At 70.1% G+C, this 56,642-nt stretch carries 48 protein-coding genes and 1 riboswitch (1 of these 49 running past the window's edge); of the genes, 25 read left to right on the forward strand and 23 right to left on the reverse strand.

Annotation, left to right across the window (positions count from 1 at the left end; translation table 11 throughout):
* A protein-coding gene (locus tag PHA29_RS01555) for an amino acid ABC transporter ATP-binding protein (protein WP_270574518.1) crosses the window boundary here: on the forward strand, positions 1 to 41 show its end. It extends 727 nt beyond the left edge of the window; only the last 41 of its 768 coding nucleotides appear in the window; its start codon lies off the left edge, out of view; it ends in the stop codon at positions 39 to 41.
* A gap of 156 nt (positions 42 to 197) precedes the next feature.
* On the opposite strand, the gene PHA29_RS01560 is transcribed toward PHA29_RS01555, so the two are convergent.
* The 6 genes from PHA29_RS01560 to PHA29_RS01585 all read right to left on the reverse strand — a co-directional run bounded on the left by PHA29_RS01560 (position 198) and on the right by PHA29_RS01585 (position 5,763).
* On the reverse strand, positions 198 to 1,439 hold the full coding sequence (locus tag PHA29_RS01560) for an iron-containing alcohol dehydrogenase (RefSeq protein ID WP_270847691.1): 1,242 nt from the start codon (positions 1,437 to 1,439) through the stop codon (positions 198 to 200).
* Between the two features lie 152 nt (positions 1,440 to 1,591).
* Complete coding sequence (locus tag PHA29_RS01565; protein WP_270847692.1) at positions 1,592 to 2,230, reverse strand: lactate utilization protein; 639 nt, start codon at positions 2,228 to 2,230, stop codon at positions 1,592 to 1,594.
* A gap of 209 nt (positions 2,231 to 2,439) precedes the next feature.
* Positions 2,440 to 2,859: a flavodoxin gene (locus PHA29_RS01570; RefSeq protein ID WP_270403579.1), complete on the reverse strand. Its 420-nt coding sequence runs from the start codon at positions 2,857 to 2,859 to the stop codon at positions 2,440 to 2,442.
* A gap of 42 nt (positions 2,860 to 2,901) precedes the next feature.
* Positions 2,902 to 3,573 (reverse strand): DUF3793 family protein, encoded by a 672-nt coding sequence (locus PHA29_RS01575; RefSeq protein ID WP_270847693.1) that lies wholly within the window; start codon positions 3,571 to 3,573, stop codon positions 2,902 to 2,904.
* A gap of 176 nt (positions 3,574 to 3,749) precedes the next feature.
* Positions 3,750 to 4,226 (reverse strand): YolD-like family protein, encoded by a 477-nt coding sequence (locus PHA29_RS01580; protein WP_270847694.1) that lies wholly within the window; start codon positions 4,224 to 4,226, stop codon positions 3,750 to 3,752.
* On the reverse strand, positions 4,219 to 5,763 hold the full coding sequence (locus tag PHA29_RS01585; protein WP_408612004.1) for a Y-family DNA polymerase: 1,545 nt from the start codon (positions 5,761 to 5,763) through the stop codon (positions 4,219 to 4,221). Before PHA29_RS01585 ends, PHA29_RS01580 begins: the two co-directional genes overlap by 8 nt.
* Before the next feature lie 264 nt (positions 5,764 to 6,027).
* Here PHA29_RS01585 and PHA29_RS01590 point away from each other — a divergent pair, with 264 nt between their 5' ends.
* Positions 6,028 to 6,783, forward strand: coding sequence for a phosphatase PAP2 family protein (locus tag PHA29_RS01590; RefSeq protein WP_270847696.1), 756 nt, complete (start codon positions 6,028 to 6,030; stop codon positions 6,781 to 6,783).
* Between the two features lie 43 nt (positions 6,784 to 6,826).
* On the opposite strand, the gene PHA29_RS01595 is transcribed toward PHA29_RS01590, so the two are convergent.
* The 5 genes from PHA29_RS01595 to PHA29_RS01615 form a co-directional block, all read right to left on the reverse strand.
* Entirely contained in the window at positions 6,827 to 7,159 is a 333-nt protein-coding gene (locus PHA29_RS01595) for an MGMT family protein (RefSeq protein WP_408612005.1), read from the reverse strand.
* Positions 7,160 to 7,549: 390 nt separating this feature from the next.
* Positions 7,550 to 7,780, reverse strand: a complete 231-nt coding sequence (locus tag PHA29_RS01600) for a DUF6485 family protein (RefSeq protein ID WP_270847697.1) — start codon at positions 7,778 to 7,780, stop codon at positions 7,550 to 7,552.
* 54 nt (positions 7,781 to 7,834) lie between these two features.
* Positions 7,835 to 8,677, reverse strand: a complete 843-nt coding sequence (locus PHA29_RS01605) for an HAD-IIB family hydrolase (RefSeq protein WP_270404063.1) — start codon at positions 8,675 to 8,677, stop codon at positions 7,835 to 7,837.
* Positions 8,678 to 8,766: 89 nt separating this feature from the next.
* Positions 8,767 to 9,816, reverse strand: coding sequence for a tryptophan--tRNA ligase (gene trpS, locus PHA29_RS01610; protein ID WP_270404065.1), 1,050 nt, complete (start codon positions 9,814 to 9,816; stop codon positions 8,767 to 8,769).
* Positions 9,817 to 9,915: 99 nt separating this feature from the next.
* Positions 9,916 to 11,172 carry a glycosyltransferase family 4 protein gene (locus PHA29_RS01615; RefSeq protein ID WP_270404067.1) on the reverse strand — a complete coding sequence of 419 codons (1,257 nt, stop codon included), beginning with the start codon at positions 11,170 to 11,172 and terminating at the stop codon, positions 9,916 to 9,918.
* Between the two features lie 342 nt (positions 11,173 to 11,514).
* Between PHA29_RS01615 and PHA29_RS01620 the strand changes: the two genes are divergently transcribed.
* The 3 genes from PHA29_RS01620 to PHA29_RS01630 all read left to right on the forward strand — a co-directional run bounded on the left by PHA29_RS01620 (position 11,515) and on the right by PHA29_RS01630 (position 14,792).
* Positions 11,515 to 12,420, forward strand: a complete 906-nt coding sequence (locus PHA29_RS01620; RefSeq protein WP_270404068.1) for a TIGR02452 family protein — start codon at positions 11,515 to 11,517, stop codon at positions 12,418 to 12,420.
* Entirely contained in the window at positions 12,417 to 13,085 is a 669-nt protein-coding gene (locus PHA29_RS01625; RefSeq protein WP_270404070.1) for a pentapeptide repeat-containing protein, read from the forward strand. Before PHA29_RS01620 ends, PHA29_RS01625 begins: the two co-directional genes overlap by 4 nt.
* Positions 13,086 to 13,283: 198 nt before the next feature.
* On the forward strand, positions 13,284 to 14,792 hold the full coding sequence (locus PHA29_RS01630) for a YfcC family protein (protein WP_270847698.1): 1,509 nt from the start codon (positions 13,284 to 13,286) through the stop codon (positions 14,790 to 14,792).
* Between the two features lie 152 nt (positions 14,793 to 14,944).
* Here PHA29_RS01630 and PHA29_RS01635 read toward each other — a convergent pair whose 3' ends face one another.
* Together PHA29_RS01635 and PHA29_RS01640 are read right to left on the reverse strand one after the other, a co-directional pair.
* A complete protein-coding gene (locus PHA29_RS01635; RefSeq protein ID WP_270847700.1) occupies positions 14,945 to 16,819 on the reverse strand; it encodes an SHIRT domain-containing protein in 1,875 nt (624 codons plus the stop codon).
* Positions 16,820 to 16,996: 177 nt separating this feature from the next.
* On the reverse strand, positions 16,997 to 17,890 hold the full coding sequence (locus PHA29_RS01640; protein WP_270404076.1) for a LysR family transcriptional regulator: 894 nt from the start codon (positions 17,888 to 17,890) through the stop codon (positions 16,997 to 16,999).
* A 269-nt stretch (positions 17,891 to 18,159) separates the two neighbouring features.
* On the opposite strand from PHA29_RS01640, the gene PHA29_RS01645 reads away from it, so the two are divergent.
* Positions 18,160 to 19,077, forward strand: a complete 918-nt coding sequence (locus PHA29_RS01645; RefSeq protein WP_270847701.1) for an AEC family transporter — start codon at positions 18,160 to 18,162, stop codon at positions 19,075 to 19,077.
* Positions 19,078 to 19,120: 43 nt separating this feature from the next.
* Here PHA29_RS01645 and thiD read toward each other — a convergent pair whose 3' ends face one another.
* The 6 genes from thiD to PHA29_RS01675 all read right to left on the reverse strand — a co-directional run bounded on the left by thiD (position 19,121) and on the right by PHA29_RS01675 (position 25,816).
* Positions 19,121 to 19,936, reverse strand: a complete 816-nt coding sequence (thiD, locus tag PHA29_RS01650; protein WP_270847703.1) for a bifunctional hydroxymethylpyrimidine kinase/phosphomethylpyrimidine kinase — start codon at positions 19,934 to 19,936, stop codon at positions 19,121 to 19,123.
* 57 nt (positions 19,937 to 19,993) lie between these two features.
* The gene (gene thiE, locus PHA29_RS01655) at positions 19,994 to 20,668 is read right to left on the reverse strand and encodes a thiamine phosphate synthase (protein WP_270847705.1); all 675 of its coding nucleotides are present in this window, start codon (positions 20,666 to 20,668) and stop codon (positions 19,994 to 19,996) included.
* Positions 20,668 to 21,501 (reverse strand): hydroxyethylthiazole kinase, encoded by an 834-nt coding sequence (gene thiM, locus PHA29_RS01660; protein ID WP_270847707.1) that lies wholly within the window; start codon positions 21,499 to 21,501, stop codon positions 20,668 to 20,670. The genes thiE and thiM overlap by 1 nt, the downstream gene beginning before the upstream one ends.
* 127 nt (positions 21,502 to 21,628) lie before the next feature.
* The gene (thiC, locus tag PHA29_RS01665; RefSeq protein ID WP_270574701.1) at positions 21,629 to 22,960 is read right to left on the reverse strand and encodes a phosphomethylpyrimidine synthase ThiC; all 1,332 of its coding nucleotides are present in this window, start codon (positions 22,958 to 22,960) and stop codon (positions 21,629 to 21,631) included.
* Positions 22,952 to 23,069, reverse strand: a riboswitch (TPP riboswitch). (Overlaps the previous gene by 9 nt.)
* Positions 23,070 to 23,403: 334 nt before the next feature.
* On the reverse strand, positions 23,404 to 24,210 hold the full coding sequence (locus PHA29_RS01670; protein WP_270847709.1) for a YaaA family protein: 807 nt from the start codon (positions 24,208 to 24,210) through the stop codon (positions 23,404 to 23,406).
* A gap of 214 nt (positions 24,211 to 24,424) precedes the next feature.
* A complete protein-coding gene (locus tag PHA29_RS01675) occupies positions 24,425 to 25,816 on the reverse strand; it encodes an aminopeptidase (RefSeq protein ID WP_270847711.1) in 1,392 nt (463 codons plus the stop codon).
* 1,424 nt (positions 25,817 to 27,240) lie between these two features.
* Here PHA29_RS01675 and PHA29_RS01680 point away from each other — a divergent pair.
* The 8 genes from PHA29_RS01680 to PHA29_RS01715 all read left to right on the forward strand — a co-directional run bounded on the left by PHA29_RS01680 (position 27,241) and on the right by PHA29_RS01715 (position 40,055).
* Entirely contained in the window at positions 27,241 to 28,749 is a 1,509-nt protein-coding gene (locus PHA29_RS01680; protein WP_270847713.1) for a leucine-rich repeat domain-containing protein, read from the forward strand.
* Between the two features lie 508 nt (positions 28,750 to 29,257).
* Positions 29,258 to 30,715 carry an aminoacyl-histidine dipeptidase gene (locus tag PHA29_RS01685; RefSeq protein WP_270847715.1) on the forward strand — a complete coding sequence of 486 codons (1,458 nt, stop codon included), beginning with the start codon at positions 29,258 to 29,260 and terminating at the stop codon, positions 30,713 to 30,715.
* Positions 30,716 to 30,903: 188 nt separating this feature from the next.
* The gene (polA, locus tag PHA29_RS01690) at positions 30,904 to 33,684 is read left to right on the forward strand and encodes a DNA polymerase I (protein WP_270847717.1); all 2,781 of its coding nucleotides are present in this window, start codon (positions 30,904 to 30,906) and stop codon (positions 33,682 to 33,684) included.
* Positions 33,685 to 33,790: 106 nt separating this feature from the next.
* Entirely contained in the window at positions 33,791 to 34,624 is an 834-nt protein-coding gene (locus tag PHA29_RS01695; RefSeq protein ID WP_270847719.1) for a Cof-type HAD-IIB family hydrolase, read from the forward strand.
* 696 nt (positions 34,625 to 35,320) lie between these two features.
* Positions 35,321 to 36,553 (forward strand): argininosuccinate synthase, encoded by a 1,233-nt coding sequence (locus PHA29_RS01700; protein ID WP_270847721.1) that lies wholly within the window; start codon positions 35,321 to 35,323, stop codon positions 36,551 to 36,553.
* 231 nt (positions 36,554 to 36,784) lie between these two features.
* Positions 36,785 to 37,018 carry a hypothetical protein gene (locus PHA29_RS01705; protein WP_270404101.1) on the forward strand — a complete coding sequence of 78 codons (234 nt, stop codon included), beginning with the start codon at positions 36,785 to 36,787 and terminating at the stop codon, positions 37,016 to 37,018.
* Positions 37,019 to 38,458, forward strand: coding sequence for an argininosuccinate lyase (gene argH / locus PHA29_RS01710; RefSeq protein WP_270404103.1), 1,440 nt, complete (start codon positions 37,019 to 37,021; stop codon positions 38,456 to 38,458). It abuts the gene before it with no gap.
* Between the two features lie 277 nt (positions 38,459 to 38,735).
* Positions 38,736 to 40,055 carry an L-cysteine desulfidase family protein gene (locus tag PHA29_RS01715; protein ID WP_270847724.1) on the forward strand — a complete coding sequence of 440 codons (1,320 nt, stop codon included), beginning with the start codon at positions 38,736 to 38,738 and terminating at the stop codon, positions 40,053 to 40,055.
* A 103-nt stretch (positions 40,056 to 40,158) separates the two neighbouring features.
* Here the strand turns inward: PHA29_RS01715 and PHA29_RS01720 are convergent, their stop codons facing one another.
* Positions 40,159 to 40,929, reverse strand: coding sequence for an HAD family hydrolase (locus PHA29_RS01720; RefSeq protein WP_270847726.1), 771 nt, complete (start codon positions 40,927 to 40,929; stop codon positions 40,159 to 40,161).
* Positions 40,930 to 41,311: 382 nt separating this feature from the next.
* On the opposite strand from PHA29_RS01720, the gene rpsA reads away from it, so the two are divergent.
* From rpsA to pstB, 9 genes are all read left to right on the forward strand, one after another.
* The gene (rpsA, locus tag PHA29_RS01725; RefSeq protein ID WP_270573675.1) at positions 41,312 to 42,466 is read left to right on the forward strand and encodes a 30S ribosomal protein S1; all 1,155 of its coding nucleotides are present in this window, start codon (positions 41,312 to 41,314) and stop codon (positions 42,464 to 42,466) included.
* 138 nt (positions 42,467 to 42,604) lie between these two features.
* A complete protein-coding gene (locus PHA29_RS01730) occupies positions 42,605 to 42,928 on the forward strand; it encodes a DMT family transporter (protein ID WP_270404109.1) in 324 nt (107 codons plus the stop codon).
* Positions 42,929 to 42,989: 61 nt separating this feature from the next.
* Positions 42,990 to 43,673 (forward strand): HAD hydrolase-like protein, encoded by a 684-nt coding sequence (locus tag PHA29_RS01735; protein WP_270847729.1) that lies wholly within the window; start codon positions 42,990 to 42,992, stop codon positions 43,671 to 43,673.
* A 279-nt stretch (positions 43,674 to 43,952) separates the two neighbouring features.
* Complete coding sequence (locus tag PHA29_RS01740; protein WP_270847731.1) at positions 43,953 to 45,365, forward strand: Sapep family Mn(2+)-dependent dipeptidase; 1,413 nt, start codon at positions 43,953 to 43,955, stop codon at positions 45,363 to 45,365.
* Positions 45,366 to 45,506: 141 nt separating this feature from the next.
* Entirely contained in the window at positions 45,507 to 45,881 is a 375-nt protein-coding gene (locus tag PHA29_RS01745; RefSeq protein WP_270847733.1) for a hypothetical protein, read from the forward strand.
* A 1,083-nt stretch (positions 45,882 to 46,964) separates the two neighbouring features.
* Positions 46,965 to 47,900 (forward strand): phosphate ABC transporter substrate-binding protein, encoded by a 936-nt coding sequence (locus PHA29_RS01750; RefSeq protein ID WP_270404117.1) that lies wholly within the window; start codon positions 46,965 to 46,967, stop codon positions 47,898 to 47,900.
* A 54-nt stretch (positions 47,901 to 47,954) separates the two neighbouring features.
* Entirely contained in the window at positions 47,955 to 48,866 is a 912-nt protein-coding gene (gene pstC, locus PHA29_RS01755) for a phosphate ABC transporter permease subunit PstC (RefSeq protein WP_270404119.1), read from the forward strand.
* Complete coding sequence (pstA, locus tag PHA29_RS01760; protein ID WP_270404121.1) at positions 48,859 to 49,785, forward strand: phosphate ABC transporter permease PstA; 927 nt, start codon at positions 48,859 to 48,861, stop codon at positions 49,783 to 49,785. Before pstC ends, pstA begins: the two co-directional genes overlap by 8 nt.
* Complete coding sequence (gene pstB, locus PHA29_RS01765; RefSeq protein ID WP_270847736.1) at positions 49,782 to 50,618, forward strand: phosphate ABC transporter ATP-binding protein PstB; 837 nt, start codon at positions 49,782 to 49,784, stop codon at positions 50,616 to 50,618. The genes pstA and pstB overlap by 4 nt, the downstream gene beginning before the upstream one ends.
* Positions 50,619 to 50,802: 184 nt before the next feature.
* Here pstB and PHA29_RS01770 read toward each other — a convergent pair whose 3' ends face one another.
* Positions 50,803 to 52,434, reverse strand: coding sequence for an amidohydrolase (locus PHA29_RS01770; RefSeq protein ID WP_270847738.1), 1,632 nt, complete (start codon positions 52,432 to 52,434; stop codon positions 50,803 to 50,805).
* Positions 52,435 to 52,778: 344 nt separating this feature from the next.
* Here PHA29_RS01770 and PHA29_RS01775 point away from each other — a divergent pair, with 344 nt between their 5' ends.
* A complete protein-coding gene (locus PHA29_RS01775) occupies positions 52,779 to 54,026 on the forward strand; it encodes a M20 metallopeptidase family protein (RefSeq protein WP_270847740.1) in 1,248 nt (415 codons plus the stop codon).
* A gap of 72 nt (positions 54,027 to 54,098) precedes the next feature.
* On the forward strand, positions 54,099 to 55,424 hold the full coding sequence (locus tag PHA29_RS01780; protein WP_270847742.1) for an MFS transporter: 1,326 nt from the start codon (positions 54,099 to 54,101) through the stop codon (positions 55,422 to 55,424).
* Positions 55,425 to 55,437: 13 nt separating this feature from the next.
* Here PHA29_RS01780 and PHA29_RS01785 read toward each other — a convergent pair whose 3' ends face one another.
* Together PHA29_RS01785 and PHA29_RS01790 are read right to left on the reverse strand one after the other, a co-directional pair.
* Entirely contained in the window at positions 55,438 to 55,773 is a 336-nt protein-coding gene (locus tag PHA29_RS01785) for a response regulator transcription factor (RefSeq protein WP_270847744.1), read from the reverse strand.
* A gap of 26 nt (positions 55,774 to 55,799) precedes the next feature.
* Entirely contained in the window at positions 55,800 to 56,456 is a 657-nt protein-coding gene (locus tag PHA29_RS01790; protein WP_270847745.1) for a GNAT family N-acetyltransferase, read from the reverse strand.
* Positions 56,457 to 56,642: the final 186 nt, after the last annotated feature.

A 56,642-nucleotide genomic window follows, 5' to 3' on the forward strand; every position in this document is an offset into this window, starting at 1 on the left:
GCTCCGAGCGCACGCGGGACTTCCTGGGCCATATCGCCTGATCCGCCCGCGGCACCCTGCCGCCCCGTACGCGAAGCGCCCCTCCTGTGGACCGCGGATCCGGTCGGCGGGAGGGGCGCTGCCATGCGGACGGGCGTCCGGGCCGGCGTCCGCGGGGCGCATCCCGGAGACGGCGCACCCGCGGACGGGGAGGGGCGCTACAGCGCGCTGCGGTAGATGGCGCGCGCGTCGTCGAGGGTCAGCTTCTTGAAGGAGCCGAACAGCTCGCCGCGGTTGATCGTGAGGCCGGGCATGAGCTGCTCGATATCGTCCTCCTGCATGCCGAACGCGGAGAGGGTGCGCGGCATGCCCAGCGAGACGAAGAAGTCCTGCAGCTCGTCGATGGTCGCCTCCACGGCGTCGGCGACGGCGCGCTCGGGCGTGACCTCCTCGTCGATGCCCGTGAGGTCGTCGACGGCGGGGTCGACCGGCTCGATGCCGAAGACCTGGCGGCCGAACTCCAGGAAGCGCTCGGGATGCTCGCGCCACACGTAGCGCATCCAGGCGGGGAAGATCACGGCGAGCCCGGCGCCGTGGGTGATCGAGGTGTCGAAGGCGGACAGCTCGTGCTCGAGCCCGTGGCAGGTCCAGTCGCCGTCGCGCCCGCCCGGGACGCCCAGGCCGCAGCCCGCCAGGCCGTTGTGGGCGAGGGTGCCCACCCACATGATGTCGGCGCGCGCGTCGTAGTCGCAGGGGTCCTCCATCACGCGCGGGGCCGCCTCGATCACGGCGCGGATCATGCCGAGGGCGATGTTGTCGGTCACCGGGGCCGCCGGCTGGCCGGAGAAGAAGCGCTCCATGATGTGGGCGATCATGTCGGTGACGCCCGCCGCGGTCTGGTAGGGCGGCAGGGTGAAGGTGAGCTCGGGGTCCATGACGGCGAGGACCGGGCGGTAGATGTCGGTGTTGAGGCCGCACTTGAGGTGCTCGGCGTCGTTGCTGATGACGCAGGAGTTCGACGCCTCGGACCCCGAGGCGGGGATGGTCACCACGCAGGCGACGGGCAGGCAGGTGGAGGGCACGGCCCGCTTGCGCCAGAAGTCCCAGGCGTCGCCGTCGTAGGGCGCGGCGACGGCGATGCCCTTCGCGGCGTCCATGGCAGAGCCGCCGCCCACGGCCAGCACCACGTCGGCGCCGAAGTCGCGGGCGAGCTGCGCGCCCGCGCGGACCGAGCCGATCTCGGGGTTGGGCCGCACGCCGGATAGTTCGGCGTGCTCGACCCCGGCGGCGTCGAGCGAGGCCTTCACGCGGTCGAGCGTGCCGGTGCGCACGACCGAGCCCTGCCCGTAGACGATGAGCGCGCGCCGGTAGCCGAGCGCGGCGAGCTCCTCGCCGGTGCGGTCGGTCACCTTGCGGCCGAAGACGAAGCGCGTGGGGGAGTAGAACCTGAAGTCGTTCACGATGATCCTTTCACGGGTGCCCGGGCTGCCCGGGCGGTGCTGCGGGGACGGGACCCGTCCCGCGGGGCCGCGGCCCCGGTCGAGCCGGTGTCCGGGGCTCCCGCGCCCGCCGCGAGGAGGCCGCAGGGGCGCGGGAGCGCAGGGGGTTTCGATCAGTAGCCGAGGTCCTGGCCGATGAGGACGACCTTGATGCGGCCGTCGTGGCGCGAGTGCCGCGTGACGACCGTCTCGCAGCACATGCAGCGCTCCGCATGGCACCTCCCGCAGATCCCGTGGGTCTCGCAGGGGGTCTCGGTGTGCAGGCGCGCGGCGTTCATGGGGCAGGTGACGGTGCGGATGCGCTTGATGCCGGCGTCCACGTCTGCCACGAGCTTGTTCATGCCCGCGAGCACGACCACGTGGGCGGGGCCGTGGACCAGGCACGCCAGGCGGTCGCCGTTGCCGTCGATGTTCACGAGCTCGCCTCCGACGGTGAGGGCGTTCGTGCTCATGAAGAACCAGTCGGCGCTCGCGCGGTCGCGCCACATCTCGCGGCGCTCCTCGGGCGTGTGCGCGGTCGAGCGGTCGAGCAGCTTCCAGGGGCCGGTCTCGAGCGCGGCGCGCATGCCGCTCTCGGTGAAGGTCATGCTGCCGCCCCAGGTGACCGAGTCGCCCGCGGGGATCATCCCGCAGACGAGCTCGACGGCCTCCTCCGCGGTGTCGCGGTAGTATCCCTCCATGTTGCGGCGGTTGAGGTTCTTGATGACGGTGGCCGCGGTGGCGCGGTACGCGGCCAGCTTGCTTTCGTCCATGGGTCCCCTCTCGATATCGGTGCAGGACCACTCGATTGTACCCCGCCCGCCGCGCGCCGAAGGCCCGCGCGGCCCCATCCCGGCGGGCCTCCATGCGACGGGGCCGCGCCCGGACGGTCGGTCCGGACGCGGCCCCAGCCGCGGTTCGATGCCGGCGCGCCGCGGGCAGCGGGCGCGCGGGGATGCCGGCGACCCGGCCCCGCCCGGCGCTAGGCGAGCGAGCCGCCGAGCTCCCGGCAGGACTCCAGGGCATCGTCGTCGGGCTCGTTGTTGGCGATCACGGTCCCGGCGACCGCGGCGCCCGCCTCGTCGGCGTCCTCGTGCCAGGTCTCCATCCACTCGCCGGTGCCCCAGTCGTAGGAGCCGAACAGCGCGATGCGCTTCCCGTCGAGCTCGGGCTTGACGTCCTCCCACATCGGCTGGAACTCGCCCTCCTCCAGCTCCTCCGCGCCCATGGCAGGGCAGCCGAAGGCGATGGCGTCGAAGGAGGCCGCGTCCGAGGCGGTGAAGTCCGCCGCCTGGATGGTCTCGACCTCCGCGCCCTTGGCGGCGGCACCGTCCGCCACGGCTCCCGCCATGGCCTCGGTGTTGCCGGTGCCGCTCCAGAAGACGACTGCGATCCTGCTCATTTCCATATCCTTTCCGTTCGGTCCGGGCCGTTCCCGGACGGGTTACCCGATGGACGGGACGGCCAGGCGCGCCAGGTCGGCGCCCTGCCGGTGCGCGCGCAGGTAGGCCTCCGCGCAGCGGCGGAAGCGCGCGAAGGTGGCGAGCGCCCGGTCCACGTCCGCGTAGACCTTCCAGGGCCCGAGCGCCAGGTAGTCGCGGCCGCGGTGCTCGATGAACCCCGCGACGTCCGCGTAGGGGTACCCCAGGAACAGCCCCATCTCGTGGGGGAAGTCCCGTGCGCAGCCGGATTCCTCGCAGGGGCACGGTCGCGTCCGCGGTCCCGCAGCTCCCCGTCCGGCGTCGCGCTCGAGGCGCGTCGCGAGCGCGTCCAGGCAGTCCTCGAGGGAGGCCGGGTCGTACCCGCGGTCCGCGAGCAGCGATGCCGCGCGCGGGTCGCGCAGATGGGCCGCGAGCTCGCGCGGCCGGTACACGTAGACGAGCGCGCCGCATCCGCGCCATGCGAGGACGCGCACCGCGACGCCCGATCCGCGCATCTGCCGAGCGCACCTCTCGACCGCCTCCTCGAGGTCCCTGCGCCCTTCATCCGGCCCCGTCTCGCGGGAGTAGTTCCCCGGGACGTTGAACAGGCTCGCGGGCTTCAGGGCGGCGAGGGTGGGCGCGCAGTGCCGCACGATGGCGTGCTCGAGCTCCCGCTCGTCGGGAAGGACTCCCATGGCTCCTCCTGAAAGTTCACCGTGGCTTACAAAAGGTCCATGTGAAAACGTACCGGCTCCGGGCGCGTCGGTCAAGTAAAAAGTAATCCACTGCGAACTTTTTTACGAATCGGACTATAGCGGGTGGGGAGGTGTCCCGCCGGCAGCGGCGAGGAGCCGGCCCGCTTCGCCGCCGCCTACGACCGCCTGATCGTCCAGATGTCGTCGAAGGGCACGGTCCGCTGGCCGAGCCGCAGGCTGCGCCGCACCGGGTCGACACCCTCCACCACCCCGGCGCGCGTGATGTAGCCGCCCCGGTCGTAGTAGGTGATGCGGACGAGGTCCCCGCGCCGCACCTGCACGATCGTGCGCGAGAGCGCCTCGGCCTCCTCCTCGGTGAGCTCATGGCGCGGCTCCACGATGCGCTCCTGCTCGCGCACGAGGTCGTAGTAGCCGGTGAGCGCGGCGAAGGGCATGAACTGGGCCGCGCGGCTCGCCCGCGGCCTTCCGTCGGCGCGCCGCGCGGGGCGGCCCGGGCCCGTCGGGCGCGACTCGTCCCCGACCGGCGAGAACTCGAGCTCGCCCCAAGGGGAGTCGAGCCGCCGGGTCCTTTCGGCGCCCGCGCCCCCGCGGTCCGCGCCCGCCCGGTGCCCGTCCGGTGTCCTGCTAGGCATGGTGTCCTCCCACCTGCTCGTTGCGTTCCCGTCCCGTCGCCCCCTCGCGGTAGCTCGTGCCGCGCAGCAGGGCGTTCTTGCCATAGCGTCCGCGCACCGCGAGCACGGCCTCGGCCAGGTCGCGCTCGGCCTGCTCGGCGGCGCGGTCGCAGAACAGGTCCTCGGTCGCGAACTCCTCGGGCAGCAGGCCCCCGAAGCCGATGTTTACGCGCTTGATGGGGCGGTCGGGGTCCACGATCTCCTCGTACAGGGCGTCGAAGCGCGCCATGAGGCGCTTGAAGGAGCTCGTGCGCTCGCCCAGCTTCCGCGACGCCTCGGCGTAGCCGTAGATCCGCCGCCCCTTGAGCGGGCGCGTCCCGTGCTCGCCGACGAAGCACCCTCCGGCGCCCACCGGCCCCGCGGGTGCGCGCGCGGCCTGCCGGGCCCGTACCCCGTCGTGCCGCGGGCCGCGCCGGGCCGCCGCCCTGCCCCGTCCCGGCGCCGCGTCGCGGGCTCCCCCCGGTGCCGGGGCGGCGGCCAGCACGGTGTCGGCCTGGTGCAGCCCTCCGCAGCCGTCCCCGACCCGCGCGCTCCCGCTCGCCCCGATCCGCGCCCGCTCGCGGGTGTCGTCTGCGTACCCCACGTACAGGGAGATCGCGTCGCACACCGCGCGCCGGTCGACGAGGTCGAGCACCGAGGCGTCCACCATCTCGCGCAGGACCGTGCGCCCCTCCCCGTAGCTGTAGCTGCGCGGGAGCACCTGGCCGCTCGTCAGGGAGGTCGCCTCGGGCACGTAGGCGTGTATCTCCGCGATGGTGCAGGGCTCGACGCCGTGCGCGTGGTCGATCAGGTACTCCGCCGTCACGCCGAACTCCCGGTACAGGATGCGCTCGTCGAGCGCGGCGACGCCCATGAGGTCGGCCGCTCCGTATTTGGCCAGGCGCGCGGCGATGCCCGGCCCGATGCCCCAGATGTCGGTGATGGGGCGGTGCCGCCAGATGGTCCTGCGGAACAGCTCCTCGTCCAGGTACCCGATGCCGTCCTCCACGTGCTTGGCCGTGATGTCGAGCGCCACCTTGGCCAGGAACAGGTTGGTGCCGATACCGGCCGTCGCGCGTATGCCGCAGCGGGCGTAGACGGCGTCCATGAGCTCGCGGGCGAACGCGCGCGGCGTGGTGCGGTAGAGCGACAGGTAGGGGGTGGCGTCGATGAAGCACTCGTCGACCGAGTAGACGTGGATGTCGTCGGGGCTCACGTACTCCAGGTAGATGCTGTAGATCCGCGCTGAGACCTCCATGTAGTGGCGCATGCGCGGACGCGCCATGATGTAGTCGATCCCATCGGGGATCTCGAACACGCGGCAGCGGTTGCGCACCCCGAGCCGCTTCATGGCGGCCGACACCGCCAGGCAGATGGTGGTGCGCCCGCGGTCGGGGTCGGCCACCACCAGGTTGCAGGTGAGGGTGTCCCGGCCGCGGTCGGCGCATTCCACCGACGCGTAGAACGTCTTGAGGTCGATGCACAGGTATATGCGGTTCTCGGTGGCGGAATCACCCACGGCGGCCCCCTCCCGGCGGAAGTCCAAACATCTGTTCCGGAACGTCTGTTCGATGATAGGACGCCGCGCGGACATCCGTCAAACGCGCTGGTCGCGCGCGAATCCGGGCCCCGGGGCGCTGCTCGGGCGGCCGCGCCTGCGCGGACGGGGGCGGGAGGCGCCACGATTTCGCCACAACCCGCCGTCCCGCCGGCGGATGTCCGCGCCGACGGGTACCCTGCGGGTATCGGTATCGAGACGGATGACGGGACGGGAGGGGAGCCCATGCGCGATCTCGAGGAACCCGGTCGGCCCCCGCGGGGCGTTCGCGAGGCGGGCGGCCTGCCCGCGCGGATAGGCGCCCTCGCGCGCCGGAACCGCGTCGCGCTGGCCGTGCTCGGCTGCGCGGCCGTGTTCTCGCTGCTGCTCGCGGAGGTGCTCGAGGGCGAGATCATGGCCGTCGACCGCGCGGCGTACTGGCTCATCGTGGAGCACCTGCGCGCCGACTGGCTCACCCCGGTCATGGAGGGCTTCTCCGCCCTCGCCACGCCCACGGTGCTCATCGCCCTGCTCCTCATGATCGCCGCCTTCGCCCCGGGCCGCCGCCCGGGGTGGTGCTGCGCGGTGAACCTGGCGCTCGCGGCGGGCTTGAACGTGCTGCTCAAGACCCTGGTCCAGCGCCCGCGCCCGGAGGGCTTCCGCCTGGTCGAGGAGACCGGCTTCAGCTTCCCGTCCGGTCATTCCATGGCGGCGATGGCCTTCTTCGGGCTGGTGATCTGGCTCGTGTGGCGCTACGAGCCGGACCGGCGCCGCCGCAACCTGCTCGCGGGCGTCTTCTCGCTCATCATCCTGATGATCGGGGTGAGCCGCATCTACCTGGGCGTGCACTACGCGTCCGATGTGATCGGAGGTTTCTGCGCGTCGCTGATCTGGCTCGCGTTCTACACCCGCATCGCCGTCCCGCTGTTCCTGGGGCCCGCGCCCGTCCGGACGGACGCCCCCGGCGCGGACCGCTCCGCCGGCGCGGGGGCTCCGCGCTGAGGCCGGGTCCCGCGCAGGGCCCGGGTTGCCCGCCCGCGCGCGGCTACAGGCCGGCGGGCCAGCGGCAGGCGTCGAGGTCCACGTGGGTCCCGTCGCGGAACGCCACGCCCTCGTCCTCGAGCAGCGCACGCTGCGCCTGCGGGCCGCCGAACGCGAACCCCTCGCAGATGCGCCCGTCGGCGAAGACCACCCGATGGCAGGGGACCTCGCCCGGGTAGGGGTTGGCGTGCAGGGCGAACCCCACGTACCGCGCGCGGCGCGGCTCCCCGATGAGCGCGGCGATCTGCCCGTAGGTGGCCACGGACCCCTCGGGGATCTGGCGCACCGCGTCGTATACCCGCTCGAAGAAGCCCTCGCGGTCGCTCTGCCTCATCATGGCGTGCCCTCCCGTTCCGTATGACCGCCCCTTCCGTCTCTCGGGCGTTCCCTGGTTACCTATAGCTAACTTGTGGAGAGGCTGTGGAAGGGAACGGCGAGCTGGACGGGGCGTGTCCAGTTTACTATAGTTAACTCAACGACGGAGCAGGGAACAGGCGATGAAACATACCAGCTCCGCCGAGTTTGATTGCATCCCTCCCCTCTGTGCGATCAACGTAGCGTTTGGAAGCGCCCCGGCATCCCAGCGGTGTCGGGGCGCTTTCATGTGCGCGGACGCCGATCCGTCCCGCCGCCTGCGCGGATGCGGGGGCGGCCGGGGGCGGGGGAGGGCCGCATCGCCCGAGCGGGGGTCTCGCCGGCCGCGGGCGCCCCGGCTCCCGGGCGGGGCCTAGGACCGGGCGGACGCGCGCGGATGCGCCTGCACGTGGCGGGCGAAGCTCTCCCAGGACCAGTCGTCGGCGTCCTCGGGCAGCTTGTCCGGGGACACGGCGTTGAACAGGCAGGTGGGGATCTCGTGCTCGCGCAGGTTCTTGGCGATGCACGGCGCGCAGCCCCGGTCGTGGTTCACGGGGTTGTACGGGCAGGTCAGATCGTCGCAGGTGCAGAACGGGACATCCATGGCGCCTCCAATCGGTTCGGCCGCCGGCGTCGACGGACGGCCGTACCGACCATCCTAGCGCGTCCGCGCCCCCTCCGGCGCGATGCGGTCCAGCAGTTCGCCGAACGCGCCGTCGTCGGCGGCGGTGTCGAGCACGAGGTCGCAGAAGGGGAGGATGTCGCGCGACGCGTTCGCGACGCCCACGCCGAGCCCGGCGGCGCGGATCATGGCGAGGTCGTTGGCGGAGTCGCCCACGCCCACGGTGTCGGCCATGTCGATGCCGAGCAGCCCCGCCAGATGGGCGAGGCCGGTCCCCTTGTCCACCCCGTGGGGCACGAACTCCGCATAGCGCCCGGACGAGTACGTGATGTCGGCGGCCGCGGGGTCGAGCTGCGCGCGCAGGGACTCCCCCAGGCGCTTCACGGCCGCGAAGTCGGGGTCCATGAAGATGATCTTGCAGAGCTCCTCGTCCCCGGCTGCGGTGAGGGCGCAAGCGTCGTCGGGGAGCTGCTCGACGCCCTGGAGCCCGGAGACGTAAGCGCGCTCGGCGTCGTTCAGGAACTGCGCGAGGATGCGCCCGCTCGCCGTGTACAGGTGCAGGCAGATGCGGTGCCGCGCGGCGTACCGGTAGAGCCAGGCCACCGTCTCGCGGTCCATCGTCGTGCGCAGCAGCGGCTCGGGGTCGCCGTAGCGGTTGATGAACCCGCCGTTGTACGAGATCACGTAGCTGCCGCGCAGCAGCGCGGGGTCGATGCCCGACAGGCTCCCCATGATGGAGGGGTACGGCCTGCCGGAGCTGGGGACGAACAGGATGCCGAGCGCGCGCATACGCTCGAGGGCGGCGATGTTGGCCGCGGGCACGGCGTGGCCGGCGCCCAGGAACGTCTCGTCCATGTCGCTTGCGATGAGCCGGTACATCGGCCGCTCCCTCACCTCGTCGTCGCTGGTTTGCCGCCGGCGCCTTGCCGTCGGGGCCGGCGGCCACCTCGCCTCGTCGCCGCCGGTCGCTAGTAGACCATCCCCATGGCCTCGCGCACCTCGGCCAGCGTCGCCTCGGCGATCTCGTTGGCGCGGCGGTTGCCTTCGTGGAGCACGTCCTTCACGTAGTCGAGGTCGTTCTCGAAGCGGTGCCGGCGCTCGCGGATGGGCTCGAAGTACCCGTTCACGGCCTCCGTGACGTACTTCTTGAGCTGGCCGGAGCCGCCCATGCCGATCTCGGCGGCGATCTCGGTCTCGCTGCGGCCCGTGCAGATGGCGGCGGTGGACAGCAGCCCGGACACGCCGGGGCGCCCCTCCGGGTCGAAGGTGATCATGCGCTCGGAGTCGGTCTGGCTCTTCTTGATGCGCTTGGCCGTCTCCTCGGGGGTCATGGAGATGGAGATGGCGTTGCCGTAGGACTTGCTCATCTTGCGCCCGTCGAGGCCCGGCAGCAGCGGCGTGTCGGACAGCAGGGCGTCGACCTCGGGGAAGACGCGCCCGAAGCGGTTGTTGAAGCGGCGCGCGATGAGACGGGTGAGCTCGATGTGCGGCAGCTGGTCGCGGCCGACGGGCACCACGTTGCCCTTGCAGAACAGGATGTCGCAGGCCTGGTGGACCGGGTAGGTGAGCAGAAGGCCGGTGAGCTCGTGGCCGGAGGCCTCCATCTCGGCCTTCACCGTGGGGTTGCGCTGCAGCTCGGCCTCGGAGACGAGGGAGAGGAAGGGCAGCATGAGCTGGTTGGCCGCCGGCACCGCGGAGTGCGCGTAGATCATCGTCTTGTCCGGGTCGATGCCGCAGGCGAGGTAGTCCATGACCATGTTGTAGACGTTGTCCTGGATGTGCTCGGTGGTGTCGCGGTCGGTGATGACCTGGTAGTCGGCGATGAGCACGTTCGTCCTGACGCCCATGTCCTGGAGCTCGACGCGGCCCTTCAGGGTGCCGAAGTAGTGGCCGAGGTGCAGCCGTCCGGTGGGGCGGTCGCCGGTGAGCATGGTGTAGGCGCCGGGATGCTCGGCGAGGTCGGCGCGGATGGCGTCGCTGCGCTCCAGCGCGGTCTCGTAGCTGCGTTCGTTGGGCATGGTGTCTCCTCAGTGGTCCGTGGTCGGATGGGGTCGTGGCGCGCTCGGGTGCGCGCCGGCGAAGGGGTGCGGGGCCTCAGGGGCCCGGGTCCGGACGGCTCAGCCGTGCCGGCGCCCGCCGGGGCGGTCGCGATGCAGGACGCGCCCCAGCTCCTCACGGCGCTGCTCGCGCGCCTCGCGCCGGCGCCGGTCCTGGGCGGCCTGCTCCTCGGCGAAGGAGGGGTCGTCGGGGGTGACGAGCTCGTCGCGGTGCGTCTTGGGGTTGTAGTGGTGGCGCAGCACCGGCTCGAACAGGTGCAGGCGCATGGCGAAGGCGATGGAGCAGGCGAGCAGCGCGAGGAAGATGACGATGCGCAGCTCGACCTGGACCTGGTTGATGAGGGCGGCGCCGACCGCCAGCAGCACGCACCACGCGTAGATCAGCAGCACGGCCTGGCGCTGGTCGTAGCCCTCCTCGATGAGGCGGTGGTGGATGTGGCCCTTGTCGGCCTGGCCGATGCCGGTGTGGCCGCGCAGCCGCCGGATGATGGCGGAGAAGGTGTCGAGGATGGGCACGCCCGCCACGATCAGCGGGATGATGAGCGAGGTGAGCGCGGCGGTGCGCGACACGTTCAGCAGCGAGATGACGCCGAGGGCGAACCCCAAAAGCAGGGCGCCCGAATCCCCCAGGAAGATGCTCGCGGGGTGGAAGTTGTAGCGCAGGAACGCGAGGCACGACCCGGCGAGCGCGATGGACAGGGCCGCGGCGTCGACGCGCCCGGCGAGCACGGCGAAGGAGAACATGGAGACGGCGGCGATGGCCGAGATGCCCGACGCCAGGCCGTCCAGGCCGTCGATGAGGTTGATGATGTTGGTGTAGGCGACGAGGTAGACCACGGTGATGGGGTAGGCCGCCCACCCGAGCTGGATGTAGCCGCCCGAGTCGAAGGGGTCCGCGATCGCGCGGATGGCGACGCCGCCCGCCACGGCGCACACGGCGGCGGCGAGCTGGCCGGCGAGCTTTGCGCGGGGCGAGAGCTGGATGACGTCGTCGACCGCGCCGGTGAGGAAGATGAGCACGAAGGACAGGCCGACGAGCGGGTAGTCGACGGCGAGGCTCGGATGCGGTACGAGCACCGGCGGCCAGCCCAGGTACCAGGTGCCGAGCAGCTGGACCGCGAAGGCCACGACGATCCCGGCGAAGACCGCGAGGCCCCCCATGCGCGGGATGGGTGTCTTGTTGATGCGGCGCTTGGAGGGGTAGTCGACGGCGTCCAGGCGCACGGCGACGCGCTTGGCGAGGGGCACGCACGCGAACGTGGTGATGAAGGCGGCTGCGGCTACGCAGACGTATGGGATGATGAGATCCGTGTTCACGCGCTCCACCGCTTCTGGCCGTAAGTGTTCGGAATCCAACCCATGATACATAACTTTGCTTTGAGCGCACCGGGGCCGCGCCATCCACCACCTCGACACCACGATAGGGGCCCCGCGCCCGGGAAAATAGGGACAGGGAAAATAGGGACAGGCACTTTTTTCCCGCTTGGGGAAAATGGGGACAGGCACTTTTTTCCCACCTGCGCTCCCGGGCGCCCCGCGCGAGCGCCGCTTGCCGCGCCGTCGGGCGCGCGCCGCGCCCGATGGCCTATCATGGTGCGCAGAATCGCGAGAGGGCGGCCGGGCGCACCCGGCGCGCCGCAGGCGGAAGAAGGAGCACCTATGGCTGAGCGCAGCACCAACCCCCGCAAGACCGCCCGCGCCGACGCGGCGCGGCGCCACACCGAGCAGATGGCCGCGCGCTACGGGCGCGAGATCGAGCAGGCCGCGGCCGCGACGGTCCGGGTCGAGGGCTCGCCCGCGGTCGAGGTCGAGGGCCGCGTCCCCGCCGTCTCCGTGGAGGCGCGCGACGCCGTCTCGGTCATCCTCGAGCGCGGCCGCGGCCGCGCGGCCTTCTGCGACCTCGCGGTGCTCGACTTCGCCTCCTTCGTGAACCCGGCGGGCGGCTTCACGCGCGGGACCGCCGGCCAGGAGCAGTCCCTGTGCCGCGAGTCCTTCCTCGCCAACGTGCTCGAGGGGTTCGGGGACTGGTACGCCGAGAACCGCCGGCGCAACCTCAACTGCGAGCTCTACCGCAACCGCGCCCTCGTCGTGCCCGCCGTGCGCTTCGGCCGCGGCAAGGTGCACGCGTACGCCGACGTGCTCGTCGTCGCCGCGCCCAACGCCCGCCGCGCGCGCTCCGAGTACCGCGTCGCCGACGACCTGCTCGCCGAGGCGATGCGCGACCGCATCCGCTTCGCCCTGTCGCTCATCGACGAGCGCGGGATCCGGAAGGCCGTGCTCGGCGCCTTCGGCTGCGGGGCCTTCGGCTGGGACGCCAGCGAGGTCGCCGAGATGTTCCGCGCCGAGCTCGCCTCCGGGGGGCACGGGCTCGAGGAGGTCGTCTTCGCGGTGCCCGAGACCCGCTACGACGACCACTTCGCGCGCTTCGAGCATGCCTTCGCGACCTTCCCCGAGCCCAACGGCGAGTCCTTCGAGGCTGCCCGCGCCGCCCGCGCGGAGGCCGAGCGCGCCGCCGCCGAGGCGCAGCGGGAAGAGGAGGAGGACGACTGGCGGAAGTACCTGTGACGGGGCGCGGGCGCACGGGTTTCGCCCGCCTCCCGCACGCGGCGGGCGAGTGGGTCGACGCGGACGCCCTGCTCGACCTGTTCGCCGAGGGCGACGGGCTGCTCGAGGGGGCCTCGGTCCGCGGGGTCGAGCTGTCCGGCGCCGACGCGGGCGAGGCGACGTTCGACGGCGTCTCGTTTTGCGGGTGCCTGTTCGAGTACGTCGACTTCGGCGGCTGCACCTTCCGCGACGTCCGCTTCGAGGGGTGCCGCTTCATCCGCTGCACCATGGACCGCGCGTGGCTCAACCGCTGCGACCTCGTCGGCTGCTCGGCGCCGGGCCTGAGCCTCGTGGAGGCGCGCATCGCGGGCGCCTCCTTCACGGAGTGCGACCTGAGCTACGCGAACCTGTCCGATTCGAGCATCGACCGGCTCGAGGCGCGCCGCACGCGCCTGGGCGAGTCGGCCTGGCAGCGCGTGCGCCTGAAGCGCACGGTGCTCGACGCCTGCGACCTCACGCGCATCGACGTCTTCCGCACGTCCCTGTCCGGCATCGACCTGTCGGGATGCACCTTCGAAGCGCCCGTCCTGTCCTCCGACTTCCACGAGCTCCGGGGCGCCACGGTCAGCGTCGAGCAGGCGCTCGCGCTCGCCGGCCTGCTCGGCGTGCGCGTCTCGGACGACTGACCGCGCCGCACCCTGCCTGGCCGTCCGTGCATACCGCGACGTCGCGCTTTAGTAAAGAAAAGCATCTTATGCATCATGCGCGATGAAAAGAGCAGAGTAGCGGCATCCGGGTCGGAAAAAACCGTATAAACAGACCCCGTCCCGTGCATATAAGCGCTACCATTATGCGTGCTGTACAAGCTACGGATGGAGGTTTCCATGTCATCCAACAACCCCGACGCGGGCACATCGCCCGTGCCGAGCGAGGGGAAGCAGGCCGAGCAGAAGGTCATGATCTCCTCGTACACCATCCTGATCGTCATCACGCTGCTCGTGGGCGTGGCGACGATCGCGCTGGCGCAGGTGCTGCCCGGTGTCACGGCCGCGTCGCTGTCCGACATCCTCACCTCGCCCATCTCGGGCTTCCTCGACGGCATCGAGGTGTCCCTGTTCCTGCTGCTGCTCGGCGGCTGCCTGGGCATCGTGAACCGCCTGGGCGCCCTCGACGCGGGCATCGCCGCGCTCGTCCGCGCGCTGCACGGGCACGAGACGGTGCTCATCGCCGCCATCATGGCGGTGTTCGCCGTCATGGGCTCCACCTACGGCTTCTGCGAGGAGACGATCCCGTTCTACGCCCTGCTGTCCGCCACCCTGTTCGCCGCGGGCTTCGACACCATGGTCGCCTCCGCGACGGTGCTGCTCGGCGCCGGCGTCGGCTGCCTGGGCTCCACGGTGAACCCCTTCGCGGTCGGCGTGGCCATCGACTCGCTGTCGAGCATCGGCATCGAGGCCAACCAGGGCATCGTGATCGGCCTGGGCCTCATCCTCACCGTGGTGAGCTACCTCATCGCGCTCTTCTTCATCCTGCGCTACGCCAACCGCGTGCGCCGCGACAAGGGCTCGACGATCCTGTCGCTGCAGGAGCAGGCCGCGGCCGAGGAGGCCTACGGCACGGGCGGCGGCCAGACGGTCGAGACCCTCGAGTTCACGCCCAAGCGCAAGGTGGCGCTGGCGCTGTTCGGCCTCTCGTTCGTGGTCATGATCTGCGGGTTCATCCCCTGGGAGGACTTCGGCGTGGGCGTCTTCACCGTCGGCGGCGTGTACGACGCGGCCAGCGAGACCTGGACGACCCTGCCCTGGAGCGGCCTGCTCACCGGCAACCCCATCGGCGAGTGGTACTTCAACGACGCCTCGGTGTGGTTCTTCATCATGGCGATCGTGATCGGCGTCCTGGGCGGCCTGCGCGAGAACGAGATCGTCGACGGCTTCCTCGACGGCGCCGGCGACATGATCGGCGTCGCGCTCATGGTCGGCCTGTCCCGCGCCATCTCGATCCTCATGGGCGAGACCGGCCTGGACGTGGTGATCCTCGACAGCGCCTCGGCCGCCCTCGCCGGCACGAGCGCGCTCGTCTTCGGTCCGCTGTGCTACCTCGTGTACCTGGGCCTCTCGGTCGTCATCACGTCCACCTCGGCGCTCGCGACCATCTCCATGCCCATCCTCGGGCCGCTGGCCGCGAACCTGGGCTTCCCGCCCGAGGTCATCATCGCGATCTTCTGCGCCGCCAACGGCCTGGCCAACCTCTTCAGCCCCACGGCGGTCTTCCTCCCGGGCCTGCTGCTGGCCCGCGTGCAGTACCCCACGTGGCTCAAGTGGGCGCTCGTGCCGATCCTCGTGATCGCGGTGGCGAGCGTGGTCATCACCACCGGCGCGCTGCTGGTGCTCTAGGGAGACACCGACCGATATATGCCGCCGGCATGAACGGGGGAGGCCCGCACGGCTCGGATGCCGTGCGGGCCTCCCCCTTGTACGTCGTCTTCGCGCGCGGCCCGGGCCCTGCGCGCCGTCCTCCCCGGCCGGGGAGGACGCGGCGGCTAGCGCTACCGGGAGCGCTTCGGGCGCAGGACGGAGACGCCGGCCAGGACGGTCACCGCGCCGACGCCGGCCGCGGCGGCCCCGATCCAGGCCGCATCGCCGGTCTTCGGAAGCCCCTTCGATGCGGTCTTCTTTCCGCCCTGCCCCTTCGCCTCGCCGTCTCCGGAGGCGTCCGTCGGCGTCGCGGGCGTGAGCGGGGTCCAGGGGGTGGAGGCGTGCCAGCTCCAGCGCCCGACGAACGCGGGGGCGGCGCCGTCCACCCTCACCGAGGCGGCGTCGTAGCCGTCGAAGGTCCACACGCCGCCGTCCGCCTCCACGCGGTCGCGCTCCGGGGCCACGGCGTCCACGGTGTCCCCCTCGCCGTAGACCGCGTCGTCGGTCGGCAGCAGGGCCGCGACCTCGTCCGGGAGCTGCCTGCCCTCGGTGGCGCTCTCGAAGCGGTAGCTCGCCTGATAGACGTGGAAGGCGGCGATGATGAAGGTGCGCCCGGTGATGGGCTGCGCGGCGTCGAGCATCGTCGCGCCGAGCGGGGTCCAGCCGTTGTCGGGCTCGTCGGCGTACCAGCCGTCCACCTCGCGCAGCGAGCGCACGGGGTCGAGGCCGGTCACGGAATAGGGCCGCCGGGCCTCGGGCACGGGGTGCGACGGCAGGGCGAGCGCCCCCTTGCCGTAGTGGGCGATGTCGTTGCCCGCGCCCTCGGTCGCCAGGTTGCCCGCGAGCAGGGCGTCCGCATCCACGGTCACGGTGCCGGTGCTGGAGTTGGCCAGGCCCCCGCCGTATCCGGCGGAGTTGCCCTCGATCCGGGTGCCGGAGCCGAGGGAGACCTCGGACGCGCCGTAGGCGTAGAGGGCTCCGCCGTACCTGTCGGTCCGGTTGCCGGCGATATCGGTGTCCCGCACGGTGAGCGGGGTGCTGCTGAGGAAGATCCCGCCGCCGAAGCCCGAGGCGGCGTTGCCGTCGATCGTGCAGCCCGAGATCCGGAGGGGCGAGTTCTGAGCGTAGATGCCGCCGCCCTGCGAGCTGCCGGTGTTGTCCTCGATGCTGCCGCCGGTGATGGTCCCGGTCGACCGCAGGAGCCCCACGCCGCCGCCGTAGGCCACGAGCGACTTGCCGTCGGCCGTCGTCTCCCCGTGCACGGCGCTGTTGCGCGCGATCTCGCCGCCCGACATGGTGAAGGTCCCGCCGATGACGAGGACGGCGGGGGAGTTGTACGAGTAGCCGCTGTTGCTCGAGACGTTCTCGGTGATCGAGCCGCCGGAGATGTTCACGACGACCGGCGCGGCGCTGTCGGAGCGCCCGGCGACGGCTCCGCCCATGCCGGCGCTGGAGCGGTTCTCGTTCCCGTGGATGCTGCCGCCGTGCATGTTGAACGTGCCGTGGTCGATGCCCACCGCGGCGCCCATCTGCGCGCCGTTCACGATGGAGCCGGTGAGCTCCACGCCGTCGTACATGTCGAGCGTGCCGGCGCCCGACCACGAGCCGAGGCGGATCAGGGGGCGGATGCGCGGCTCGGAGCCCGTGCGCTTGATGACGAGCGCGTCGGAGCCGTCCGATTCGCCCAAGGCGAGCGTCGCGCCGTCCTGGGCGACCAGGCCCCACGACCCGAGGTCGATGCTGTGCCCGCCGCCCAGCAGGGTGACGTCGCGCGTGAAGACGAGCTCATTGTTCGAGGAGCCGTCGAAGGCGATGTCGCCGGTGAGGCGGATGGCCTGCGGGGCGCCCGTGTCGTCCGCGTTCACGGCCGCGGTGGCGGCGACGAGCTCGTCTTCCGTGGCGGCCTCGTGCACCACGGCCGACTCAGGCAGCGCCTGGGCCGCCGCGGGCGCGAGGCCCACGGCGAGCGCCAGGGCGAGAAGGATGGGGATCGGTCTGCGTCTCATGGGTACCCCGATTTCTCCGGAGCGCGGTTCGCGCTGGGTCGAACGAAACTTCCGGTCAACCTAGCAGAGGATACGTTCTCCGGGCGTTCCCCTCTCCCCCTGGTGCCGTTCCGAACCCGTGCCGTTGCCGCGGCCCGATGCGTCCCCGCGACCGCGGCGCCTCGTGCCATCCCGCGCTCAGAGGTCCAGCGTCGCGATGTAGGCACGCAGCTCGGACTCGAACATGGAGACCAGGCGGCCCTTGTCGTCGCCCAGGGACGTGTGCACCAGGATGCGCGCGACGCGCGCGGGGGGCTCCTCGGTGGGGTGGCGCATCACCAGCTCCGGATGGCGCTCGGTGAGCGGGCGCGCGATGGACTGGGGCGCTATGCACCAGCTCTCGGGCGCATCCATGAAGGCGCCCAGCTGCGATGCGGTGCCGACGGTGATCTTGGGGTGCGCGAAGCGGGCGAAGTAATGGCGGTGCCAGGTCTGGTAGTCGGGGGAGTAATGGGTGTTGATCTCGTGCTCCCCGGCGAGGTCGGCGGCCCGTCCGCTGCGGGCGAACGCGCTGTCGCGGTGGCAGAGGATGACCCACCGGTCCCGGAACAGCTCGCGCGCCGCGAGGTCGGGGTAGCGCTCCAGCGAGAAGGCGAGGCCGACGTCGGCGACGCGCTCCTCCACCTCGCGGTTGATGACCGGCGACATGCTCGTGCGCAGCTCCAGGAGGATGTCGGGGTGGTCGGCTATGAAGGCCCGGTAGAAGGGGATCAGCAGGTGCCCGTTCAGGGAGTCCGCCGCCGCCACGATGAGCCGCTGCCGCCGCGGGCGCATATCCACGCGGGCCGCCTCGTCGTAGAGCGACAGGATGGCGCTCGCGATGGGGACGAGCCGCTCGCCGGCGGGCGTGAGCGCCACCTTGCGCACGCCGCGGCGGCGCTCGACGAGCTTGTGGCCGATGTCGGCCTCCAGCGACCGGATGCGCTCGCTGGCCGTGCTCTGGGTGATGAAGAGGTGCTCGGCCGCGGCGGCGATGGTGCCGGACTCGGCGACGGCGACGAAGGTCTCGAGGTCCTCTTGGCGCATGGGCATGGCGGGTCTCCCTTCGCGGTCGCGCGGGCCGGTTCCGTCGTCCTCCCGACCGGTTCCGACCCTCCGACCGGTTCCGTCGTCCTTCCGACCGGCTTCGTTTCGCGATCGGCGGCGCCGTCTTCCCGATCGGTTCCATCGCCCCCATAATATCGGAGATGACGATATTAAAGCGGAGGAGAATCCGCTTTATGCCCCCGGCTCCCCGCGCGATACTGCTGCGCGGATGTAGGCGACGGGCCGCACGGCGGCCGAGGGGACGGGGGAGACGCGTGGAGACGGCGAGCATCCAGATCGAGATCTTCCTGCTGACGGGGATCGGGTTTCTCTGCGGGCGCAAGGGCATGCTCAGCCCGAAGACGCGCGAGCAGCTCATCGACCTGCTGTTCGCAGTCATCCTCCCCGCCTCCATCCTGGACTCGTTCCAGGTCGAGCTCACGCCCACGGTGTTCGAGCAGACCCTCGGCGCGTTCCTGGTGTCCTGCGGCATCCAGGTGTTCTACTGGCTGTGGAACCACGTCTTCTACCGCGGGACGTCCCCGGACCACCGCGTGTGCCTGCGCTACGCCACCATGGTCTCCAACGCGGGGCTCATCGGCATGCCCATCGCCGCGGCGTACTTCGGGTCGCGCGGCCTGCTTCTGGCCTCCATCTTCCTCATCCCGCAGCGCGTGTTCATGTGGTCCTACGGCCTGAGCATGTTCACCGACTCGAGCGGGCGCGACGTGCTGCGCAAGCTCGCCACGCATCCCTGCATCGTCTCGATCGCCATCGGCATCGGGGTGATGGGGCTCTACACCGCCGGCATCCAGCTGCCCGCCCCCGTGACGGCGACGGTGTCGGCGCTCTCCGACTGCTCGACGGCGCTGGGCATGGTGGCGGTCGGGGGCATCCTGTCGGACTGCCGCCTGCGCGACGTGGTGAACCGCGAGGTGCTCACCTACAGCCTGTACCGGCTCGTTCTGATCCCGCTGTGCGTGGCGGGGCTGCTGCTCGTGCTGCCGGTGGACCCGCTCACCGCGCAGGTGTCCATCCTCCTGACGGCCATGCCCGCGGCGAGCACCACCGCCATGCTGGCGGCCAAGTACCGCGGCGACGCCCCCTTCGCCTCCGAGCTGGTGCTCAGCTCCACGCTGCTCTCGCTGGTGACCGTGCCCGGCGTGTGCACGGCGCTCTCCCTGGTGTGGTAGGGGCCTTGTAGCCGCGCCGGCGCATCGATGAGGACACCGGACGTCAACCGCGGTGGCGCCACATGTGGTCGACGGGACCCGAGCCGCGGCCCAGGTCGAGACCCGCGGCGAGCGCTCCCGTGAGGTAGGCCTTGGCCTGCTCGACGGCGGCGGCGAGCTCGAGGCCCTGCGCCAGCCCGCAGGCGATGGCGGACGAGAGCGTGCATCCGGTGCCATGCGTGTTCCCGGTCCCGATGCGCTCGTGTCGGAACCAGGTGATGCGCGGCCCTGCTGTGCCCGCGGGCTCGGCGAGCACGTCGTTGGCGTCGGCGACGCCGTGGCCGCCCTTGACGAGCACGGCGCAGCCGAAGCGGGAGGAGAGCTCGCGCGCCGCGGCCTCCTGCCCGGCGGCATCGGAGATCGCCCTGCCGGTGAGGGCGGTCGCCTCCGGGATGTTGGGCGTGATCACGCGGGCGAGCGGCAGCAGGTCGCGCGTGAGCGCCGCCGTGGCGTCCCCGTTGATGAGGCGGGCCCCCGATGTGGCGACCATGACGGGGTCGACCACGATGTCGACGGCGTGCCAGCGCTCGAGACGCTGCGCGATCGTCTCGATGATGCCGGCCGACGACACCATGCCGATCTTGACCGCCGCGGGCGGGATGTCCTCGAACACCGCGTCGATCTGCTCGCCGACGAACTCGGGCGTCGCCTCGAGCACGTCGCGGACGCCCGTGGTGTTCTGCGCGGTGAGCGCCGTGATAGCGGTCTCGGCGAACAGCCCGTGGGCGGCGATCGTCTTGATGTCCGCCTGGATGCCGGCGCCGCCGCTCGAATCCGAACCGGCGATAGACAGCACGGCGGGAACGCTGAACGTGTCCATCGTCAACCTCCTTCTCGTTGCGTCATGTGGGATGGGTGCGGACGGCATCCGCCGCCGTCAGCGCGCGAGGGCCATGAGGGAGAGCTTGCCGGCCAGCTCGCGCGTGTCCCTCTCGATGTCCTCGGCGGCGAAGATCGCGGAAACCACGGCTGCGCCGGCGGCACCGGTCCCGTCGAGGATGTCGACCGTGCTCAGGTGCAGGCCGCCGATGCCGACGACGGGAATCCCGACGGCGCGGCAGATGCGTGCGAGCTCCTCGGGCGTGACGTCGGCGGCGTCGGGCTTGGTGGGCGTGGGGATGAGCGCGCCCACACCGAGGTAGTCGGCGCCCGCTCGCTCGGCGGCGACCGCCTGTTCCACGGTCTGCGCGGAGACGCCGACGATGGCGTCGGGGCCGAGGATGCGGCGCGCCTCGGCGCAGGCCGTGTCGGATTGGCCGACATGCACGCCGTCGGCGCCGACGAGCCGCGCCGCCTCGACGTCGTCGTCGATTAGGAACGGGACGCGCGCCTCGCGGCAGATGGGGAGGATCGTCCCCGCCTCCTCCACGAGCTCATCGGTCGTCATATGCTTCTCGCGCAGCTGGACGAAGGTCGCGCCTCCCGCGAGCGCCTCGCGCACGCACGAGGCGAGCGTGCGGCCGTGCAGCCAGGCGGAGTCCGTCACGGCATACAGCAGCATGCCGCGACGGATATCCGCCGGCGTCCAGGGGCCGCGCTGGGCGGCCGGCATCACAGCTCCTCGATCTTGGCGCCGGCCATGAGCCGGTCGGCGGACATGTTGCAGATGGCGTCGAGCAGGTAGGTGCGGAAGCTGCCGTTGCCGTCGGCGGGCGTCATGCGCGCCGCGGCGACCTCGCCGGCAAGACCGTGGCCCGCGACGGCGGCGACGGTCGCGCCGAAGACGTCGTCGGGGTTGGCGACGGCATACGCGGCGGCGACGCAGGTGAGCATGCAGCCGGTGCCGGTGATCTTGCCCATGGTCGCCACGCCGTTGCGGATGGCGACCGCGCGGTCCGCGGAGGCGACGATATCGATGGCGCCTGTGATGGCCACGACGGCGCCGAGCTTGGCGGCGAGGCTGCGGGCGAACTCGGCGCTCGCGGCGAGGTTGTCCTCGGTCACGGCGTCATCGGGGTTGACGTCGACGCCGCGGGTCGCCGCGGCGGAGCCGGCGATGGTCTTGACCTCGCTCATGTTGCCGCGCACGACCGTGACGGGCAGCGTGTCGATGAGCTCCGCCGCCGTGTCGGTGCGCAGCTTGGATGCGCCGGCGCCCACGGGGTCGAGCACGATCGCGTGGCCCAGCTCGCCCGCGCGCCTGCCGGCCACGCGCATGCCCTCGATGCTGCGCCGGTTGAGCGTGCCGATGTTCAGCACGAGGCCGCCGCAGATCGAGGTGATGTCCTCCACGTCGTCGGGCTCGTCGCTCATGATGGGGGAGCCGCCGCACGCGAGCAGCGCGTTGGCGCAGTCGTTGACCGTCACGTAGTTGGTGATGCAGTGCACGAGCGGCACGGTGGCGCGGACGTTGTCGAGTGCGCGGCCGAGTTCAGCCATATCCATGGTGGTATTCCTCTCTGAGATGGGGGCGGGCCTCTCGCCCAGCCCCGGATGGGTTCCAATCGCGTCCTGCGGGCGTCGGCCCCGCGGCCGCGCCCGCCGCCGGCCGCGGGGCCGACGGGTGTATCCGCTACTGCGCGTCGAGGTCGATGGTCGTCCCCTCGAACACCTTGTTGACCGTGCGCACGGCGCACATCTTGCCGCACATGGTGCAGGTGCCCTCGGTGGAGGCGGGGGAGGCCTCGTAGCGCGCCTTCGACGTCACCGGGTCGAGTGCGTAGGTCCACATCTCGTCCCAGGCGAGGCGCCGGCGGGCGTCGCCCATGCGGTTGTCGACATCCTGCGCGCCGGGCACGCCCTTGGCGATATCGGCGGCGTGCGCGGCGATCTTCGTGGCGATGAGGCCGTCGAGCACGTCCTGCGCGTTCGGCAGGCACAGGTGCTCGGCGGGCGTCACATAGCACAGGAAGTCCGCGCCGGCGCTCGCGCTGACGGCCCCGCCGATCGCCGCGGTGATGTGGTCGTACCCCACGCCGATGTCGGTCACGAGCGGGCCCAGCACGTAGTAGGGCGCGTTGTGGCACAGGCTCTTCTCCATGCGCACGTTGGCCTCGATCTCGTTGATGGGCATGTGCCCGGGGCCCTCGATCATCACCTGGACGCCGGCGTCCCAGGCGCGCTTGGTGAGCTTGCCGAGCTCGATCATCTCGGCGGTCTCCACCGCGTCGTTGGCGTCGTACAGGCATCCCGGGCGGCAGGAGTCGCCGAGCGAGATGGTGACGTCGTACTCGTGGCAGATCTTCAGGATCTCGTCGTAGTACTCGTAGAAGGGGTTCTCGTTGCCGGTGACCTCCATCCAGCCGAACAGCAGCGAGCCGCCGCGGCTCACGATGTTCATGAGGCGGCCGGTCTCCTTGAAGGTCTTGACGACGCTCCTGTTGATGCCGCAGTGGATGGTGAGGAAGTCCACGCCGTCCTCGGCGTGGGCGCGCGTGACCTCGAGCAGGTCGTCGACGGTCAGCTCGACGAGCGGCTTCTCCATGTAGCCGATGGCGTCGTACATGGGGACGGTGCCCACCATGAGCGGGGTGCGTTCCACGAGCTGCTGGCGGAAGAAGCGCGTCTTGCCGGAGTTGGAGAGGTCCATGATGGCGTCGGCGCCGAACCGCTCCGCCGTCGCCACCTTCTCCCACTCGACGTCGGCGTCGGCGACGTCGCCCGAGATGCCCAGGTTCACGTTGACCTTGGTGGACAGGCCCTCGCCCACGCCGCGGGGCTCGAGTCCGCGCTCCAGGTGGCGGATGTTGGCCGGGATGGCGATGCGGCCCGCGGCCACGCCCGCCCGGATGAACTCCGGATCGCGGTGCTCGCGCTCGGCCACGGCGCGCATGGCGTCGGTGACGACGCCGGCCCGCGCGTAGTCGAGCTGTGTGATCAGGTTGCGGTCAGTGGATGCGTCCATACGCATGCTCCCTTCGTTGGCATTACCCATATCAGGTTCGTCGGGTCGGGACGGGCGGCGCCCCCTCTCAGCCTGCCGTGGTGTCCTGCAAGCTCCCCGTGATATGCGATTGTGAGATTCGATTATAGTGCCGCGGGTCATTTTGGGACGGGGTCATTTCGGGTCATTTGGGTCATTTTGGGACGGGGTCATTTTTAGTCATGTCTCCCACGGTCCATTTTATTCTGGGACGGGGTCATTTTGACCCATGTCTCCCCGGAGCGTTTCTGAACGCCCGGGCCTTCGCGTTCGGCGCTCCTGCGGCGGGACATATCTGCCCGCCCCGCCCCGTCCCAGAGGTTCCCTCGAAAACGTGCATCACGAGTCTGTCGCTGGTTTTCGGTGCGATGCAGGCACCTTCCGAACCAGGTGAAACGCGTCGATTGCCGTTCCCCAATCGCGCGTCAGGCGCGCTTCATGAACACGAGCGTGCGGCCGTCCTCGGACGAGAGCTCCGGTGCGTAGGCGTAGCCTACGTCGAAGCGGACCAGGTCCTCCGTGCGCTCTATGCCGTTCTCGGCCATCCAGCGGACCATCGAGCCGCGCGCGATCTTGGACGCCGTGGCGCGCTGCACCGGCTTGCCGACGCGCAGCTCCTCACCGAAGATGCAGGTCACGGCGTGTGAGCCTGCCGGAAGATGGGGCAGCACCGCCTTGGCGTACTCGACGCTCGCCAGGTTCACCGCGCATGTGGGGCCATCGGCGCACATCGCCTGTGCCAGCCGGTCGCCCCAGAAGGCATAGAGGTCGCGGGCGCCGTCGACGGCGAGCTTCGCGCCCATCTCCAGGCGGTAGGGCTGCACGGCGTCGAACGGGCGCACGCAGCCGTACAGGCCGGAGAGCACCCAAAGATGCGCCTGCAGCCATTCGAGCTCGGAGAACCCCATGACCTCCGGCGCCATGCTGCGGTACTGGATGCCCACGTAGGAGAACAGGGCGGGGGAGACGAGGCGCGCGACCGCCGGGTCGTCCAGCTGCGCCTCGTGGGACACGGGCTCGAATCCGTGCAGCCGCTCGATGTTCTCAGCGAGGAGCTTGTCGTTCACGCGCCAGAGCGCCTTCAGTCCCTCGGGGCCCTGCCTGCGTTCGATGTCGCGCAGCTCGCGGACGAGGCGCTCCGTGCGTTCGGGAAACGGCGGGATGCCGCGCGGCGCGAATGCGTCGGCTGCGACGCGCATCTGCTTGGCGGGGGAGATGATGACCTGCAGCATGGGGCCTCCTGGGTTCGTCGTGCGCCCACGATGATACCCGATGGCGAGGCGCCCGGTCGGGTCCCCGCGTGTCGCGGCCGCGCGGGGCAATCCGCTACGAGCGGGCGCCGCACCGCCTCCGGCGCCGCCTTCTGCGCGTGAAACAGCGGACCCGGGTCCGGCGCGCTCGGCCGGGCCCGGGTCCGATCGGTGGGCGGATGCGGTGTCGGCGGCGCTACGCGCGCTCGATGAACGCCTTGTAGCCCTTGTAGGCCTCGTAGACGTCGGCCTTGTTGGTGACCTCCCACAGGGCGTGCATGGACAGCACGGCCACGCCGGAGTCGATCACGTCCATGCCGTACTCGGCGAGGATGTAGGCGATCGTGCCGCCGCCGCCCGCACCGATGCGGCCGAGCTCGCAGGTCTGGAAGTCGACGCCCGCCTCGTCCATGATGTCGCGCACGAGCGCCATGTACTCGGCGTCAGCGTCGTTGGAGCCGGACTTGCCGCGCGAGCCTGTGTACTTGTTGAAGCACAGGCCGTGGCCCATGATAGCGGCGTTCTTCTTCTCGAATCGGTCGGCGTAGAGCGTGTCGAAGCCGGCCGACACGTCGGAGGACAGCATGCGCGAGTTGGCCAGGCAGCGGCGCAGGGCGAGCGGGCCGCCCTGCCCGGCGAGCTCGATGATCTCCGCGACGGCGTTCTCGAAGAAGCGGCTCGTCATGCCGGAGGCGCCCACGGAGCCGATCTCCTCCTTGTCGACGAGCAGGGTGACGCTCGTGCGCTTGACGTCGGCCACCGCGAGCTGGGCGGCGAGCGAGGTGTAGGCGCAGACGCGGTCGTCCTGGCCGTAGCCCAAGATCATGGAGCGGTCGAGGCCCATCTCACGGGCCGGGCCGGCGGGGACGACCTCGATCTCGGCGGAGAGGAAGTCCTCCTCCTCGATGCCGTAGCGCTCGGCGAGCAGGTCGACGATGGCCTGCTTGACCGGCTCCTTCGGCGCGTCGTCGCCCTCGATCACCACGGGGCGGCCGCCGATGATGACATCGAGGTTCTCGTGGTCGACGGCCTCGGACGCGGGCTTCTTCATCTGGTCGGATGCCAGGTGGATCAGCAGGTCGGAGACGCAGAAGACGGGGTCGTCGGCGTCCTCGCCCACGGCGATGTCGACGGTGGAGCCGTCCTTCTTGCACACGACGCCGTGCAGCGCCAGCGGGGTGGCGACCCAGTGGTAGGCCTTCACGCCGCCGTAGTAATGGGTGTCGAGGTAGGCCATGTCGCCGGCCTCGTACAGCGGGTTCTGCTTGAGGTCGAGGCGCGGCGAGTCGATGTGCGCGCCGAGGATGGACAGGCCGTCCTCGAGCGGGTCGGAGCCGAGGTTGACGAGCATGAGGGTCTTGTTGTGGCTGACGGCGTAGACCTTGTCGCCGGCGGCGAGCTTGCGGCCGGAGGCGACGGCCTCGTCGAGGTTCACGTACCCGGCGGCCTCGGCGAGCGCGACCGAGGCGCGCACGCACTCGCGCTCGGTCTTGTTCTCGGAGATGAACGCGCGGTAGTCGCCGCAGAGCTTCTCGAGCTCGGCGAGGGACGCCGCATCGTAGGATTTCCAGGCGTTCGGACGCTCCATATGGGCTTCCTTTCACGATAGCTGACAGTTCCGAATGGCATGGTAGCACGGAGCCCGAGGGCCGGCGAGGGGGTGCGAGCCGCGCCCGCGGCTTTGGGTCGGGCTGGAGGGGTGAGGAGCTGCGAGCCGTGCCTGCGGCTTCAGGTCGGGCCGGAGGGACGGTCCTCCTGCATCAATGGAGGTGGTATGAGTGCTGCGCGTCTTATCCGGTGCACGGCTATGCCTGCTCCGCGGCCGAGTCAACGTGGACGGGTGCGCCATCCGGTGCAGGGTGAAAACAAGCGGCACGGCGGCGACATCCCGTTAAGGCGCACCAGGAGGAGGCGCTGGCCGAGTGCTCCCTGCGCATGCGGGGATGATCCCAGCGAGTTGAGGTTGCGCCCGCTGTAGATGCCGTGCTCCCTGCGCATGCGAGGATGACCCCCAGCTCAAGACCAAGTGGATGACCGCTTGGACGTGCTCCCCGCGCATGCGGGGATGATCCCTTAGGGGTGACGTTCAGGAACGCGCTGCCGATGTGTTCCCCGCGCACGCGGGGATGATCCCTGGTTGAACGCCTCGTCCAGGAGCTTCACGGCGTGCTCCCCGCGCATGCGGGGGATATCCGGTCGTCTGTGACGTCATGACACATGACCTTGAGTGCTCTCCGCGCATGCGGGGATGATTCCCTGAGAGATGTGTCGGAGGTCGATTGGGAGGAGTGCTTCCCGCATATGCAGGGACTATCAACCGTCCTGCTTATGAAGGATGCGACCTGCAGGTGTCTCCATGCGCAAACGGGGAGTATCCATGGCTTTCGACGGCGACGAAGTAGCATCTGTCGTATTCAGGGCGCGATTTAAGCTGACGCTTTTCGACGTGTCCGATGTGATGGATTGAGATCGAGTGGCTCGATGCGCGCTCATCAGGGGCGGGGAGGGGTGGTCAAAAAAGTGACGAATTGCGAACCTGCATAGCGCTGGCAGCCCAAACGGGGGCATCATGCCGGAGGTGCCCCTTGTCCGAGCCGGGGTTTCCTTCACCTTATCAAGAACAAGTCCTGAGAGCGATGCCCTTCAATTCCTGAAGGTTCGCAATTCCCCCATTTTTGACCACCCCCGGTCGGCACGTATCGCCGGCGGCGAGAAACCTATACAAATTCGAGCGTGGAATCGAGGGGCTTCGCCGGACAATATGCATCGGTGGATCAATGACCGGGATTCTCGCTGCATGAACGGCAGCGGAAGGCGCCTTGCCGGTCAAGTCGCTGCCCCTGCCTGTCAGCACCGCCCCCCGCCCCGCCCGCCCCGCGCCCCGCAGGCCGGCAGCCCGGAAGCCGTCGAGCCCGGTACGCGCACCTCCAGCTCGCGCGCATCGCACGCGACCTGCGGTACAGTGGTCCCATAAAGGCCGCAGGCCGGCGTGATCGCATGAAAGGGCTCTGCATGGACTACATCGAGGCTCCCGATCTGTACACGGTGCGCAGCTACGAAAGCTGGACAAGCAGGCGTCGCCTCGCGCATGCCCTGAGCCAGGCGTCCTCCGCACCGCGCCCGGGAGCCGCCTCCTTCGAGGACCGCCGCGGCCTGCCCGTCCGTCTGCCCGAAGCGCGCCGCACCGAGCTCATCCAGGCTGCCCGCCGGCACATCCCGCTCGGCGCCAGCTTCTCCTCGTCCGCGCTCCGCGTGCACCTCGTGCCGACGGCGGAACATGTGCCCCCGCAGAGCTACTATGCCCTCAACGACTGGCTGAGTTCGTACGCGGAGTTCTACAACCTGCCCGCTGGGACCGCGGGGCCGCAGTACTGCCGCAGGGAGAGGATCGACTTCGCCGCGCCCGGCATGTGGGGCGTCTGCGACACCCTTGACCCCGAGCTCATCGAGGCGTTCCTCGCGGAAGGCTATGGCGAGGACGCCGACGCCTCCGCGGCGGTCGACGCCCGCGACGACAACCTCCTCGCGCTGTACCGGCGCTACGGGGTCCCGCTCGCGCCGAAGCGCGTGATCGACGGCACGCGATACATCCGCCCCTGCCGCGGCGGCTTCGAGATCGCCGTCCCCGACGGCGTGGTCGCGATATCCGAGCGGGCCTTCGGCGCCGGCCGCATGACCATGGCGCAGTGGGGCCCCGATGTTCCGAAGTCGCTGTTCATCGGCGACCTCATCGGGGGCGAGCCGGTGACCTTCGGCTCCCGCGACCTGAGGTGCAAACGCCTCGAGCTGCCCGATTCCCTGCGCTACATCGGTCCGCGCGCGTTCGAGGGGATGCGGATCGAGGACGTCGTCCTGCCCCCGTCGGTCGAGTACGTGGGCCCGGGGGCGTTCTTCGGCGCGAAGCGCATAACGGTCTTCGACACCGTGTCTCCCGAGGCGCGCCTGGCGGACGAGGCGCTCGACATGTTCGACGGGACGCCCAACGCGCCCATCGGCTGGCTGGGGCTGAGGCCGTGTGAGTGCACGCAGCTCGCCATCGGTGACGCCGAGATGGCCGATTTCGAGGTGATCGTCCGCTCCGCCGTGTCGGGCGAGGTGCTGTACCGGGTTTACATGCCGTTCGGCCAGATGGGCGATGCGAAGCGCAACGGGGCCGTCAAAGGACGGTATCTTCACCTCGCCGCCACGCTCACCTCCTCGTGGGGGCGCTGTGCGAGCTTCGCGTTCGCGCACCTCGATCAGATGCACGACAGGCTGCCCGGCCAGCGCGCCAAGCTCAAGACGGCGATCAACCGCCTGGCGTATCCCGTGGACCTCTCCGCGGAGGCGCGCGAGCGCTACGAGGCGTATGTCGCGCGCAACGCGCGCCGCGCGGTGGCGATCATGGCGGAAGACGACGAGGTCGACGAGCTGCGCGCGGTGGAGCACCTGGTGGTCGGGAAGCGGAATCGCAGCTCGTTGCTCGAGGTGTGCGCGAAGGCCCGGCGCATGCGCTCCCACCTCGAAGGCCTGGCCCGATAGGGGCGGGCGCATCGGGCGCCGTGCGGTGCCGTCATGCGGGCGTATCGGACGCCGTGCGTGTTCCGCCGAGCGAGACAATGGCGTGTACGCACGCTATTGTCTCGCCAGCGGGCCCCTTCAGCGAGACAAATGCGTGCGCGCACGCCATTGTTTCGCTGCGGTCCCGGCCCCGCCGGACGCCCGGCCGGTCCCGGCTCCGCCCTGCCGCCCGGCCCGTTGCCCGCCCTCGTCCGGCCGCCCCGCCCGGCCGGCCATCCGCCCGGCCGGCCGTCCTGCCCGTCGCCCGCCCCGCCAGCCCCCTCGGCACACCTGTCGCATCCCTCCTGAATGCATAGACGGCCCGCAGATTTGCATACCGCATGTCGTTTGCCGCCGCGCGCGGCCCATTCCTGCGATCGCGCACCCGCAGGTCGCGCGCTTCTGCGATGATAGGGCATGCAAAGCGATCGCCGGCCGGCACGCCCGCCCGGTGAATCGAGGACGGCCGCCGTCGACCAAGGAGGTATGCATGGCATACATCATCACCGGATACCAGCCCGAGAAGCTCTTCCAGTACTTCGAGGACATCAGCGCCATCCCGCGCGGCTCGGGGAACGAGAAGGGCATCAGCGACTTCCTCGTCGCCTTCGCGAGGGAGCGCGGGCTCGACGTGTACCAGGACGGGGTTTACAACGTCATCATCAGGAAGCCGGCGAGCGCCGGCACCGAGGGCGCCGCCCCCGTCATGATGCAGGGCCACATCGACATGGTGTGCGACAAGCTCGCCGGCGTCGAGCACGACTTCGAGCGCGACGGCCTGGAGCTCGTCGTGGAGGACGGCGTGCTCACCGCGAACGGGACCACGCTCGGCGCGGACAACGGCATCGCCGTCGCGCTCATGATGACGGTGCTCGACGACGACACCCTCGTGCACCCCGCGCTCGAGTGCGTGTTCACCACGGACGAGGAGACCGGCCTGGTGGGCGCCGAGACCCTGGACAAGTCGCAGATCTCCGCGCGCATCATGATCAACCTCGACTCTGAGGAGGAGGGCGTGGCGACCGTGAGCTGCGCCGGCGGCGTGGTGGCGACCCTCACGCGCTCCTTTACGCGCGAGCACGTCGAGGGCAGCTCGCTCACCATCGAGATCTCCGGCCTTCTGGGTGGCCATTCCGGCTCCGACATCCACCTGGAGCGCGGTAACGCGAACCTCCTCATGGCCCGCATCGTCGAGCAAGTGCTGCGCGGGACCGCGGCGCGCCTCGTGAGCTTCAACGGTGGCACCAAGGACAACGCCATCACGCGCGAGTGCACGGCGGTGCTCGCCCTTACCGACACCGCCGACGCCCAGCGTGCGGCCGACATCGCCCGCTCCGTCGCGGCCGACATCGCCTGCGAGCTCGAGGTCTTCGACCCCTCGTTTGTCTGCACGGTCGAGGTTGCCGACGGCGTCGCTCTCGACGCGATGGGCGCCGAGGACACCTGGGCGCTCATCCGCGTCATCCGTCTCGCGCCCAACGGCGTGCTGCGCCGCAACGTCGCCGCGGACGGCTTCGTGGAGGTCTCCTCCAACCTGGGCGTCGTCATCACCGAGGATGCCGGCCTGACGGTTCTGCTCTCGCCGCGCTCGTCCATCGCGTCGCTCCAGGAGGAGATCAAGGAGCGCATCCAGACGCTCGCCGATACCCTGGGCTTCAACGTCTCGTTCGACAACGAGTACCCCGGCTGGAGCTATGCCGAGCACTCGCACGTGCGTGAGGTCTTCCAGCAGAGCTATCGCGAGCTGTTCGGTACCGAGCTCAAGATCGAGTCGATCCACGCCGGTCTCGAGTGCGGCCTGTTCGCCGAGGCCCTGCCCGGGCTCGACGCCATCGCCGTGGGCCCCACGCTGGCGAATGTGCACACGCCCGACGAGAGCATGTCGCTCGACTCCGCCGAGCGCTTCTACCGTCTGCTCGTCGACGTGCTCGCCCGCCTGGCCGCATAAGGCGCGCGTCCCAACCGACCGGATCCGCCCGAGGGGGCGGTGGGCGCCCGATGCCCGCCGCCCCTTCGTCGTCCACCGGGCCCGCCGTCTCTGCGGCGCGGGCCGGCTGCCGGCGCGCCCCGCCGGGGCATTCCCGTCCCGCCGATGGGGTAGACTGATGGGCAGTCCGCAACCGAGAGGATGGCATCATGCCCGATACCCCCGCGTCCGATACCCGCCGCGTCTTCGCCGTCATCGACGGCAACTCGCTCATGCACCGCGCCTACCACGCGGTCCCGCCCACCATGAACGCGCCGGACGGGCGGCCCACCAACGCCATCTTCGGCTTCCTCAACATGTTCCTCAAGATGGTCGACGCCTTCCATCCCGACGGCGTCGCGGTCGCCTTCGACCGCGGTAAGCCGCGCGTGCGCATGGAGATGCTCCCGCAGTACAAGGCGCAGCGCCCGCCCATGGATCCCGATCTGCGCGAGCAGTTTCCCATGATCAAGAAGCTGCTCGGCGAGCTGTCCGTGCCCATCCTGGAGGCCGAGGGCTGGGAGGGCGACGACATCTTGGGCACGCTCGCCCGCGCCGGTGAGGCGGCCGGGTGCGATATGTACCTCATCACCGGCGATCGCGACATGTACCAGCTGTCCACCGACCACGTGAGGATCGTGGGCACCAAGAAGGGCCTGTCCGACGTCCAGATCATGACGCCGGAGTCGGTCGAGGACCTCTACCACGGCATCACCCCCGCCCTCGTGCCGGACTTCTACGGCCTCAAGGGCGACAGCTCCGACAACATCCCCGGCGTGCCGGGCATCGGGCCCAAGAAGGCGAGCGCCCTCATCAACCAGTACGGCAGCCTGGACGAGGTCATCGCCCACGCCGACGAGGTCAAGGGCAAGATGGGCGAGAACCTGCGCGCCCACATCGACGACGCGCTGCTCTCGCGGCGCGTGGCGACCATCCAGACGAACGCCCCGGTCGAGCTCGACTTCGACGCCACGAGCTTCCCCGCCTACGACGCGGCGGCGGTCTCGTCCGCCTTGGGCGAGCTCGGCATCAGCGCCATGCAGAACCGGTTCCTCGCGCTGCTCGCGGGGGAGGGCGGCGCCCCGGTGCAGGCGGCGCCCGCCTTCGAGCTGCCCGCCGTGCTCCGTGCGGACGCGGTGACGGGCCGGGGCGTGGACGAGGCGGTCCGCGAGATGCTGCGCGCCACGGGGGAGGGCGAGTGGGTCGCCGCGGCGATCGACGACGACCGCGAGGCCGGCGCCCTGTTCGGCCTCACCCACACGCTGTGGGTCGCGACCTCCCGCGCGCTGCTCGCCTTCGAGGAGCCCGAGACGGGGGACGTCGCGCCGCTCGATGCCCCCGGCATCGACACCGCGCACGGCCTCGTCGCGGGCGCGCTCGCGCACCTGCTCGCGGAGGGCAAGGTCGCCTCGCCGGACATCAAGGCCCTCATCCACGAGGTTGTCCCCGTCGACTCGTCGCTGCCCGCCGCCGCGGACGCGCTCGACGCGGATCCGGCGCGCATCTTCGACACGACGGTCGCGGCCTACCTGCTCGACTCCGCGCGCTCGTCGTTCGACGACGCCTACATCGCCGACACCTACCTGCACGCCCCGCTGCCCCCCGCTGCGGGCGAGGAGGGCGCCCCCGAGGACGCCGCCCCCGCCGCCGCGCGCTCCGCCGCGCTCGCCCTCGCCGCGCTCGAGCCGCTGGCCGAGGCGCTCGACCGGGAGGGCGCCGTGCAGGTGTTCACCCAGATCGAGATGCCGCTCGTGCCCGTCCTCGCGGACATGGAGCGCGCCGGCATGCTCGTGGACCCCGAGCGGCTCCAGAGCATGTCCGACAAGCTCTCCGGTCAGATCGACGAGCTCGCCGGCCGCATCCGCTCGCTCGCTGGCGACGACTCGTTCAACATCGCGAGCCCCATGCAGCTCTCGCACATCCTGTTCGATGTCATGGGGCTGCCGACCAAGGGCCTGAAGAAGACCCAGCGCGGCTACTACTCCACCAACGCCCGCGTGCTCGAGGACCTCGCCCGCGACCACGAGGTCGTCCGGCTCATCCTCGAGTGGCGCGAGAAGACCAAGATCAAGTCGACCTACCTCGACACGCTGGGGCCGCTGGCCGGCCAGTACGGCGACGGCCGGGTGCACACCACCTACAACCAGACCATCACCGCCACGGGGCGCCTGTCCTCCTCCAACCCCAACCTGCAGAACATCCCCACGCGCTCGGAGCTGGGGCATACCGTGAAGACGGCGTTCTCGGCGGGTCCGGGCAAGGTGTTCCTGGCGGTCGACTACAGCCAGATCGAGCTGCGCCTGCTCGCCCACCTCTCGGGTGACGAGCACCTCATTCGCGCGTTCAACGAGGGCGAGGACTTCCACGCGGAGACGGCGGCGCGCGTGTTCGGCATCCCCGTCGAGGAGGTCACGCGCGAGCTGCGCAGCCGCGCCAAGGCGGTGAACTTCGGTATCGTCTACGGCCAGCAGGCCTACGGCCTCTCGCAGTCGCTCGACATCCCCATGGCCGAGGCCCGGCAGATGATCGACCGGTACTTCGAGGCCTACCCCGGCGTGCGCGCCTACCTCGACCGCACCGTCGCGGACGCCAAGCGCCTGGGGTACGCCGAGACGATGTTCGGCAGGCGCCGCCCGATCCCCGAGCTCAAGATGCGCGTCCCCGCGCAGCGGGCGTTCGGCGAGCGCACCGCCATGAACCACCCGATGCAGGGGAGCGCGGCCGACATCATCAAGATCGCCATGGCGCGGGTGGCCCGCCGCCTGCGCGAGGAGGGCTTTGCGGCCCGGATGGTCCTGCAGGTGCACGACGAACTCGATTTCGAGTGCCCCGAGGGCGAGGTGGAGCGCCTGACCGAGATGGTGCGCGCCGAGATGGAGGGCGTCGTGGAGCTGCGCGTCCCGCTCATCGCCGAGGCGTCCACGGGCGTCACCTGGGCGGACGCGAAATAGGGGATGCCAGGGTGTCTGGAGGGCGTGTGCAGGTCGCGGTTCGCCGTGCCCGGAGCGTTCCGTTGTGCCATGATGCGGTGCGGCACCGTAGACTGAGGAGGCGCGCATGCAGGGATTCGAGGCAGATGCCGGGCTGGCGTCCGTGAAGCTCGTGGCGAGCGACATGGATTGCACGCTGCTGGCGGACGACGGCAGCATGCCGTCGAACATGCCCGAGCTCATCGAGGCGCTCGCGGACGCGGGCGTGACGTTCTGCGCGGCGAGCGGGCGGCCCCTGTACACCCTGCGCGCGATGTTCGGCGACTACGTCGACCGCATGGCCCTGCTGTCCGACAACGGGGCCGCCATCTGGTGCGCCGGCGAGCTCGTGTTCAAGGACCTCATCGACGTGGCCACCTATCACGAGCTCATCGACTTCACGCTCGCCGACGGGCGCGGATGCCCGGTGGTCTGCGGTATCGAATCGGGCTACCTGCGCACCTGCGACCGCGTGCACGACGCCTTCTTCCGCCGCTTCTTCACCGAGATCACCTACCTCGACGACCTCGATTCGCTCGATGCGGACGTCAACAAGTACACGGTGTACTTCCCCGAGGGCGACTCCGAGGAGGTGTTCGCCCGGACCTATCGCGACGCGTGGGCGGGGCGCTTCTCGGTCACCACGGCCGGTCCCGAGTGGATCGACTTCATGAACCCGCATGTGGACAAGGGCCGGGGCATCAAGCGGCTGTGCGATCACCTGGGCATCTCGACCGCGGACGCCCTCGCCCTGGGCGATACCTACAACGACGTCCAGATGCTCGAGGCCGTGGGCCACAGCTACGTGGTCGCCAACGCCGGGGAGCACATGCGCGCGCACGCGCGCTTCATGGCGCCCTCCAACAACGAGCGCGGCGTCGCCCGCGTGATCGAGGCCCTGCTCGCGGCGAAGGCCCGGTAGGCCGGCGGGCAACCTTTTTGTCGCGCAAACCGATCATCCCCGTCCCGCGCTGAGCGGCCTGCCGCCCGGGCTCGGCCGATGCCCGCCTGGGCTCGGCTGCATACGTAAAGCCGTATCGGTGCATATAGTTTCAAGCGTGTTACAGCCGCCTCCGCAGGTCGCCCATATCCCTTCTGTTGCGAATCGGCAGGTGGAACGGGATATACGGCGAACGGTAAAACTTTTTTCCTTAAATTCGCGGTTTTCGGTTTCGCGAGCGTTTGCTTTAGCGTATAGTAGCGCGCAACGTGAAGCGGCCGAGGGGCTCGCGCCCGGCGGCGCCCTTCACGGATCTGAAGGCGCGTACTGACGCAACGGAAGCGGGAGAGCACACGGTGGGCAACCAGATGGCTACATACGAGGGCATGGCGGCGATCGCCATCCTTCCCGGCCAGACTGCCGCCGACACCTGCATCCGACGCCAGCGCGCTATCTCCCGACGACGATAAACCGAGTCGTCTCCGTTCGCTTGGGGCAAGAGGCCCCAGCGGGGTTCGTCGATAGGTGCGTCGGGTTCACCTCCGCAGGCGGAAGCGTCATGCGCGCTCCGCAGGGGGTCATTCTAGAAACACAACTCGATTTCGCGTATGCGCAGCGCAGGCACTGCAGAGACGGGCTCATCCGGTTCCATCCGCTCATCTATCGAAAGGAACTTTCATGAGCAAGGAAAAGGTCGTACTCGCGTACTCCGGTGGTCTTGACACGTCCGTCTGCATCAAATGGCTCCAGGAGGAGAAGGGCCTCGACGTCATCTGCGTCCTGGGCAACGTCGGCCAGGAGCTGCACGGTCTCGAGCAGAAGAAGCAGAAGGCGCTCGACCTGGGCGTCATCGACTGCCACGTGCTCGAGCTCAAGGACGAGTACGCCGACGAGTACCTGACGAAGGCCATCGCCGCGAACTCCATGTACGAGAACAAGTACCCGCTGCTCTCTGCCCTCTCCCGCCCGCTGCTCGCCGCCAAGCTCGTCGAGATCGCCCATCAGTACGACGCCACGTACGTGGCCCACGGCTGCACCGGCAAGGGCAACGACCAGGTCCGCTTCGAGGCCTCCATCCTGACGCTCGACCCCTCGCTCCAGGTCATCGCCCCGGTGCGCGAGTGGGATCTCAAGTGCCGCCCGGACGAGGTCGCCTACGCCCACGCCCACGGCGTGCCCGTCCCCGAGGGCGCCAACGACAACCCCTACTCGATCGACGACAACCTGTGGGGCCGCGCGATCGAGTGCGGCGTGCTCGAGGACCCCTGGAACGAGCCCCCGCATGACGTCTGGGTCATGACCAAGGACCCCGAGGAGACCCCCGACACCGCGACCTACGTCGACATCGACTTCGAGGGCGGCAAGCCCGTCGCGCTCGACGGCGAGAAGATGCCCCTGGCCGCGCTCGTGGCGAAGCTGAACCAGGTCGCGGGCGACAACGGCTACGGCCGCCTCGACCTCATGGAGAACCGCATGGTGGGCCTCAAGTCCCGCGAGTGCTACGAGGTGCCCGCCGCCCTCACCCTCATCAACGCCCACAAGGCCCTGGAGGACCTCACCCTCGAGCGCGACGTGCTGCACCAGAAGCTCTATCTCGAGCAGACCTGGGCCACCTGCGTCTACAACGGCCAGTGGTTCAGCCCGCTGAAGAAGGCCCTCGACGCCTTCATGGCCGAGACCCAGAAGTTCGTGACCGGCACCGTGCGCGTCAAGTTCTTCAAGGGCCACTGCACCGTCATGGGCCGCAAGAGCCCCTGCTCGCTGTACGACTTCGGCCTGGCCACCTACGACCGCGACACCACCTTCGACGAGAAGGCCGCGGAGGGCTTCATCCAGATCGAGACCCTCTCGCTCAAGACCTGGGCCAAGATGCAGGGCCCCACGTCCGAGGCCGCTGCCGGCCTGGCGTAGGGGCGCCCGAGCCCGGGCGGCCCGTCCTCGCGCCGCGTCCGGGACGGCCGGCCTGAGCGCCGCCGGCCGCGCGACCGGCCGTCCGCCAGCGACTCGGCGGGCGGCTTCTCGCGAGATCTGCGCGGCGGCGCGTCCGCGGTGCCGTGCGCCCGTCATTCTCAGCACACCCGAGCCCCGGTCCGCCGGGGCTTCCCGTGGCGGCCGATTCGCGCCGCCGGACAAGGAGAACCCATGCTCAGCTTCCTGGAATCCCTCGCACCCGAGCTCAACGAGGACGCCGTGCTCGCGACGCCCCCCTCGCTCAAGGACTGGTGTGCCCATCGCGGCCCGCGCGCCAACGTCGCCGCGTTCTTCGACGACGGGGCCGCCGAGCCCGCATCCGAGCCGGCCGCCCTTCCCGAGCTGATGCACATCGAGGGTCCGCGGACCGCCGTCCGTCTCTTCATGGCTCAGGAGGCCTGCTAGATGGCGCTGTGGGGAGGTCGCTTCGAGGAGAACGTGGCCGAGGCGACCCAGGAGTTCGGAGCGTCGCTGCCGATCGACCGGCACCTGTACCGTCAGGACATCGCCGGCTCGAAGGCCCATGCGGCCATGCTCGCCGCCCAGGGCATCATCGATGCGCGGGACGCCGACGCGATCAGCGCGGGGCTCGACGGCATCCAGGCCGATATCGACGCGGGCCGCTTCGCCTTCGATATCAACGACGAGGACATCCACATGGCGGTCGAGGGCGAGCTCACCCGCCGCATCGGTCCGGCCGGCGGCAGGCTGCACACCGGCCGCTCCCGCAACGACCAGGTGGCGACCGACACGCGCCTGGCGGCCAAGGCGCTGGCCCGCGGCCTCATGGAGGGCAACCTCGCGCTGAGGCGCGCGCTCGTGTCCGCCGCGCGGGACGCGGGGGATGCGATCCTGCCGGGCATGACGCACCTGCAGCACGCCCAGCCCGTCCTGTTCTCGCACCACCTGCTCGCCTACGCCTGGATGCTCGCGCGCGACTTCACCCGCCTGCGGGCCGCGTTCGACGCCGCGGACGCCTCGCCGCTCGGCGCCGCGGCGCTCGCCGGCACGACCTACCCGCTCGACCGGCAGATGACCGCGGACGCCCTCGGGTTCTCGCGGGTGATCGAGAACTCGCTCGACGCCGTCTCTGACCGCGACTTCCTGCTCGACCTCGAGTACGCCTGCTCCGTCATGGCCGTCCACCTCTCCCGCCTGTCCGAGGAGATCGTGCTGTGGAGCAGCCAGGAGTTCGGCTTCATCACGCTGTCGGACGCGTACTCCACGGGGTCCTCGATCATGCCGCAGAAGAAGAACCCCGACTTCGCCGAGCTCATCCGCGGGAAGACCGGCCGCGTGGTGGGCGACTTGGTCCAGCTGCTCGTGACGTGCAAGGGCCTGCCGCTCGCCTACAACAAGGACCTCCAGGAGGACAAGGCCGGCGCGCTCGATGCGGCGGAGACCCTCGAGCGGTGCCTCGCCGTCATGCGCGGCATGGTGTCGACGTGGACGGTGAACGCCGGGCGCATGCGCCAGGTGATGCACAAGGGCCATCTCGCCGCCACCGATGTCGCCGACTACCTCGCCAAGCGCGGCATGCCGTTCCGCGAGGCGCACGCCGTGGTGGGGCATCTCGTGCTCGAGGCCGAGCAGGCGGGCTGCGACATCTCCGAGCTCCCGATCGAGACGTTCCATGCGGCGAGCGACCTGTTCGGCGACGACGTGGTCGGGGCGTTCGACCTCGACGCCATCGTCGCGGCGCGCACGACGCGCGGCGGCACGGCGCCCACGGCGGTCGCTGAGCAGATGTCCCTGGTCGAGGCGGGCATCGCCGCGGACGGCGACGCCCTCGCCGGGCTGTCGCCCGTCGTGGAGATGGGCGAGGGCACCCGCTCGGTGCTGTAGGGGCGCCTCGCCGCATATGACGGAGCCCGATGCGGCCCGGTCCCCCTGCGCGCGGGGCCGGGCCGCTTCCCGTGCGCGGGACGGGGACGTCCGGCTCGCTTCACATGCGCGGGACCGCGTCGCCGTCGCTGTCCGCCCGGGACGCCGCGCGATCGGCGCCGCGCCCCGTCCGAAGGTCGGGCCGCCGGTGCCGTCCGCCCGGTCCCGCTCCCGCCGCGCCCCCGAAATGAATACAATGGTGCTCGGAATGTATCAGCTCGAACACCGAGGAGCCGCCATGCCAGCTTCGCACGCCGCGCCGTTCTGCACCGATGTCCGCGACCGGGCCTTCTGCGAGGTGCTGAACGAGGAGCTCGTCTGCGCGCTCGGATGCACGGAGCCCATCGCCGTCGCGTACGCCGCGGCGCTCGCCCGCGCCACCCTCGGCGCGGAGCCGGAGTCGCTCGAGGTGGGCTGCTCGGGCAACATCATCAAGAACGTGAAGAGCGTGACCGTCCCCAACTCGGGGGGCATGCACGGCATCGAGGCCGCGGCGACCCTGGGGGCGGTGGGGGGCGACTCCGGCAGCGCGCTCGAGGTCCTGGAGTCCGTGACCGAACCGGATATCGAGCGCACCCGCGCGCTTCTGTCCGACCCCGCCTTCTGCGCGGTCTCCCTCGTCGAGGGCGTCCCCAACCTGTACATCAAGGTGCGCGCGCACGCGGCCGGCCATGTGGCGGAGGTCGTCATCGCCGAGCACCACACCGACGTGGTGTACCGTGCGCTCGACGACGCGGTGCTCGAGGGGGCGCGCGAGCAGGACCCGGCGCTGCACGCCGACGAGCCGAACCCCGCCTACGAGCTGCTCACCATCGACGCGATCATCGGGTTCGCCGAGGACGGCGACATCGAGCCCGCGCGCGCGGCGCTCGAACGGCAGATCGAGCTCAACGACGCCATCTCCCGCGAGGGGCTCGCCCACGCATGGGGCGCGGAGGTGGGCCGCACGCTCATGGAGTCCCGCGAGCACGACGCCCCCTGCCGCGCCCGTGCCCGCGCCGCCGCCGGCTCGGATGCGCGCATGAGCGGCTGCGCCCTGCCGGTCGTCATCGTCTGCGGGTCGGGCAACCAGGGCATCACCGCCTGCCTGCCCGTCATGGAGTACGCCGAGGGGCTCGGGGCCGACCGCGAGCGCCTGGTGCGCGCGGTCGCCCTCTCCGACCTGGTCGCCGCGCACGTCAAGGGCTATATCGGCGCGCTGTCCGCCTTCTGCGGGGTGGTGTGCGCCGCCTGCGGCGCCGGGGCCGCGATCACCTGGCTGGCCGGCGGCACGCCCGAGCAGGTGGGCGCCACCATCGTCAACACCCTCGGCAACGTGGGCGGCATCGTCTGCGACGGCGCCAAGCCGAGCTGCGCCGCCAAGATCTCCGCCGCGGTGGACGCGGCGATCCTCGGCCACGAGATGGCCATGGCCGGCCGCGGGTTCCGCGCGGGCGAGGGCCTGATCCAGGAGACGGTCGAGAAGACCATCGCCTCGATGGGCTATGTGGGCCGCGTGGGCATGAAGCCGACCGACGTGGAGATCCTGAACATCATGATCGGCAAGACGAGGGTGTAGCGCACCGTCGGCCCGTGTGCCGCGCCGGCTCCCCGCCGCGCCCCGGACCGTCCCGGCGCCCTTCCGCCCGCCGCCGCAGGGCCGCGAGCCCGTGTGCCGCGGCTCAGCCCACGTCCTGCACGAGCTCGAGCAGCCGCCGCTCCTGGCGCTCGGCATGGCGCTCGCAGATCTCGTCCAGGCTGCGGGCGAAGTCCGCCATGCGCCCGCACCAGGTCGCGCGCACCGGGGTGCCGCGTCCCACGTAGGCGGTCTGCAGCCCGATATCGGGGGAGGGGAAGTCGCGCTTGGGGTCGTTGCCGACCATGAGGGCCTCCTCGGGGGCGAGGCCGAGCACGTCGAGCGCGTCGCGGTAGTAGTCGGCGCTCGGCTTCACGCGGCGCGTGTTCTCCATGGTGGTGACGAGCTCGAAGGGCGCGTCGAGGATGCCCGCCCAGCCCATGCGGCACTCGATGCACGCGGCCCCGAAGCTCGGGTTGGTGAGCAGGGCGATGCGCAGCCCGCGGTCGAGCACGGCCTCCAGGGCGCGCTGCGCCCCCTCCATGGGCCTGGCGCCGATGATGGCGTCGTTGCGGTCGGGGAGGACCTCGCGCTCGTAGAAGGCGAGCGCGTCGGCGATGACGGGGTCGGAGAGCACCACGCCGCCCCTCCGCTCGATCGCGGTGTCGAACAGCTCGCGGTTGGTGCACTCGTTGTCGCGGTCGGCGCGGTTCAGGTCGAGCATCGCCGCGGTGTAGGAGGCGAACATGGAGAGCGGGTTGCGGCGCCCGATCTGGGCCAGCAGGGAGGACTCGTCGCGCGCCAGGACGGCGATGAACGCGCTGAGGTTGATGTCGAGCAGGGTGTCGTCCATGTCGAACACGACGGCCTTGAGCACGGGGCGCCTCCCTTCCGTCCTAACGCCCGGGTCCCGCCACGCCTATCATGACACGGGGGCCGTATCATGGCACGGGGGCTGTCCTACCTGTCATAATCGGGACGACATGCCTTGTACCCACTCCGCGCGCGGGCAGACGGCGCGCGGGCGCGCGGACGGACGTTCCTTTTCGTACCGCTTACGTAAAAATCACGTCTCGACCTTGAAAATCCATCCGATTCCTCGTAATCTAGGCAAACGTGGCTGCAGAAGCAACCACATACGTATCTGTCGGCTCCCGAGAAGTTCCAAACGGTGCGCACGGCGCCCGGGCCCCGCCCGAACGGCGTGCAATCTGCAGGTCCTAGCAATCGGGGCCCCGTAGTTCGAAAGGGGTCCACCTTTGAGTGAGATTCAGAACTCGTCCATTTTCTCCCTCGATGACGTCAATGAGGAGGAGATGAACAGCCTCATCGACGGCACGATCACCGATTTCGACGAGGGGGATCTGGTCAACGGCACCGTCGTGAAGATCGAGCACGACGAGGTCCTCGTGGACATCGGCTTCAAGTCCGAGGGCGTCATCCCCGTCCGCGAGCTCTCCATCCGCAAGGATGCCAACCCTGCAGACATCGTCTCCCTGGGCGATCCCATCGAGGCCCTCGTCCTTCAGAAGGAGGACAAGGACGGCCGTCTGGTGCTCTCCAAGAAGCGCGCTGAGTACGAGCGCGCCTGGAACCGCATCGAGGAGAAGTTCAACTCCGGCGAGAACGTCGAGGGCGAGGTCATCGAGGTCGTCAAGGGCGGCCTGATCCTCGACATCGGCCTGCGCGGCTTCCTGCCCGCCTCCCTCGTCGACCTCCGTCGCGTCAAGGACCTCAGCTCCTACCTGCACACCCGCATCGAGGCCCGCGTCATCGAGATGGACCGCAACCGCAACAACGTCGTGCTGTCCCGCCGCGTGGTGCTCGAGGAGTCCCGCAAGGCCGAGCGTACCGAGATCCTGTCCAAGCTCAAGGCCGGTATGCGCCTCAAGGGCACCGTCTCCTCCATCGTGGACTTCGGCGCCTTCGTGGACCTCGGCGGCATCGACGGCCTGATCCACATCTCCGAGCTCTCCTGGAACCACGTCAACCACCCCTCCGAGGTCGTCAAGGTCGGCCAGGAGGTCGAGGTCGAGGTCCTGGACGTCGATCTCAACCGCGAGCGCATCTCCCTCGGTCTCAAGCAGACCACCGAGGATCCGTGGCGCGCGCTCGTCAAGAAGTACCCCGTGGGCGCCATCGTCGAGGGCACCGTCACCAAGCTCGTGCCGTTCGGCGCCTTCGTCGACCTCGGTGAGGGCATCGAGGGCCTCGTGCACATCTCCGAGATGGCCAACAAGCACGTGGACCAGCCCAGCCAGGTCACCCACGTGGGCGAGAAGGTCCAGGTCAAGGTTATGGAGATCGACCTCGACCGTCGTCGCATCAGCCTGTCGATGAAGTCCGCCGCCGAGACCCTCGGCGTCGAGATCGAGGTCACCCCGCTGCCGTCCGAGAAGAAGGACGAGGAGTAGCGCCGCGTTCGCTTCGTCGCGCATATGATTGCCAGGCCCCTGGGAAACCGGGGGCCTTTTTCTGCGCCGCCCCCGCGCGGCGCGCAAGGAGGAGCCATGCCCGCACATGACGGCGCTCGGAAAGGAAGGGGGGCGCAGATGGGATACCTGCTGCTCGCGGTCGCCATCGCGACGGAGATCGCCGCCACGACCTGTCTCAAGAACTCGAACGGCTTCACGGTGCCCGCGTGGAGCGTCGCGACCGTGCTGCTCTACGCGGTGTGCTACTACAGCCTCTCGCGCGCCCTGCTCACCGTGGACCTCTCCGTGGCGTACGCGACGTGGTGCGCGGTCGGCATCGTCGCGACGACCGCCATCTCCGTCGTCCTGTTCGGCGAGCGCCTGAACGCGGCGGGGCTGGCGGGGATCGCGCTGTGCGTGGTCGGCGTCGTGCTGCTGAACCTCAACACCGCCGGCCACTGAGGCGGCCGCCGCCTGGGCTATGATGTACGCGGTATCAACGCGCGCGAAGGAGGTCGCCCATATGACCGAGACCGACCCGACCGAGGGGCTCCATCTGGCCGAGCGGCCCGTCGTCCTGTTCGACTTCGATGGGACGCTGGCCGACACGAGCCCCGCGATCCTCAGGATGGCGCGGCTCGCGCTCGAGAGCCGCGGATACGATGTCGATGCCATCGGGGATATGGGGAGCATCATCGGGCCGCCCCTGCACGACGGCTTCATGGAGCTCGTCGGCGTCGACCGCCCCGAGGCGGAGGCCATCGTCGACACGTACCGCGACCTGTTCAACACGCTCGTCCGCCCGGAGGACTACCCGCCGCTGCCCGGCGTGCGCGACCTTCTGCAGGCGCTGCTCGACGACGGCCGGCGCATCGCGGTCGCGACCTCGCGGCTCGAGTCGATGGCCGTGCGCATGATCGACGCCCTCGACCTGCCGCCCTTCGAGGCGGTCGTGGGCCGTCTGGAACCCGGCCGCGACACCAAGGCGGACTGCATCCGCGAGGCGCTGCGCCAGCTGGGCGTCGGCCCGGACGAGGTCGTGATGGTGGGGGACCGCAAGCACGATTCGCTCGGCGCCCACGCGAACGGCGTGCCGTGCATCGGCGTCTATACCGGTACGGCCAAGCCGGGCGAGCACGAGGAGGCCGGCGCCGACGTGATCTGCGAGGGCATGGGCGAGGTCGCCCGGGCGCTCGGCCTGCGCTGACCGACCTCGGCGGACCGGGCGGTCCCGTTGCCGCATACGGACGGCACGCCCTCGTTCGGCGGTCGGTGACGGTCGAGGCAGCCCCCGCTGTCATACTGACGTGACAGCCGGTGCAGCTGGACGTGCGTGACAGGCGGGAGCGGCTCTCCTGTCATGCCGACGGGGCGGCCGTTCCAAGGAGCCCAAGACGCCGACTCGAGATAAGGACCATGGCGCGGGGCCGCGCTATCCGCCATGCATGACGGGGCCGGCCCTCTCGCCGCACACAAGGAGGAGAAGATGGACAGCAAGATCACCGCTCAGGTCGAGGCGTATGTGGACGAAGTCTGGGAGGATGTCGTGGCCGACATCGCCGCGCTCGTCGCCCATCCCTCGGTGGCCGATGCGTCCCAGGGCACCCCGGGAGCCCCGTTCGGCGCCCCCGTCCGCGGCGCGCTGGACTGCGCGCTCGGCATCGCCGAGAAGCTCGGGTACGAGGTGGGCGATGACGAGGGGTACGTGGGCATCGCCGACATCCCGGGCGCCGAGGACCGGCAGATCGCCACGATCGCGCACGTCGACGTGGTGCCCGCGGGCCCGGGCTGGAACACCGACCCGTTCACCTGCACGCGGCGCGAGGGCTGGCTGCTCGGCCGCGGCGTGATCGACGACAAGGGGCCCGCGGTGCTCTCGCTGTACGCGGGTGCGTTCCTGAAGCAGCTCGGCACCGTCCCGCGCTACACCTTCCGCGCCCTCATCGGCTGCGACGAGGAGGTGGGTATGACCGACATCCACCATTACCTCTCCGGCCACGACGACCCGGACTTCCTCTTCACGCCCGACGCGGAGTTCCCCGTGGGCAACGCGGAGAAGGGGCAGTACGGCGCCACCTTCACGAGCGCCCCCGTCACCGACGGGGTCATCCTGTCTTGGAGCGGCGCCGAGGCCACCAACGCCATCCCGGCCGAGTCGGTGTGCGAGCTCGCCGTGGACGCCTCGGCGTGCCCCGCCCCCGCGGCGAACGCCGACCGTCTGGCGATCGAGGCGGTCGCCCTCGGCCGCACGCGCATCACGGCGCGCGGTATCGGCGGGCATGCGTCGCTGCCCGAGGGCACGGTCAACGCCATCGCCCTCATCGTGGACTACCTGCGCGGCGCCGACCTCGTCTCCGCCTCCGAGCGCCCCTTCCTGGAGCTCATGTCCCGGATCCATGAGGACACCGCGGGGGCGTCCATGGGCATCGCGAGCTCCAACGAGGCGTTCGGTCCGCTCACGGTCATCGGCGGCACCGTGGAGGTCTCCGACGGGCGCATCCGGCAGACCATCGACGTGCGCTATCCCGACAGCACCACGGACGGGCGGATCGCCGAGAGCTGCCGCGCGCTGGCGGCGGAGTTCGGAGCCACCTGCACGACCGACCACGCCAAGGAGCCGTTCTCCGTCTCCGCGGACCATCCCGCCGTCCAGACGCTGCTCGACGTCTACCGCGAGGTCACGGGCCGTCCCGCCGAGCCGTTCTCGATGGGCGGCGGCACCTATGCGCGCAACTTCGCCCGCGCCGTCTCCTTCGGGCCCGAGGACAACGACCTCGAGCTCCCCGCATGGGGCGGCTCGATGCACGGCCCCAACGAGTGCGCGAGCGAGGCGCAGCTCAAGGAGGCCTTCAAGATCTACATCCTGGCGATCCTGCGCCTCATGGAGGTCGATCTGTAAGCCTGGTCCATGTCCCGCACCGCACAGATGGCCGCATTTCAGACGGCGGTGAGCCGAAGGCCCTTGGTTTTCAGTTCATGCTGCACGGGAGGATTCGCTATCCTGTTTTGAGGGAGCTCCTGAAGAAGGTTCGGGTGAATCATGGGTGGATCGGTTGGAAGGGCGGCCGCAGCGTTGCTCGTCGGTTCGGCGCTCATGGTGTGCGTAGTTCTGTGCTTTGCGGGCCGGGTTCAGTTCATCAACGGCTGCCTTGCGTGCTCGCTGTACATTCTGTGTCGCGGCACTTCCGCGCCACAGTGTGGAAGCGGCGATCCGGTGCGTGCGCGGCACGTGCGCGGGGTGCTCCGCGTCGCTGCCATCCTATTCATGTTGGTGTCCCTTGCCTCCACTTTCTCTTTGGTTGTATTGCCGATCGTTGATGGAGGGGATGCGCGCTTGTGGGCGATTCCGACCATGGTGGTCGGGTGCGCGCTGCGCATCGCAAGCAACTCGTTCGACTCGGATGCGGACTCGTGACGCAAGGCATGAGCGAGCTGCGGGGACTGTTCGAGTTCTGAGAATGTGCGACATATATCAATCGGCGGGAGGGCGGTCCGGATGCGGGCCGCCCTCCCGCTTTCTGTGCGAGTCGAGCTCCTTTCGTTCAAAGGGCATATTCTGGCAGCATCCCATCCAGCAGGCACTTCGCACCGCGTGAAGCTGCATATCGAACGAGGGGTCACTTCGGGATTCACGGGAACATCCGCCGCACCCCGAGAATACCTGGCCACGTCCTGGAGAGACTCTGCCATCTGCGGGGAGACCCGGCCATCTTTGGGGAGCCCTTGCCATCTCCGGGGAGCGCGCGAGCATGTTCCCGTGACGAGCGGAGGTGTCCAGAGCGGCCGTCGCCACCGCGGCGGCCAGGAGTATGTTCCCATGACGAACGGACATGTCCCCGTTGGGATCTTGTGATGAGCCTGGTGTGTCTTGCTGCGCCCCGGGAACGATTCGGCGTGCCCCGGAGCGGGTTCTCATGCCCCCGGAACGCCCTGACGCACCCCCGGAACGCCCTGGCGCACCCCCGGAACGCACTGACGCACCCCTGGAACACCCGTTTCGCCCGATTGGGCGAGTTTTCGGCGTTCCGGGGGCATGTCTGCCCGTTCCCGGGGTAAATGCGCTCGCCTTGGGTGCGGGAGTCAAGAGGCCGCAAGGGACGGGTTCCGGACAAAAGCCCTCCCGCGAGGTCGCCGCCGCGGGTTTCAGGCGATGACCCGTTGGCAGAACCTCCGCAGCGGGTACGGGCGATGACCCGCTGGCAGAACCTCCGCCGTGGGCTCCGGGCGATGACCCGTCGCCAGATCCGCCGTCGCGGGTTCAGGGCGAGGGTCTGCAGAAGGGCTCCCCGTTACATGTCCTCCGCTCCCCGGGCCGTTTGTAAACGTCCCGTAAGGTCCGCGCTATTGTTACGTAATGGTTAATCAGAGCATCGTAATAAGACGTCGGCGAGCGGTGGCAACGGCTCCGCGAGCGATAGAGTAGCCAATCGAACAGCGGGCGGGTCTGCATGGCCGTCCGCACAGACGCTGCGAATGACACGTTCGCGAAAGGAGAACCATGTTCGATCACGCTTGCTCTCGTCGTCAGTTCCTCGGTTTCGCCGGCGGCCTCGCTGCCGTCGCGGGCCTCGGCCTCGCCGGCTGCGGCGGTGACACCGCCTCCGCCGGTTCCGCTGCCGCTGAGGGCTCCACGGTCGCCGGTACCGTGACCTATGACGGCGCCTCCTCCTTCCAGGCGCTCGTCGAGGCTGCCGCCGAGCAGTTCATGAACGACAACCCGGACGTCTCCATCACCGGTTCCGGCAACGGTTCCGGCACCGGCCTGACCGCCGTGGCCGACGGCACCGTCACCATCGGCAACTCCGACGTCTTCGCCGAGACCAAGCTCGAGGCCGACCAGTGCGCCGACCTCGTCGACCATGAGGTCGCCGTCGTGGGCATGGGCCCGGTCGTCTCCAAGAACGTCACCGTCGACGACCTGACCATCGAGCAGCTCGCCGGCATCTTCTCCGGCGAGATCACCAACTGGAGCGAGGTCGGCGGCGAGGACGCCGCGATCTACGTCCTCAACCGCAAGTCCGGCTCCGGCACCCGCGCCACCTTCGAGGCCGCCGTCTTCGGCGCCGGCGCCGCCGAGAGCACCTTCAAGGGCGAGGCCGAGCTCGACAAGTCCGGTGACGTCGTGACCCAGATGGGCTCCACCGACAACGCCATCTCCTACCTCGACTTCTCCCACTTCGACGACGAGAGCTTCACCGCTATCAAGGTCAACGGCGTCGAGCCCACGAGCGAGAACGTCTACGACAACTCCTTCCCCATCTGGGCCACCGAGCATATGTACTGCAAGCAGGATGCCGACGAGGCCACCACTGCCTTCCTGGAGTACATGCTCTCCGAGGACGTCCAGGGCTCGCTCGTCGAGGAGCAGGGCTTCATCCCCGTCTCCAAGATGACGGTCGTCAAGGACGCCGAGGGCAACGTCTCCGAGAAGTAAAGCGGCCCCACCGTCTTTACGCCCTGTACGTACAACTGTTTCGAAAGGTGCGTTATGGCTAAGCAGATGCCGAAGCGCAGCCTTGAGAAGGTCGGATTGAGTGTCACGGGCGCCTGCGTCGCGCTCGTGACACTCGTCGTTGTGGCATTGATCTTCATGGTCGCCCAGCGAGGTCTTTCGACGTTCATCAAGGACGGCGTCAATATCGCGGAGTTCTTCACCGGCACCACCTGGAACCTCGCGATCACCAATGAGGAGACGGGTCTGCCGTTCACCGGCGCTCTTCCGCTGATCGTCACGTCGTTCGCGGTGACGGTCATCTCGACGATCATCGCCCTGCCCATCGCCATCGGTGCGGCCATTTTCGTCGTCGAGATCCAGCCCAAGTTCGGCAAGCAGGTCTTCCAGCCGCTCATCGAGCTGCTCGTCGGCATCCCGTCCGTCGTGTTCGGCCTGATCGGCTTCCACGTCATCGTCGCCGCGGTGCGCGCCATCTTCAACGTGGAGCTGGGACTGGGCATCCTGCCGGGCTCCATCGTGCTCGCGCTCATGATCCTGCCGACGGTCACCACCCTGTCCATCGACGCGCTGCGCGCCGTGCCCGACAGCTACCGTCAGGGCTCGCTCGCCCTCGGCTACACCCGGTGGCAGACCATCTGGCACGTCGTGCTCAAGAGCGCCACGCCCTCGCTCATGACCGCGGTCATCCTGGGCATGACGCGCGCCTTCGGCGAGACCCTCGCCGTCCGCATGGTCATCGGCGGCGTCGAGGTCATGCCCACCGGCCTGCTCGACTCCGCATCGACCATCACCACGACGCTCACCACCTCGATGGCCGTCTACGCCACCGGCTCGGTCGAGAACGACGCGCTGTGGTCGCTCGGCCTGCTGCTCATGGGCATGTCCCTCATCTTCATCCTGATCATCCACCTCATCGGCGCGAAGGGGGCGAAGGCACGTGGCTAGCACCTCGACCGCGCAGCAGGACGCGCGCATCAAGCGCTCCATGCGCAACGACCGCATCGCCACCGGTGTGCTCACGCTCATCGTCGGCATCGTGATGCTCATCGTCGTCTCGATGGTCGTCTACATCCTGGCACAGGGCATCGGCCAGCTGTTCCAGCCCGGCTTCCTCACGGAGGCGAGCCGTTCCAACGGCACCGAGGGCGGCATCGCCTACCAGCTGTTCGACTCGTTCTACCTGCTCATCCTGACGCTCATCATCTCGCTGCCCATCAGCCTCGGCGGCGCGGTGTTCCTCGTCGAGTACGCCCCCGAGGGCCCGGTCACCAAGATCGCCTCGACGGCCATCGAGACCCTGTCCAGCCTGCCCTCCATCGTCGTGGGCATGTTCGGCTTCCTCATGTTCTCGGTGAACTTCGGCTGGGGCTACTCGCTCATCTCCGGCGCCATCGCGCTCACGATGTTCAACATCCCCATCCTCACCCGCGTCATCCAGCAGGCGCTTGAGGACGTGCCGAGCTCGCAGCGCGACGCCTGCCTGGCCATGGGCCTCACCCGCTGGGAGACGACGATCCACGTGCTGATCCCGGCGGCCATGCCCGCCATCGTGACCGGCGTGGTCCTCTCCGCGGGCCGCGTGTTCGGCGAGGCTGCGGCCCTGCTGTTCACCTCCGGCATGAGCTCGCCGGCGCGCCTGAACTTCCTGTCCCTGAACTTCGCGAGCCCCACCTGCGCCTGGAACATCTTCCGTCCGGGTGAATCGCTCGCCGTGCACATCTACAAGATCTACGGCGAGGGCAGCCCCGAGGCCCAGCACATCGTGTGGGGCACCGCGGCCCTGCTGATGATCTGCGTGCTGCTGTTCAACGTGCTGTCGCGCATCGCCGGCAACGCGCTCGCAAGGAGGATGACCGCCGAATGACGAACGAGACCGATCAGTTCCTCGAAAGCGTCGGCTCGAGCGAGAAGAGCTCCCGCATGACCGGCATCGCCATCTCCGACGAGGTCGTGCTCGAGACCCGCGACGTCAACGTGTACTACGGGGACCATCACGCCCTGAACGATACGAGCCTGACCTTCCACAAGGGTGAGATCACCGCCCTCATCGGCCCGTCGGGCTGCGGCAAGTCCACCTTCCTGCGCAGCCTGAACCTCATGAACCGCGAGATCCGCGGCTGCCGCGTCGAGGGCGAGATCCTCTACCAGGACCGCAACATCAACACCTCCAAGGAGAACCTCTACGAGCTGCGCCGCTCCATCGGCATGGTGTTCCAGCAGCCGAACCCGTTCCACAAGTCCATCCGCGAGAACATCACGTTCGCGCCCAAGCGCCACGGCCTGAAGGACAAGGCCAAGCTCGACCAGCTGGTCGAGGAGAGCCTGCGCGGCGCGGCCCTGTGGGACGAGGTCAAGGACAAGCTGGATCAGAGCGCCTTCGCGCTCTCCGGCGGCCAGCAGCAGCGCCTGTGCATCGCGCGCACGCTTGCCATGCATCCCGACGTGATCCTGTTCGACGAGCCCTGCTCGGCGCTCGACCCCATCTCCACCCTGGCGATCGAGGACCTCATGAACTCCATCGTGAAGGACCGTGCGATCGTCATCGTGACCCATAACATGGAGCAGGCGTCGCGTGTGTCCAACCGCACGGCCTTCTTCTACATGGGCGAGATGGTCGAGTACGGCGAGACCGACCAGATCTTCCAGCGTCCCAACGACAAGCGCCTGAACGACTACCTGACCGGTATGTTCTCCTAAGCACGCTTTCCATCGAGCGCCCGCCGGACGGGCCCGGCCGCCCCGGGCGTCACGGTGCGGCCTTCCATGCAGCGGCGGCGACCCGACACCTCTCGGGTCGCCGCCGTTTTTCCGTGCGCGGTGCGGGGAGGGCGCCGTGGGGCCTCAGCCGCGCCGCGGGGCTTCAGCCGTGCCGCGCGGGGCCTCAGCCGCGCCGGTAGACCCGCTCGCCGCGGATCCAGGTCTCGGACACCTGCACCCGGTCGAGCTCGTCGGCGGGGGTGGCGAGGATGTCGCGGTCCAGCACGGCGAAGCTCGCCTTGTAGCCGGCGCGCAGCATGCCCAGCCCCTCGAACCCGACGATCCGCGCGGCCTCGCGGGTGTAGAGCGCGAGCGCCTCCTCGATATCCAGCCGCTCGTCGGCCCCGAAGTCGAACCCGTCGTATGCGCGCCGGCCGACGGCGGACTTGAGGTTGGGGAAGGGGTCGGACGGAACGGCCCAGGAGGTGGCCGGCGCGTCGGTGGAGATGCACATGGTCGCCCCCGCGTCGAGCAGGCTGCGCAGGGGGTAGCAGGCGCGCGTGCGCTCATCGCCCAGGTTCGCCCGGTAGGTCCCGATCTCGGCGTAGGGGAAGATGGGCTGCGTGACCACGGCGATGCCGGTGCGCGCGAAGGTCTCGACGGCGGAGGGCGACGGGGCGGTCACATGCTCCACGCGCGCGTAGGGCCAAGATCCGTCCGACCAGGGCTCCTCCTGCGCGAGGCGCCCGACCGCGCGGTCGATGGCGCGCGTCCCCATGGCGTGCAGCGACAGCTGGCAGCGGTTCTCGCGGCAGAAGGCGATCGCGCCCTCGAGCTCCTCGTCGGTGCAGGTCGGGAAGCCGCAGGCGGCCTCTTTGTCCCCCTCGGCGCCCCGGTAGGGGACGTCGAACCACGCGGTGCGCCCGGACACGCTGCCGTCGGTGAGCAGCTTGATGCCGGCGCAGAACGCCTGCGCGCCCCGGTCGCGCCGTTCGGGCGCGATGGTGTAGGAAGGGTCGTCCTTCACGTAGTCCCACAGGACGTAGCTGGCGATATCCTGGGCGAATCCCGCCCGGACGGCGGCCTCGATCACGGGGACCGCGTCGGTGCCGTCGAGCGTGCACATGTCGGTGGCGGCGACGATGCCCTGCGACGCCATGAGCCTGCCGAGCGCGAGCAGGTTGGCGACGTCGTCCTCGCGGCTCGCATGGGGGATCAGCCGGTTGACGAGGTCGCGCGCGTTCTCCTTGAGCACGCCGGTCGGCTCGCCGTCCGCGTCGCGCTCGATCTGGCCGCCCGCGGGGTCGGGCGTGTCGCGCGTGATGCCGGCGAGCTCGAGCGCGCGGCTGTTCACGCAGCGGATGTGCCCGCAGGTGCGCAGGATGCACACGGGCGCGTCGTCGCAGCCGGCGTCGAGGTCCCAGCGGGTGGGGGAGCGGCGCTCGGCGAGCAGCGCCTCGTCGTAGCCCCAGCCCTGGACCCACGCGTCCGGGCCCTGCTCGGCGCGCTTGGCGCGGACCGCCTCCGTGAGCTCGGCGATGGAGGTGACCGCGGGCGGCAGCGCGGAGATCTGCCCGGTGAAGCCCGCGAGCATGAGGGCGTGCATGTGCGCGTCCACGAATCCGGGGATGACGCATGCGCCGCCGAGGTCGACGGTGCGCCCGCCGTCCGCGGCGAGCTCCTCCGGCAGGGCGCCCGCGTCCCCCACCCACAGGATGCGCTCGCCCTCGACGATCATGGTGTCGGCGCGGGGCGCGTCCGGGTCCTGGGTGAGGATGCGGCCGTTCACGAAGCGCATGCGCGCGTTCGGTTCCATGGGTGCCTCCTTCTTCTCGTCTGATGGGACCAGCATAGCGCACGGCGCATCTCCGGCGGGGCGTCATTCCGCGCCCCGCCCGCTTCCGCCCTTGGGCCGCGGGCGCCGCCGGGGGCCTCCCGCGCATCCCACGCCGCGCGGTCCCCCGGGGGCCGCCCGGCGCCGCATGGGCCGGCACCGGTGCCGTCCAATGTTGCGTGCGGGTTAATGGGCGCGTTGAGATATGCAGAATCATGCATACGCTATGCATCCGGGTGTACCATCCTGTACTTACAGACACCCCGGCGCCCCGCCGGGGCGAGCGGTCCCGCGGATCGGCGCGGGACAGGAAGGCGGGATTGAAGATGGACCCGGAGACACGCGGACTCGTCGCGCGGCTGGTCGATGAGGCGCGCGCCCTGCAGGACGGCATCGTCGAGGACCGGCGCGCGCTGCACCGCATCCCGGAGACGGGCATGGAGCTGCCCGAGACCGCGGCATTCGTCACGGAGCGGCTCGATGCGCTGGGCATCGGCTGGCGCCCCTGCGGCACGGTCTCGCCCGAGCTCACCCGGCGGTACGAGGAGCTGGGGTACCCCGGCGTGACGCGGTCGACCGGCGTGATCGCCCAGATCGGTTCGGGCGGGCCCTGCATCCTGCTGCGCGCGGACATGGACGCCCTGCCCATCGCGGAGGAGAACGACCTCCCCTTCCGGTCGCGGCGCGCCTGCAGCCACATGTGCGGGCACGACGCGCACGCGGCGATGCTGCTCGCCGCCGCGGCCGTCCTGAAGCGTCACGAGGCTGAGCTCCCCGGCACCGTCAAGCTCATGTTCCAGCCCGGCGAGGAGCTGGGGTACGGCTCCAAGACCATGATCGACGACGGCGCCCTGGAGGCCCCGCGGGTCGACGCGGCGTTCGGGCTGCACGTCATCGCCAACGAGCAGGCCGGGCGCGTGAGCTACACCCCGGGGGTGACGAGCTCCTCGCTCGACACGCTCGCCGTGCGCATCCAGGGGCGCGGCGGCCATACCTCGGCCCCGCAGCAGTGCACCGACCCGCTGATGGTGGCCAACCAGGTGTACCAGGCGGTGAACCTGCTCATGACGCGCGAGGTCGACCCCGCGGCATCCATCACGCTCTCGGTGGGGACGATGGGCGGGGGCACGGTACCCAACGTGCTGCCCGACACCGCCGAGCTCAAGCTCGGGATGCGCAGCTTCGACGTGTCGGCGCGCGCCCATGTGCTCGAGCGCCTGCCGCAGCTCATCCGGGACTACTGCCATGCCTGGCGCGCGGGGTGTGAGATCGCCGCGTTCAGCTGCCCGTGCACCTACACCAGCCCCGAGCTCGCCGCGGAGCTGCTGCCCGCCCTGGAGGCGGTGGCGGGCCCCGGCGCGGTCCGGCAGACCGAGCCCATGGCGGCGACCGAGGACTTCGCGTACGTGTCGGAGTCGGTCCCCAGCATGTTCGTGCAGCTGGGTGCGGGCTCGCCGGGTGCCGCGCCGCACCACAACCCGCGCATGGTGCTCGACGAGTCCGTGCTGTGGATGGGCGCTGCCCTGCACGCGGCGGCCGCGGCGGGGTGGCTCGGCGGCCGCGCCCGCGGGTAGCGCCGCCCGGGAGGCGAAGGGAAGGACGCGGGCCGCAGCGACGCGCCCCGCAGGATGATCGGAGGATCGAAGATGGCTGAAACCGCGCGCCCGGGGTCGGATGGGCGCCCCTTCTACGGATGGCTGCTCGTCGCGGCGGGCTTCCTCATCATGGCGACCTGCTATACCATCATGGTGAGCGGCATGTCGCTGTTCCAGCCCTATATCGTCGCCGACCTCGGCATCACGGTCGGCACCTACAACGCGGCGAACTCGCTGTCCACGCTCGTGTCCATCGTGGGCGCGCTCGTGATCGGGCACGTGGTCGACCGCGTGCCGGGACGCCTGCTCGGCGCGCTGTCGGTCGCCATCACGACCGCGGCGCTCGTGGGCTTCGCCTGCGTCGGCGCCGCCTGGCAGCTGTTCGCGCTGTTCGCCATCGACGGCCTCGTGGTCGTGGCCGGCACGCGCCTGCTCATCTCCATCGTGATCACCAACTGGTTCACCGCCAAGCAGGGGCTCGCCGTCGCCATCGCGCTGTCGGGCTCCGGGTTCGGCGGTGCCGTCCTGTCGCCCGTGGTGAGCTCCCTGATCGGGGCCTACGGATGGCGCACCGCGTTCCTGGTGCTCGCGGCGGTGTGCTTCATCGTGTCGTTCCCCATCACCGCGGCCGTGTTCCGCAGCCGCCCGTCGGACATGGGGCTCGCCCCCTACGGGTCGGGCTCCGCGGCGGCATCCGGGGCGGACGGCGGGAAGGCCCGCGGCGGGGACACCCCCGTCGACATCGCGATCGGCTGGGGGAGGGTGCGCACACATCCGTCGTTCTGGCTGCTCGTCGCCGGGTTCATGGTCATGGGCGTCCTGAACGGCGCCGCTATCCCCAACTCCATCACCAACCTCACGTCCGTGACGGTCGACGGGCAGCAGATCGTCACCGGGGGCCACACGGCCTCCTGGGCGAGCATGATCTACTCGTACAACATGATCGTGGTGCTCGTGTCCAAGATCGCGACGGGCGGGCTCTACGACCGCTTCGGCGTCCGCACCGGCATCATCGTCGGCAGCATCGCGTGCCTCGTGGGCAGCCTCGGCATGTGCTTCCCGCAGACGACGGTCGGCCCCATCGCGGCGGCCACCTTCTTCGGGTTCGGGACCTGCATGGGCACCGTGGCCCCGCCGCTCGTCGCGGTGCGCCTGTACGGGACCGAGGACATGGGGCGCATCACGGGGTGGATCACGAGCCTCGAGATGCTCGGCTACGCGCTCGGCACGATCATGTCCGGCATGGTCTTCGACGCGTTCGGGTCGTTCATCCCGATGTGGGCCGCCTCGGTCGTCGGGGCCGCGGTCATGCTCGCGCTGCTGCTCGCGGCGGCGCCCTCGGCCCGCCGCCTGGTCGCCCGCGTCCGCGCCGAGTAGGCTGCGCGCGCCGTTAGGGAAGGGCGCTGCACGCCCGGTGCACGAGCCCCATGCGGTTCGCCACGCCGAGCTTGCGGTAGACGGCGTTGACGTGCTTCTTCGCCGTGGACTCGGAGATCAGCATCCCGGAGGCGATCTCGCGGTTGGACGCGCCGTGCAGCATGAGGCGCAGGGCCTGCTCTTCGCGCGGGTTGAGCCCGTGGGCCTGCGCGAGCCTGCGGGCCGTGTCGGTCCCCGCGGCGGCGTCCATGCCCCGGGGGTGCGGGTCGTGCAGGCGCACGTCTCCGGGGCCGCGCTCCGGGGACGGGCGCCTGCGCTGACGGGCGCCTCCTTCGAACGGGGCGACCATCGGGATGCCGCCGCCGGGCCGCCGCGCTAGCAGGCGTCCCCGTAGATGTAGACCGTGAAGCCGTCCCCGGTGTCCTGGCTGTGATCCTCGGCGATGCGCTCCATGCCGATATGGTCGTAGAAGGCGTAGTCGGACTGGTTGTCGGTCATGAGGAAGAAGGCCGAGCAGCCCAGGTCGCGCAGGTGGCCGCGGGCCGCATCGATCAGGCGGCGCCCCAGCCCGCGCCCCTGCCATGCGGGGTCGATGATGATGAGGTTGACCTGGCCCTGCGCGTAGGGGTTCCCGGTCGCGGCGAACCGGCGCGACGTCGCCTTCTCGCGGCTGTCGCCGAACAGGGAGCCCTCGAGCTTCGCGTCGGCGGTCTCGGCGCGCGCCGTCGCCTGCGCGAGCAGCTCGTCGTAGGTCTGCTGCCATGCCGGGTTGGGCCGCGGCGCGCCGTCGTCGAACACGCCGACCATGCAGGCCGCGATCACCTCGCCGTCCGATTCCGCGACCAGCGCGATGGGGGAGTCCTGCAGCTGCATGGCCACGTTGAAGCGCGCGGCGAGCTCGGCGTCCTCGATATCGCCCCGGTTGCGCAGGGTGTTGCACCACAGGGTGCCGTAGATCCGCGCGATGCCGTCGAGGTCGCCGGCCGCGGCCTCGCGGATGCGGAGGGTCTCGATCGATGGGTCGGTGGGCATGGTTCCTCCAATCTTGGGGTCCGGGGCTGAGCTCGCGCCCATGTGTACCACAGGGCGCGCGACCCCGTCAAAGACGGGCGAGGGAGCGGTCGGCCGGGGCCTGCGGGCGGCGCGATCCGGCCGCCGCGTCTGCCGGGGCCCGCGGGTGGAGCGACCGGGCCGCCGCGTCCGGCGGGTCCTGCGCCC

It is taken from the genome of Candidatus Collinsella stercoripullorum (assembly GCF_027669965.1).
GTDB classification, from domain to species: Bacteria; Actinomycetota; Coriobacteriia; order Coriobacteriales; family Coriobacteriaceae; genus Collinsella; species Collinsella stercoripullorum.

Bases quoted from the DNA above. Each gene is read 5' to 3' on its own strand.
- PHA29_RS01780 (WP_270847742.1), top strand. From the start codon at position 54,099: ATGGCTGAAACCGCGCGCCCGGGGTCGGATGGGCGCCCCTTCTACGGA.
- PHA29_RS01700 (WP_270847721.1), top strand. From the start codon at position 35,321: ATGAGCAAGGAAAAGGTCGTACTCGCGTACTCCGGTGGTCTTGACACG.
- trpS (WP_270404065.1), bottom strand. From the start codon at position 9,816: ATGCCCAACGAACGCAGCTACGAGACCGCGCTGGAGCGCAGCGACGCC.
- PHA29_RS01635 (WP_270847700.1), bottom strand. From the start codon at position 16,819: ATGAGACGCAGACCGATCCCCATCCTTCTCGCCCTGGCGCTCGCCGTG.
- PHA29_RS01775 (WP_270847740.1), top strand. From the start codon at position 52,779: ATGGACCCGGAGACACGCGGACTCGTCGCGCGGCTGGTCGATGAGGCG.
- PHA29_RS01695 (WP_270847719.1), top strand. From the start codon at position 33,791: ATGCAGGGATTCGAGGCAGATGCCGGGCTGGCGTCCGTGAAGCTCGTG.
- pstB (WP_270847736.1), top strand. From the start codon at position 49,782: ATGACGAACGAGACCGATCAGTTCCTCGAAAGCGTCGGCTCGAGCGAG.
- argH (WP_270404103.1), top strand. From the start codon at position 37,019: ATGGCGCTGTGGGGAGGTCGCTTCGAGGAGAACGTGGCCGAGGCGACC.
- PHA29_RS01730 (WP_270404109.1), top strand. From the start codon at position 42,605: ATGGGATACCTGCTGCTCGCGGTCGCCATCGCGACGGAGATCGCCGCC.
- PHA29_RS01715 (WP_270847724.1), top strand. From the start codon at position 38,736: ATGCCAGCTTCGCACGCCGCGCCGTTCTGCACCGATGTCCGCGACCGG.
- thiC (WP_270574701.1), bottom strand. From the start codon at position 22,960: ATGGACGCATCCACTGACCGCAACCTGATCACACAGCTCGACTACGCG.
- polA (WP_270847717.1), top strand. From the start codon at position 30,904: ATGCCCGATACCCCCGCGTCCGATACCCGCCGCGTCTTCGCCGTCATC.
- PHA29_RS01675 (WP_270847711.1), bottom strand. From the start codon at position 25,816: ATGGAGCGTCCGAACGCCTGGAAATCCTACGATGCGGCGTCCCTCGCC.
- PHA29_RS01580 (WP_270847694.1), bottom strand. From the start codon at position 4,226: ATGCCTAGCAGGACACCGGACGGGCACCGGGCGGGCGCGGACCGCGGG.
- PHA29_RS01590 (WP_270847696.1), top strand. From the start codon at position 6,028: ATGCGCGATCTCGAGGAACCCGGTCGGCCCCCGCGGGGCGTTCGCGAG.
- thiE (WP_270847705.1), bottom strand. From the start codon at position 20,668: ATGCCGGCCGCCCAGCGCGGCCCCTGGACGCCGGCGGATATCCGTCGC.
- PHA29_RS01565 (WP_270847692.1), bottom strand. From the start codon at position 2,230: ATGGACGAAAGCAAGCTGGCCGCGTACCGCGCCACCGCGGCCACCGTC.
- PHA29_RS01620 (WP_270404068.1), top strand. From the start codon at position 11,515: ATGGCTGAGCGCAGCACCAACCCCCGCAAGACCGCCCGCGCCGACGCG.
- PHA29_RS01705 (WP_270404101.1), top strand. From the start codon at position 36,785: ATGCTCAGCTTCCTGGAATCCCTCGCACCCGAGCTCAACGAGGACGCC.
- pstC (WP_270404119.1), top strand. From the start codon at position 47,955: ATGGCTAAGCAGATGCCGAAGCGCAGCCTTGAGAAGGTCGGATTGAGT.
- PHA29_RS01745 (WP_270847733.1), top strand. From the start codon at position 45,507: ATGGGTGGATCGGTTGGAAGGGCGGCCGCAGCGTTGCTCGTCGGTTCG.
- PHA29_RS01770 (WP_270847738.1), bottom strand. From the start codon at position 52,434: ATGGAACCGAACGCGCGCATGCGCTTCGTGAACGGCCGCATCCTCACC.
- PHA29_RS01575 (WP_270847693.1), bottom strand. From the start codon at position 3,573: ATGGGAGTCCTTCCCGACGAGCGGGAGCTCGAGCACGCCATCGTGCGG.
- PHA29_RS01640 (WP_270404076.1), bottom strand. From the start codon at position 17,890: ATGCCCATGCGCCAAGAGGACCTCGAGACCTTCGTCGCCGTCGCCGAG.
- PHA29_RS01595 (WP_408612005.1), bottom strand. From the start codon at position 7,159: ATGATGAGGCAGAGCGACCGCGAGGGCTTCTTCGAGCGGGTATACGAC.
- PHA29_RS01735 (WP_270847729.1), top strand. From the start codon at position 42,990: ATGACCGAGACCGACCCGACCGAGGGGCTCCATCTGGCCGAGCGGCCC.
- PHA29_RS01685 (WP_270847715.1), top strand. From the start codon at position 29,258: ATGGCATACATCATCACCGGATACCAGCCCGAGAAGCTCTTCCAGTAC.
- PHA29_RS01750 (WP_270404117.1), top strand. From the start codon at position 46,965: ATGTTCGATCACGCTTGCTCTCGTCGTCAGTTCCTCGGTTTCGCCGGC.
- PHA29_RS01630 (WP_270847698.1), top strand. From the start codon at position 13,284: ATGTCATCCAACAACCCCGACGCGGGCACATCGCCCGTGCCGAGCGAG.
- PHA29_RS01605 (WP_270404063.1), bottom strand. From the start codon at position 8,677: ATGTACCGGCTCATCGCAAGCGACATGGACGAGACGTTCCTGGGCGCC.
- PHA29_RS01790 (WP_270847745.1), bottom strand. From the start codon at position 56,456: ATGCCCACCGACCCATCGATCGAGACCCTCCGCATCCGCGAGGCCGCG.
- PHA29_RS01740 (WP_270847731.1), top strand. From the start codon at position 43,953: ATGGACAGCAAGATCACCGCTCAGGTCGAGGCGTATGTGGACGAAGTC.
- PHA29_RS01600 (WP_270847697.1), bottom strand. From the start codon at position 7,780: ATGGATGTCCCGTTCTGCACCTGCGACGATCTGACCTGCCCGTACAAC.
- PHA29_RS01785 (WP_270847744.1), bottom strand. From the start codon at position 55,773: ATGGTCGCCCCGTTCGAAGGAGGCGCCCGTCAGCGCAGGCGCCCGTCC.
- PHA29_RS01570 (WP_270403579.1), bottom strand. From the start codon at position 2,859: ATGAGCAGGATCGCAGTCGTCTTCTGGAGCGGCACCGGCAACACCGAG.
- thiM (WP_270847707.1), bottom strand. From the start codon at position 21,501: ATGGATATGGCTGAACTCGGCCGCGCACTCGACAACGTCCGCGCCACC.
- PHA29_RS01670 (WP_270847709.1), bottom strand. From the start codon at position 24,210: ATGCTGCAGGTCATCATCTCCCCCGCCAAGCAGATGCGCGTCGCAGCC.
- thiD (WP_270847703.1), bottom strand. From the start codon at position 19,936: ATGGACACGTTCAGCGTTCCCGCCGTGCTGTCTATCGCCGGTTCGGAT.
- PHA29_RS01680 (WP_270847713.1), top strand. From the start codon at position 27,241: ATGGACTACATCGAGGCTCCCGATCTGTACACGGTGCGCAGCTACGAA.